This window comes from Photorhabdus laumondii subsp. laumondii, from assembly GCF_003343245.1.
GTDB classification, from domain to species: Bacteria; Pseudomonadota; Gammaproteobacteria; order Enterobacterales; family Enterobacteriaceae; genus Photorhabdus; species Photorhabdus laumondii.
Map to the genome: position 1 here is coordinate 4,786,039 of NZ_CP024901.1, position 57,671 is coordinate 4,843,709.

At 44.2% G+C, this 57,671-nt stretch carries 46 protein-coding genes, 1 tRNA gene and 1 pseudogene (2 of these 48 only partly in view); 21 read left to right on the forward strand and 27 right to left on the reverse strand.

Annotated elements, in window-relative coordinates; genetic code table 11:
* Positions 1-87: the 5' portion of a branched-chain amino acid ABC transporter substrate-binding protein gene (locus tag PluTT01m_RS21050; RefSeq protein WP_011148219.1), read on the reverse strand. The gene continues 1,026 nt to the left of window position 1, outside the view; 87 of the gene's 1,113 nt are visible here — the first part of the coding sequence; it begins with the start codon at positions 85-87; its stop codon lies beyond the left edge, outside the window.
* A 379-nt stretch (positions 88-466) separates the two neighbouring features.
* Here PluTT01m_RS21050 and panM point away from each other — a divergent pair, with 379 nt between their 5' ends.
* Entirely contained in the window at positions 467-865 is a 399-nt protein-coding gene (gene panM / locus PluTT01m_RS21055; protein WP_011148220.1) for an aspartate 1-decarboxylase autocleavage activator PanM, read from the forward strand.
* On the opposite strand, the gene PluTT01m_RS21060 is transcribed toward panM, so the two are convergent.
* From PluTT01m_RS21060 to ftsY, 5 genes are all read right to left on the reverse strand, one after another.
* Complete coding sequence (locus PluTT01m_RS21060; protein WP_011148221.1) at positions 853-1,992, reverse strand: glycerate kinase; 1,140 nt, start codon at positions 1,990-1,992, stop codon at positions 853-855. The genes panM and PluTT01m_RS21060 overlap by 13 nt on opposite strands.
* 96 nt (positions 1,993-2,088) lie before the next feature.
* Entirely contained in the window at positions 2,089-2,946 is an 858-nt protein-coding gene (rpoH, locus tag PluTT01m_RS21065; protein WP_011148222.1) for an RNA polymerase sigma factor RpoH, read from the reverse strand.
* A gap of 436 nt (positions 2,947-3,382) precedes the next feature.
* Complete coding sequence (ftsX, locus tag PluTT01m_RS21070) at positions 3,383-4,357, reverse strand: permease-like cell division protein FtsX (RefSeq protein ID WP_011148223.1); 975 nt, start codon at positions 4,355-4,357, stop codon at positions 3,383-3,385.
* Entirely contained in the window at positions 4,350-5,015 is a 666-nt protein-coding gene (gene ftsE, locus PluTT01m_RS21075; RefSeq protein ID WP_011148224.1) for a cell division ATP-binding protein FtsE, read from the reverse strand. The genes ftsX and ftsE overlap by 8 nt, the downstream gene beginning before the upstream one ends.
* Before the next feature lie 6 nt (positions 5,016-5,021).
* A complete protein-coding gene (gene ftsY / locus PluTT01m_RS21080; RefSeq protein WP_011148225.1) occupies positions 5,022-6,296 on the reverse strand; it encodes a signal recognition particle-docking protein FtsY in 1,275 nt (424 codons plus the stop codon).
* A 159-nt stretch (positions 6,297-6,455) separates the two neighbouring features.
* Here ftsY and rsmD point away from each other — a divergent pair, with 159 nt between their 5' ends.
* The 4 genes from rsmD (at position 6,456) to PluTT01m_RS21100 (ending at position 10,672) form a co-directional block, all read left to right on the forward strand.
* Positions 6,456-7,040 carry a 16S rRNA (guanine(966)-N(2))-methyltransferase gene (gene rsmD, locus PluTT01m_RS21085; RefSeq protein ID WP_011148226.1) on the forward strand — a complete coding sequence of 195 codons (585 nt, stop codon included), beginning with the start codon at positions 6,456-6,458 and terminating at the stop codon, positions 7,038-7,040.
* Positions 7,041-7,063: 23 nt separating this feature from the next.
* Positions 7,064-7,345 carry a DUF1145 family protein gene (locus tag PluTT01m_RS21090; RefSeq protein ID WP_011148227.1) on the forward strand — a complete coding sequence of 94 codons (282 nt, stop codon included), beginning with the start codon at positions 7,064-7,066 and terminating at the stop codon, positions 7,343-7,345.
* Positions 7,346-7,615: 270 nt separating this feature from the next.
* Positions 7,616-8,242: a lysoplasmalogenase gene (locus PluTT01m_RS21095; protein ID WP_011148228.1), complete on the forward strand. Its 627-nt coding sequence runs from the start codon at positions 7,616-7,618 to the stop codon at positions 8,240-8,242.
* A gap of 144 nt (positions 8,243-8,386) precedes the next feature.
* Positions 8,387-10,672, forward strand: coding sequence for a zinc/cadmium/mercury/lead-transporting ATPase (locus PluTT01m_RS21100; protein ID WP_011148229.1), 2,286 nt, complete (start codon positions 8,387-8,389; stop codon positions 10,670-10,672).
* A 149-nt stretch (positions 10,673-10,821) separates the two neighbouring features.
* Here the strand turns inward: PluTT01m_RS21100 and tusA are convergent, their stop codons facing one another.
* Positions 10,822-11,076, reverse strand: coding sequence for a sulfurtransferase TusA (tusA, locus tag PluTT01m_RS21105; protein WP_011148230.1), 255 nt, complete (start codon positions 11,074-11,076; stop codon positions 10,822-10,824).
* Positions 11,077-11,260: 184 nt separating this feature from the next.
* On the opposite strand from tusA, the gene PluTT01m_RS21110 reads away from it, so the two are divergent.
* Positions 11,261-11,935: a 7-cyano-7-deazaguanine/7-aminomethyl-7-deazaguanine transporter gene (locus tag PluTT01m_RS21110; protein ID WP_011148231.1), complete on the forward strand. Its 675-nt coding sequence runs from the start codon at positions 11,261-11,263 to the stop codon at positions 11,933-11,935.
* A 296-nt stretch (positions 11,936-12,231) separates the two neighbouring features.
* Positions 12,232-13,116, forward strand: a complete 885-nt coding sequence (locus tag PluTT01m_RS21120; RefSeq protein ID WP_011144722.1) for an IS982-like element ISPlu11 family transposase — start codon at positions 12,232-12,234, stop codon at positions 13,114-13,116.
* 14 nt (positions 13,117-13,130) lie between these two features.
* Here the strand turns inward: PluTT01m_RS21120 and fucR are convergent.
* From fucR to PluTT01m_RS27740, 3 genes and pseudogenes are all read right to left on the reverse strand, one after another.
* Positions 13,131-13,714: pseudogene (fucR, locus tag PluTT01m_RS21125) on the reverse strand (L-fucose operon activator); the annotation flags it as partial.
* A gap of 207 nt (positions 13,715-13,921) precedes the next feature.
* A complete protein-coding gene (locus PluTT01m_RS28345; protein ID WP_350404754.1) occupies positions 13,922-14,134 on the reverse strand; it encodes a hypothetical protein in 213 nt (70 codons plus the stop codon).
* A gap of 169 nt (positions 14,135-14,303) precedes the next feature.
* The gene (locus PluTT01m_RS27740; RefSeq protein WP_228957273.1) at positions 14,304-14,534 is read right to left on the reverse strand and encodes a hypothetical protein; all 231 of its coding nucleotides are present in this window, start codon (positions 14,532-14,534) and stop codon (positions 14,304-14,306) included.
* Between the two features lie 208 nt (positions 14,535-14,742).
* Between PluTT01m_RS27740 and PluTT01m_RS21135 the strand changes: the two genes are divergently transcribed.
* Positions 14,743-15,843: a glycerol dehydrogenase gene (locus PluTT01m_RS21135; protein ID WP_011148233.1), complete on the forward strand. Its 1,101-nt coding sequence runs from the start codon at positions 14,743-14,745 to the stop codon at positions 15,841-15,843.
* 190 nt (positions 15,844-16,033) lie between these two features.
* Here the strand turns inward: PluTT01m_RS21135 and PluTT01m_RS21140 are convergent, their stop codons facing one another.
* The 3 genes from PluTT01m_RS21140 to PluTT01m_RS21150 form a co-directional block, all read right to left on the reverse strand.
* Positions 16,034-16,534: a tetratricopeptide repeat protein gene (locus PluTT01m_RS21140; RefSeq protein ID WP_228957274.1), complete on the reverse strand. Its 501-nt coding sequence runs from the start codon at positions 16,532-16,534 to the stop codon at positions 16,034-16,036.
* Between the two features lie 77 nt (positions 16,535-16,611).
* The gene (locus PluTT01m_RS21145; RefSeq protein WP_228985293.1) at positions 16,612-17,742 is read right to left on the reverse strand and encodes an SPM autocatalytic domain-containing protein; all 1,131 of its coding nucleotides are present in this window, start codon (positions 17,740-17,742) and stop codon (positions 16,612-16,614) included.
* A 453-nt stretch (positions 17,743-18,195) separates the two neighbouring features.
* Positions 18,196-18,627: a DUF29 domain-containing protein gene (locus tag PluTT01m_RS21150; protein ID WP_011148236.1), complete on the reverse strand. Its 432-nt coding sequence runs from the start codon at positions 18,625-18,627 to the stop codon at positions 18,196-18,198.
* Positions 18,628-19,130: 503 nt separating this feature from the next.
* Here PluTT01m_RS21150 and glpT point away from each other — a divergent pair.
* Positions 19,131-20,483 carry a glycerol-3-phosphate transporter gene (gene glpT / locus PluTT01m_RS21155; RefSeq protein WP_011148237.1) on the forward strand — a complete coding sequence of 451 codons (1,353 nt, stop codon included), beginning with the start codon at positions 19,131-19,133 and terminating at the stop codon, positions 20,481-20,483.
* Between the two features lie 179 nt (positions 20,484-20,662).
* Entirely contained in the window at positions 20,663-21,739 is a 1,077-nt protein-coding gene (gene glpQ / locus PluTT01m_RS21160) for a glycerophosphodiester phosphodiesterase (RefSeq protein WP_011148238.1), read from the forward strand.
* A gap of 49 nt (positions 21,740-21,788) precedes the next feature.
* Here the strand turns inward: glpQ and epmA are convergent, their stop codons facing one another.
* The 3 genes from epmA to PluTT01m_RS21175 all read right to left on the reverse strand — a co-directional run bounded on the left by epmA (position 21,789) and on the right by PluTT01m_RS21175 (position 25,054).
* Positions 21,789-22,766 (reverse strand): elongation factor P--(R)-beta-lysine ligase, encoded by a 978-nt coding sequence (gene epmA / locus PluTT01m_RS21165; RefSeq protein ID WP_011148239.1) that lies wholly within the window; start codon positions 22,764-22,766, stop codon positions 21,789-21,791.
* Positions 22,767-23,297: 531 nt separating this feature from the next.
* Entirely contained in the window at positions 23,298-23,711 is a 414-nt protein-coding gene (locus PluTT01m_RS21170; protein WP_011148240.1) for a fascin domain-containing protein, read from the reverse strand.
* 317 nt (positions 23,712-24,028) lie between these two features.
* Entirely contained in the window at positions 24,029-25,054 is a 1,026-nt protein-coding gene (locus PluTT01m_RS21175; protein WP_011144720.1) for an IS630-like element ISPlu19 family transposase, read from the reverse strand.
* Positions 25,055-25,992: 938 nt separating this feature from the next.
* Here PluTT01m_RS21175 and frdA point away from each other — a divergent pair.
* The 5 genes from frdA (at position 25,993) to PluTT01m_RS21200 (ending at position 30,382) form a co-directional block, all read left to right on the forward strand.
* Positions 25,993-27,789 carry a fumarate reductase (quinol) flavoprotein subunit gene (gene frdA / locus PluTT01m_RS21180; RefSeq protein ID WP_011148241.1) on the forward strand — a complete coding sequence of 599 codons (1,797 nt, stop codon included), beginning with the start codon at positions 25,993-25,995 and terminating at the stop codon, positions 27,787-27,789.
* Entirely contained in the window at positions 27,782-28,516 is a 735-nt protein-coding gene (locus tag PluTT01m_RS21185; protein WP_011148242.1) for a succinate dehydrogenase/fumarate reductase iron-sulfur subunit, read from the forward strand. Before frdA ends, PluTT01m_RS21185 begins: the two co-directional genes overlap by 8 nt.
* A 16-nt stretch (positions 28,517-28,532) precedes the next feature.
* A complete protein-coding gene (gene frdC / locus PluTT01m_RS21190) occupies positions 28,533-28,925 on the forward strand; it encodes a fumarate reductase subunit FrdC (RefSeq protein ID WP_011148243.1) in 393 nt (130 codons plus the stop codon).
* A 16-nt stretch (positions 28,926-28,941) separates the two neighbouring features.
* Positions 28,942-29,295: a fumarate reductase subunit FrdD gene (gene frdD, locus PluTT01m_RS21195; protein ID WP_011148244.1), complete on the forward strand. Its 354-nt coding sequence runs from the start codon at positions 28,942-28,944 to the stop codon at positions 29,293-29,295.
* 202 nt (positions 29,296-29,497) lie between these two features.
* Positions 29,498-30,382: an IS982-like element ISPlu6 family transposase gene (locus tag PluTT01m_RS21200; RefSeq protein ID WP_011144786.1), complete on the forward strand. Its 885-nt coding sequence runs from the start codon at positions 29,498-29,500 to the stop codon at positions 30,380-30,382.
* A gap of 189 nt (positions 30,383-30,571) precedes the next feature.
* On the opposite strand, the gene sugE is transcribed toward PluTT01m_RS21200, so the two are convergent.
* Positions 30,572-30,886, reverse strand: a complete 315-nt coding sequence (gene sugE, locus PluTT01m_RS21205; protein WP_011148245.1) for a quaternary ammonium compound efflux SMR transporter SugE — start codon at positions 30,884-30,886, stop codon at positions 30,572-30,574.
* A 225-nt stretch (positions 30,887-31,111) separates the two neighbouring features.
* Positions 31,112-31,678: an elongation factor P gene (gene efp, locus PluTT01m_RS21210; protein ID WP_011148246.1), complete on the reverse strand. Its 567-nt coding sequence runs from the start codon at positions 31,676-31,678 to the stop codon at positions 31,112-31,114.
* A 37-nt stretch (positions 31,679-31,715) separates the two neighbouring features.
* Between efp and epmB the strand changes: the two genes are divergently transcribed.
* Positions 31,716-32,744: an EF-P beta-lysylation protein EpmB gene (epmB, locus tag PluTT01m_RS21215; RefSeq protein ID WP_011148247.1), complete on the forward strand. Its 1,029-nt coding sequence runs from the start codon at positions 31,716-31,718 to the stop codon at positions 32,742-32,744.
* Between the two features lie 59 nt (positions 32,745-32,803).
* Here epmB and PluTT01m_RS21220 read toward each other — a convergent pair whose 3' ends face one another.
* The 5 genes from PluTT01m_RS21220 to PluTT01m_RS21240 all read right to left on the reverse strand — a co-directional run bounded on the left by PluTT01m_RS21220 (position 32,804) and on the right by PluTT01m_RS21240 (position 38,162).
* Complete coding sequence (locus PluTT01m_RS21220) at positions 32,804-33,148, reverse strand: DUF4156 domain-containing protein (protein ID WP_011148248.1); 345 nt, start codon at positions 33,146-33,148, stop codon at positions 32,804-32,806.
* A gap of 783 nt (positions 33,149-33,931) precedes the next feature.
* Positions 33,932-34,813, reverse strand: a complete 882-nt coding sequence (locus PluTT01m_RS21225) for a LysR family transcriptional regulator (protein WP_198408800.1) — start codon at positions 34,811-34,813, stop codon at positions 33,932-33,934.
* Positions 34,814-35,486: 673 nt separating this feature from the next.
* A complete protein-coding gene (gene groL / locus PluTT01m_RS21230) occupies positions 35,487-37,133 on the reverse strand; it encodes a chaperonin GroEL (protein ID WP_011148250.1) in 1,647 nt (548 codons plus the stop codon).
* A gap of 49 nt (positions 37,134-37,182) precedes the next feature.
* A complete protein-coding gene (locus PluTT01m_RS21235; RefSeq protein ID WP_011148251.1) occupies positions 37,183-37,476 on the reverse strand; it encodes a co-chaperone GroES in 294 nt (97 codons plus the stop codon).
* Between the two features lie 197 nt (positions 37,477-37,673).
* Positions 37,674-38,162: an FxsA family protein gene (locus PluTT01m_RS21240; protein WP_011148252.1), complete on the reverse strand. Its 489-nt coding sequence runs from the start codon at positions 38,160-38,162 to the stop codon at positions 37,674-37,676.
* Between the two features lie 377 nt (positions 38,163-38,539).
* On the opposite strand from PluTT01m_RS21240, the gene aspA reads away from it, so the two are divergent.
* The 5 genes from aspA (at position 38,540) to PluTT01m_RS21265 (ending at position 44,112) form a co-directional block, all read left to right on the forward strand.
* Positions 38,540-39,964 (forward strand): aspartate ammonia-lyase, encoded by a 1,425-nt coding sequence (gene aspA / locus PluTT01m_RS21245; protein WP_011148253.1) that lies wholly within the window; start codon positions 38,540-38,542, stop codon positions 39,962-39,964.
* 140 nt (positions 39,965-40,104) lie between these two features.
* Positions 40,105-41,406: an anaerobic C4-dicarboxylate transporter gene (locus tag PluTT01m_RS21250; RefSeq protein WP_011148254.1), complete on the forward strand. Its 1,302-nt coding sequence runs from the start codon at positions 40,105-40,107 to the stop codon at positions 41,404-41,406.
* A gap of 184 nt (positions 41,407-41,590) precedes the next feature.
* Positions 41,591-43,318, forward strand: coding sequence for a protein-disulfide reductase DsbD (locus tag PluTT01m_RS21255; protein WP_011148255.1), 1,728 nt, complete (start codon positions 41,591-41,593; stop codon positions 43,316-43,318).
* Between the two features lie 17 nt (positions 43,319-43,335).
* On the forward strand, positions 43,336-43,908 hold the full coding sequence (gene dicD / locus PluTT01m_RS21260) for a division control transcriptional repressor DicD (RefSeq protein ID WP_041380362.1): 573 nt from the start codon (positions 43,336-43,338) through the stop codon (positions 43,906-43,908).
* 128 nt (positions 43,909-44,036) lie between these two features.
* A tRNA-Phe gene (locus tag PluTT01m_RS21265) sits at positions 44,037-44,112 on the forward strand.
* A 740-nt stretch (positions 44,113-44,852) separates the two neighbouring features.
* On the opposite strand, the gene mcf is transcribed toward PluTT01m_RS21265, so the two are convergent.
* From mcf to PluTT01m_RS21285, 4 genes are all read right to left on the reverse strand, one after another.
* Positions 44,853-53,846, reverse strand: coding sequence for an insecticidal toxin MCF (gene mcf / locus PluTT01m_RS21270; protein ID WP_011148258.1), 8,994 nt, complete (start codon positions 53,844-53,846; stop codon positions 44,853-44,855).
* An 878-nt stretch (positions 53,847-54,724) separates the two neighbouring features.
* Positions 54,725-55,984 (reverse strand): arginase family protein, encoded by a 1,260-nt coding sequence (locus tag PluTT01m_RS21275; RefSeq protein ID WP_011148259.1) that lies wholly within the window; start codon positions 55,982-55,984, stop codon positions 54,725-54,727.
* Positions 55,981-56,706, reverse strand: a complete 726-nt coding sequence (locus PluTT01m_RS21280; RefSeq protein WP_041380364.1) for a cupin-like domain-containing protein — start codon at positions 56,704-56,706, stop codon at positions 55,981-55,983. Before PluTT01m_RS21280 ends, PluTT01m_RS21275 begins: the two co-directional genes overlap by 4 nt.
* Positions 56,699-57,671: the 3' portion of an ABC transporter ATP-binding protein gene (locus tag PluTT01m_RS21285; RefSeq protein ID WP_011148261.1), read on the reverse strand. 881 nt of this gene lie beyond the right edge of the window; 973 of the gene's 1,854 nt are visible here — the last part of the coding sequence; its start codon lies off the right edge, out of view; its stop codon occupies positions 56,699-56,701. The genes PluTT01m_RS21280 and PluTT01m_RS21285 overlap by 8 nt, the downstream gene beginning before the upstream one ends.

The following is a 57,671-nucleotide window of genomic DNA, read 5'->3' on the forward strand; positions in this document are numbered from 1 at the left end:
CACTTTGATCTCTTGTGCCCACAGTGAGTGACTCATCATCATGGCAATACAGCCTGCTAATAGCGTTTTACCTGCTATGATTTTCATTTTAAGTTTATCCCCTGTTGTGATTGGTCTAATTTATTGTGTTTACCTTTTAGATCTCCGATTATCTAATGGGATAACCGTGATCTTTTGTGATCACTGATTAGATAAAGTAATTTTTATTAATAAAATTTTATTTTTCATGTTATTAAAATAGCATTTCATGCTTAAAATCAAATTAACAAGGTAGCTAAAAGCATTAATTACAGAATAAAATACCGCCAAAGTTGATTGGAATTTAGACAAAACATAGTGTGATGTTCTGGTTAAATATTAGTAAAGCAATCTTTAACTCGAAAGATCGACCATGTTAAAAACATTTTTCCAGTAACGTATAAAAGCGGTTACATAACACTCCATTGAAAATTGATATGGGAAAACCATGAAGCTAACTATTGAACAACTTACTGTTTTGTCAGCACAAGATATTATTGATCTAAAGAAAATCTGGCCTCAACAGGCTCCAGAGCAATGGCAAAGTTGGTTAAAAAATGAAAATAAACTGTTCGCTGCTCGCTTTAATGATAGATTACTGGCCGCAGTAAAAGTGACTTTCAGTGATCAATCCGGCCTGCTTAAAGATTTATGTGTCCGTGAAATAACACGCCGCCGGGGGGTGGGTTTATATTTGATAAATGAAATAAAAGCTCAGCATCCCACTGTTAATCAATGGAAGTTAAGCCTTGAAGGGTTCTCAGATGCTAACGAACCGGCATTAAAAGGTTTTATGAGCGCCTGTAGTTTTTACTACGATACCAAGTCAAATTCTTATTCTAGCTGACCCATTTTCCAGACCGCAGCCACATTGCGGGCAGTTACCCTCAAATTCTCATGCCCGCAAACAAGAGCGTCAGAAAGAGAACAGACGCCGGACATAATTGAGAAAACGGCATCCAATCCATGCTCATGAACAATGCTATAGTCCTGACTTATACTGCCAACCAATGCAATGGTTGAAATAGCATACTTTTTGGCGATACGAGCAACACCAATCGGCGTTTTACCGTAAATAGTCTGGCTGTCTATTCGGCCTTCACCCGTAATAACCAGATCAGCGCCTTGTACTACCTTTGCCAATTCCAGCGTGGAGATAACAATATCAATTCCCGGTTGCAATTTAGCGTCCAGCCAACCAAGTAAAGGAACACCCATTCCCCCAGCGGCTCCTGCACCGGGTACGTCAATAACCTTAATGCCGGTCAGTAATTCAATTTTTTCACCATAATGGCGCAGAGCTGCATCTAATTCTTTCACCATCTCTGGTGTCGCCCCTTTCTGTGGCCCGAAAATGGCAGATGCACCAAACTCACCACATAACGGGTTAATTACATCACAGGCAACGATAATTTCAGTTCGATTCAAACGCGCGTCCAAACCGGAAAGATCAATTTTAGCAAGCCGACTTAGCGCAGCCCCGCCAAGCCCCAACGCTTTACCATCAGAATCAAGCAAACAGGCTCCCAACGCCTGCATCATACCGGCACCGCCATCATTAGTCGCACTACCGCCAATGCCTAAAATTATCTTTCTGACACCTTGATCCAAAGCAGCCAACATCAGCTCACCGGTACCATAAGTCGTAGTTATCAACGGATTACGCTTTTCCATCGGCACCAAATGTAAGCCAGAAGCCGCAGCCATTTCAATAACAGCGGTTTCTCCATCACCTAGCACGCCAAAAAAACTATCCACTGGCTGATTTAACGGACCAGTGACCAACAGACGTACAATCTTTCCTCCAGTAGCTGCTACCATCGATTCAACTGTCCCTTCTCCTCCATCTGCCATCGGCAATTTAATGTATTCAGCTTGTGGATAGATTTCACGAAATCCTTGTTCTATCGCTTCAGCGGCCTGTAAGGCGCTGAGACTTTCTTTAAATGAATCAGGCGCAATAACAATTTTCATAGGATTAGATGACAACAATGAAAAATGAAACAAAAAAGGCGATAAACCATTATCGCCTTTTTTAATTATGAATGCGTTAACGCAAAATCACTCTATTTATGCCTCAATTGCCACACGCAATTTTTTCATGGCATTCTTTTCAAGCTGACGTACACGCTCCGCAGAAACACCATACTTATCCGCCAACTCTTGCAGGGTAGATTTATTATCATCATCTAACCAGCGGCAACGGATAATATCCTGACTGCGCTCGTCTAAGCTTTCTATCGCCACCGATAATTTATCAGCCGCATGGTTTTCCCAATTGTCCTCTTCAATGCCGTCTGCAAAATCAGAAGCTTTATCTTGAAGATACAGCACTGGCGCAACCGGTTGACCTTCCTGGCTATCATCATCGGCAGACATATCAAACGCCATATCTTGCGCTGACATACGAGATTCCATCTCACGCACATCTTTACTGGTCACGCCAAGTTCTTTGGCGACCATTTCTACTTCGTCCTGATTGAACCACCCTAAGCGCTGTTTAGTTTTACGCAAATTAAAGAACAGCTTACGCTGCGCTTTAGTTGTTGCAACTTTAACAATACGCCAGTTACGCAGTACATATTCATGGATTTCAGCTTTAATCCAGTGAACGGCAAAAGAAACCAGACGCACCCCTACTTCCGGGTTAAAACGACGTACTGCTTTCATCAGGCCAATATTCCCTTCCTGAATTAAATCCGCCTGAGGTAGCCCATAACCAGCATAGCTACGAGCGACATGAACAACGAAGCGCAGATGAGACAGAATCAGCTTCTTAGCTGCATCCAGATCTCCCTGGTAATGCAGCCTTTCAGCCAGTTCCTTCTCTTCCTCTGCTGTCAGCATTGGATAGGTATTAGAGGCACGGACATAGCCCTCTAGACTTCCTTGAGGAACTAACGCTAAGGTTTGCATTTCTTTGGCCATTCAAATCCTCTCAAATAAGGCTCAAATCGTTAGTATGGATTAGATTACATCAGTGTATATGAACCAACGTTCAACATACAGCGGTACAGTCTATCACCAGAATGTGCATATTCAAGCTACAGATCCGTGGAAAAGTAATAATTTTAGCACCGACCATCCCTATAATGGGATCGCAGAACAAAAAATAACAGATAGTTTTATATTTATGCAATTAACTTTATTTGTACTATCCCCGATAAATATTAACTCCATCCCACAAAAGTATCCGCTAGGTTCACTGGGAAAGTACAAGCGCCTTTTTAATTAATTCTATATAGCAGAAAATCGTGATTTTGGATTTAAGTCAATGAATAAGAAACTTTTACCTTAGGAAAAAAAGAGATGGTTATCGCGTTGTCAGGCTGATTTCGCTCAGCCTGTTGAGAAAATTACCGTTTTATTCTGGCGTAAAATGACGCAAATGCTGAGTTGTCGCCAACCAAGCAGCGACCCAACCAATCATTGCAGAGAGCAAAACTAATAGCAGGGACTCATCCCATGAAAGCCCATGTAAATTAAATGTCGTACCAAACACGCTGGCAACCTCTGTTACAACATCAGAAAGTTTCCACACCAATAGTGCAGATAAAATTAACGATAAAATTGCCCCCAAAGCCCCTAGCAACACACCACCATTGAGGAACGGGCGCAAAATAAAGCCATCCGTTGCACCAATAAGCTTCATCACGTTAATCGTATCACGATGACTGAAAATACTGAGACGCACACTATTACCGATGACCAAAAACAGCGCAACGATCATCAAAATACCGATTACTGTCACAATCTGACCGATAAGACCAGTCAGCGCCGCCAGACGGGCAAACCAGCTATCATCCATCCGAACTTCTTCAATACCTTTAACCTGAGAAACTCTATCACGCAGCGTGGTCAGCGTCTGTGAACTCTGAAAATCGATTTTCGGTGTGATAATAGCCACCGCGGGCAACGGATTCTCTTCCAACATATCCAACGCGCCACCAAAGCCAGACCAAGCGCGGAATTCTGTCATTGCTTCCTGACGTGAGAGATAGTTGACATTGTCCACACCATCAAGCGCTTTCAACTCACTTATTAATTTCTGCGCACTGCTATCATCCAGTGATTTATCGAGATATACCGTCAGTTGAGGGGTGGGATACCATTTTTCCGCAGCCTGGCTGACATTCTTCCACACAATGTAACAAACACTTGGTAATGTCAGGGAGATAGCAATCACCATCACGGTCAACAAAGTTGCCAACGGCTGACGTGACATATCTGTCAACGTATTCATCCAAGCATAGCGCCACTGCTCACGCCATCCTCCTTGTAAAACTTTACTTCTCGATCGTGTTACTTTCCCCGCTGCCTTACGCACATTTTTAACCATTATACTCTCCCGCCATACGGCCCTGGCTCAGAGTCAGGATACGATATTTCCGTCTTTCAATCAGTGCCATATCATGGGTCGCCATCAGCACTGTCACCCCTACCCGATTAAATTCTTCAAACAGTCGTAAAATACCTTCTGACAACTCACCATCCAGATTACCGGTAGGTTCATCCGCCAATAAAACAGTCGGCTTATTCACAACCGCACGAGCAATACCAACTCGTTGTTGTTCTCCCCCTGAAAGCTGAATTGGGAAATTTTTCGCTTTGTCCAGCAGACCAACCTTATCCAGAGCCGCGGAAGTCCGACGACGGATATCTTCAGAACTTGCACCTGAAATAATCAGCGGCATTGCCACATTATCGTATACGGTCCGATCCAGCAGCAGATGATGATCTTGGAAAATCATACCAATCTGACGACGTAGAAAAGGTACCTCACGGCTTTTTAACCGACTGATATCATGACCGGCAAACCAGATATGTCCGGCGCTAGGCCGCTCAATGCCACAGATGAGTTTCAGCAAGGTACTTTTACCTGCCCCTGAGTGACCCATTAGAAATGCCATTTCCGCAGGGCGCAAATGAAAATCCACCCCTTGCAGGGCTTGCCGTCCCCCCAGATAAGCTTTACTGACCTGTTCAAAGCGAATCATAGGTAATTAATCCTCTCGGGCAAAAAGTGCCTCTATAAAGTCGTCTGCCTTAAATGGCCGTAGATCTTCAATTCCTTCACCAACCCCAATATAACGAATAGGAATTTCAAACTGATCAGCAATGGCGAAAATTACCCCACCTTTGGCAGTACCATCCAATTTTGTCAATGAGATGCCTGTCAACCCAACGGCTTCATGGAACAGTTTAGCCTGACTTATCGCATTCTGACCGGTACTCGCATCCAATATCAGCATAATTTCATGTGGAGCATTTTCGTCCAGTTTTTTCATCACTCGGACAATCTTCTTCAATTCTTCCATCAGATGAGATTTATTTTGCAAACGACCCGCGGTATCTGCAATCAGGACATCGACACTTTTGGCTTTAGCTGACTGAATAGCATCGAAAATCACGGAAGCAGGATCTGCGCCAGTATGTTGCGCCACTACCGGAATATGGTTACGTTCCCCCCACACCTGTAGCTGTTCAACGGCGGCTGCACGGAAAGTATCCCCGGCTGCCAGCATGACAGATTTACCTTGTGCCTGAAATTGACGAGCCAATTTACCAATTGTCGTGGTTTTTCCCACACCATTTACACCAACCATCAGAATGACATACGGCGTTTTTCCTTCAATGTCCAGAGGCTTATTCACTTTAGTCAGAATACCAGACATCTCTTCTTTCAGTTTGGCATATAACGCTTCTGCATCTTTTAGCTCTTTACGACTGGCATGTTCTGTCAAACTGCTAATGATTTTACGGGTAGTATCGACACCAACATCAGCAATCAATAACTGCTCTTCCAATTCATCAAACAGGTCATCATCGATCTTTTTACCACTGAATAGACTAAGAAAACCGGACCCTAAATTCTGACGAGTTTTAACCAAACTGCGTTTCAAGCGGGAGAAAAAGCCCTCTTTAGTCGGACGCTCTTGCTCTTTTGATATAACTGGCTGTTCGGTTTGTACTTGTTCTGCCTGCTCCGCTGCCAATCTTGCGGCTTCCTCTGCAACACGTTGCTGTTCTGCCTGCTCTGCCGCCAACCTTGCGGCTTCCTCTGCAACACGTTGCTGTTCTGCCTGCTCTGCCGCCAACCTTGCAGCTTCCTCAGCAACACGCTGTTGTTCTGCCTGCTCTGCCGCCAATCTTGCAGCTTCCTCAGCAACACGCTGCTGTTCTGCCTGCTCCACTGCTAATTGCTCTTCTTTTTGCTGTTCTTCCTGACGGCCACGCCCGAACCAGGAGAAAAAGCCTCTTTTTTTCTCTTTTGCCATTAGCCACTACACTCCTCAAGGTTAAATCATGGCGTTACAACAGGGAATAATAACGAAATTTAGAAGCATTCTAACATTTTCGTAATAGCTCAACACATATCAATCATAAATTTCATGGTAAATTAGTGCCTGTAAGTCTTAACAACTATTACGCAAATTATGGCAAAGAAACCACAACGGCAATCGATGGGACAAATCCGCATTATTGGCGGAAAATGGCGAGGTCGAAAATTACCTGTACCGGATAGTCCAGGATTACGTCCAACGACAGATCGCGTCAGAGAGACGCTATTTAACTGGCTAGCCCCGATTATCCAAGAAGCACACTGCCTGGATTGCTATGCAGGAAGCGGAGCGCTTGGATTAGAGGCACTTTCCCGTTATGCAGCACAGGTTACCCTGATTGAATATGAACATAATATAGCTAAACAACTTTCCGCTAATTTGGATCTGCTCAATGCCCAAAATGCCGAAGTCATTAACGACAGTGCATTAACCTATTTATCTCAACCAGGAACATCCTACGAGGTCGTTTTCCTTGATCCTCCTTTTCGTAAAGGAATGCTTAGCGAAACCATAAAATTGTTGGAAGAACAAAATTGGCTGGCAGATGAAAGCTGGATTTATGTTGAGGCTGAATCCGAATCAACGGCGATTGATGTCCCTGTTAACTGGCAACTTCATCGTGAAAAAGTCGCCGGACAAGTCGCATACCGGCTCTATATCCGTTACTTACCTGCATAACGATTACTTTGGAGTACACACTAATGCTTATTCAATTGGGCAAACTGTTAATGATCTGCGTTTGGGGATTTCTGATCTTTAACCTGATCCATCCATTTCCAAAACCATTGAAGTATTTTATGGATATCGCCATGATTTTCATGGTGGTCATGCATGCATTTCAAATGCTGCTTCTAAAAGCCAGTCAGCCCAAAGACCAAAAACTCTCTAGCCTGATACAAACCAAGATCTTCTTTTTTGGTGTCTTTGAACTACTGTCAATGCAGAAAAAACAACGGAAAGAGAAAAGTCATCACCCAAAATAGTGGGCATGGGCAGCGCACATAAGCACCCGAAAAATACATACAATTATGTGAGGAATGATTCATTTCATTCCTCGTATTCAAAAGCTGTCACGTTTATCTGAGCATGGCTTCGTACTCCTTTCTTTGTTGAACAGATCAATAACCGGATCAACATTTCTTAATTCACTGCCTATTTCCGCACAGATACTTAAACCAATCTCTATTATTTAAGTCTATATTTTGATAGTAAAAGAGTAGACCCCTTATCCATCACTTATTTAAGGAACAAAGATGAGCTGGCCATTTATTGCAGTATTTCTTTCTGGTTGGTTGTATGTTGATGCAGCTTACCGTGGCCCAAACTGGCAAAGATGGCTATTCAGGCCAGTCACTCTGCTATTGTTGTTATTGTGGGCATGGCAAGCGCCTGAGCTGCATATTTCAGGTTATCTAATCTGTTTTGGGTTATTTACTGCTTTAATATCAGATGCTCTGCGCATGCTCCCCAGTAAGTATTCACTATTCTCTCTAAGCACATTATTCCTCTGTTATCTGCTCTACACGATAAGCTTTATCATGCAGATGAATTTCAGTTTCTTCTTCCCGCTGCCATTAATTTTACTGGTTCTTGGCTCCATTATTCTGCTGGTTATTTGGAATAAACTGGAAGAAAGGCGCTGGCTGGTCGTTGCCTCAGTTGTCATGCTCCTGATAATGGTGTGGATGGCAGGTGAACAATACTTCTCCCTTAATACAGCGTATGGTTTCTCCCTATTAGCTGGCACTGTCTTGTTGTTACTGTCACATAGTGTCTGGTTGATTAACCATTACCGTTTCCAGTTCAAATCTTCTAAGGCGATTGTTGCAACCTGTTATTTTATCGGCCATTTTTTGATTATTCGTTCTATTTATCTTTAATAAAAAGACTAAGTTGAAAATGGATATCAGCACTCAATCGTACAATTTAACAACTTTATTTTTTCTTTTTATTGACTCTGGAGTAGGCTCCAAAGTGTAGAGTTTAATCATTATCTTTGAGTTAACTCTATTCAGGGGGAGTCCATGTACTCAAATTCAAACAAAAATAGTGCTCATCAACATAACCACCAGCATGGAAGCTGCTGCGCGACGACGACTTGTTCAGATCAGGCTAAACAAGTTAGTGAACATTTACATCATCATGAACATGAACATGGTAAGGCTTGCTCACATAAGCATCACCCTTCCCATGATACACAAGAGACACAAGCACCTGAGCTTTTGGCAAACCAACGTTTCAGTTGGGTGGTTAATGGTATGGATTGTCCAAGTTGTGCCCGCAAAATTGAAACCGCGGTCAGCAAAATTGCAGAAGTGAAACAAGCCAAGGTTCTATTCGCAACAGAAAAACTAGTTGTGGATGCAGATACAGATATACGTTCAGCGGTTATTCAAGCCGTTAATCAGGCTGGATTTACTCTACGCAATTCCGATTCAAGTCAGAAAGCAGAAAAAAGCAGCCGCTGGAAAGAATTTGCACCAATCATCACTCTTTCACTGATGATGCTGATAAGTTGGGGAATCTCTCACATCAATCCCTCATTTGGCCGTATTGCCTTTATCATCACCACCGTGATTGGATTGGTACCTATTGTTACCAAAGCCTGGCAGCTCATACGATCAGGCACGCCATTCGCCATTGAAACATTAATGAGTGTTGCTGCCATAGGTGCACTGTTTATTGATGCCACCGCTGAAGCAGCAATGGTACTACTGCTGTTTATGCTTGGTGAAATGCTGGAATCTTATGCTGCCGGCCGTGCTCGTCGAGGGGTGAGTGCATTAATGGCATTGGTGCCGGAAGAGGCACTACTGGTAAAAAACGGTGAGAAAAAAATTGTTCCAGTTTCAGACCTTCGCCCTGGCGATATTATCGAAATTGCTCCAGGCGGACGTTTACCCACTGATGCCGAATTACTCAATTCATTCGCCAGCTTTGATGAAAGTGCGCTGACAGGCGAATCTATTCCGGTTGAACGAATGCAGGGAGAAAAAGTTCCGGCAGGTTGTTTATCCGTGGATCGTGCAATCCAAATGAAAGTGCTGTCCGAACAGGGCAACAATGCCATTGACCGTATTCTGCAACTGATTGAAGAAGCCGAAGAACGCCGTGCGCCGATTGAACGCTTCATTGACCGCTTTAGCCGAATTTACACGCCACTGATTATGCTGTTCTCTGCGTTGGTTATCATCATTCCACCGACTGTATTCAGCCAACCTTGGGAAACATGGATCTACCGTGGTCTTACTTTGCTACTGATCGGTTGCCCTTGTGCTTTGGTGATTTCCACACCCGCCGCCATTACCTCTGCCCTTGCAACAGCAACCCGCCGAGGTGCATTGATTAAAGGTGGTGCGGCGCTGGAACAATTGGGACTCATCACCACTATCGCTTTTGATAAAACCGGTACGCTGACCGCCGGTAAACCACAAGTCACAGATATACAACCAGCAGAAAATATCAGCGAATCTCAGTTATTAGCTTTGGCTTCCGCAGTAGAAAGCGGCTCCCACCACCCACTGGCTAAAGCCATTTTGCAATGCGCAGAAAGTAAAAACGTTAATATTACCGAAGCCGAACACCGTAAAGCGCTGGCAGGGGTTGGTGTTGAAGGTCAGTTAAACGATAAACGTATTCTTGTCAGCGCGCCCGGAAAACTGCCAGCAAACACGTTATCTGATCGTTGGAAACAAAAAATTGTTCAGTTAGAAGATTGCGGTAAAACCGTTGTTGCCGTGATGCATGATGAACAATTTGCCGGCCTTATCGCGATGCAAGATACGTTACGTCAAGATGCCATTGATGCTATCCGTTTACTGAAAGATCAAGGTATTAAATCAGTGATGTTGACGGGGGATAACCCACGTGCAGCAACTGCAATTGCTGGTCAGTTAGGAATAGATTTCCGCGCCGGGTTAATGCCGGAAGATAAAGTCAAAGCGGTCATTGCATTGAATAAAGATCACAGCACAATGATGGTTGGTGACGGCATCAACGACGCACCCGCAATGAAAGCTTCCAGTATCGGTGTCGCAATGGGAAGCGGTACCGATGTCGCTCTGGAAACCGCAGATGCAGCATTGACTCACAACCGTCTGACCGGTTTGTCGGAAATCATCACCCTTTCCCGCGCAACGCACAATAATATCCGCCAAAACATTGCTATTGCATTGGGGCTAAAAGGGATCTTCCTTGTTACCAGCCTATTGGGTATCACAGGCTTGTGGATGGCAGTACTGGCAGATTCTGGCGCAACCGCTCTTGTGACGGCAAACGCGGTAAGGTTATTGAGGATTAAACTGAAATAATGAAAATCGTCTAGCTATTTAAGGATATGAGTCTTATTCGCGGCTCATATCCTGTGCCATAGTAAGATGAATTCAGTGGTGAAAGCCCATTAACGTTCGAAGACATGGTAAAAAGCAAAAACGTTCATTTCTCAACTTAGCTGTTATATTCAGAGTTGACTCTCTTTTTTCCGAACCAGATAGCGATAAGGCATTTGTTCTGTTTCTTGAGCAACCAGTTGATGCTCCATAAAACGGCAGAAACTGGGAATATCACGCGTAGTTGCCGGATCGTCAGCAAGAATTAATAACATCTGCCCTGCTTCCATATGACGCACAGTTTTCCGTACCATCATTACCGGTTCAGGACAGCGAAGCCCTTGTGTATCAAGGGTTTTGTCTGGATGAGTAAACACATCGGGCATAACTTATCTCTACTTCAGTCAGTCTATTAGACCGAATTATATTATAAAAAAGCTAGCAAAAATTAACTTTACATACAGGCATTTTGAATTCGTGCACAACCGACGTATCATGTGAGGCACCGTCAGTTAAAACGGTAGATCTTTTATTGGGTTCCCTCACCCCATTTTCCAAAAAGGTACAAGAATGTTTTTATCAACTACAATTACACAACAGCGCGCTACCGCTTTAATTTGGCTTTCGCTATTTCACATTCTGATTATTATTTCCAGTAATTATCTGGTGCAACTACCCGTCTCTATTTTCGGTTTTCATACCACGTGGGGAGCCTTTACTTTTCCATTTATTTTCCTTGCAACAGATTTAACGGTTCGTATCTACGGCGCACCACTGGCAAGACGGATCATTACTACCGTTATGATCCCCGCATTACTGACTTCTTATATTATTTCTGCCCTATTTTTCCAAGGCGAGTGGCAAGAGTTTACCGCGCTGCTTGAATTCAATCTCTTTGTTGCCCGTATTGCCTGTGCCAGCTTTATGGCTTATTTCCTTGGGCAGATACTGGATGTATACGTCTTCAATCGTCTACGCCGGAGACGCAATTGGTGGGTCGCTCCCGCAGCAGCGATGTTTTTCGGCAACTTACTTGATAGCCTAGCCTTTTTCTCTATCGCTTTCTACCGTAGCACCGATGCTTTCATGGCGGCTAATTGGATCGAGATTGGGTTAGTCGATTACTGCTTTAAGCTATTAATCTGCTTACTCTTTTTCCTACCCGCTTACGGCATTTTATTGAACCTAATTTTAAAGTACTTCTTTGCCTATCAAACTAACAATAGCCACATTCAAGTTCGCTGATTTTTATATGTCCAGCAACTACCGGTCTCTTAATCAGATTGCCTGATTAAGAGATTGGCAAGGCAATTAGCCTTCCACCTGGCTCAAATCATTCGATATTACATCAGTGATATTACTACAATTTTCTATTTTAATTTCGCTTTTTCGGTTAATTTTACTCTTATCAATTAGCAAAATTGATTGTAATGATCGTTTTATAATAATTTACCCGAATTCTGGATAAGAAATTGACATGAAGCCTGTTCCAGGAGCAATGTTTTGGTGCACGCCGAAACAGCTCCGGGGAGGAACAGGCTATGAACAAGTTAGTTGAAATTTTCTGCGATGTCGATGATTTTTGCCGCTTCTTCATTCCTCAATGGGAATTATTTTGTTTCGAAAAAGGGTACCGCCAGCGTCATCGGCAAGGCCATATGCACCCCAGTGAAATCATGACTATTTTGATCCTTTTTCATATGGCGCATTACCGTGATTTTAAACATTTTTATCTGGAACATATTTGGAAATATCACCACAAAGATTTCCCCACCCTGCTCAGTTATACCCGTTTTGTCAGTGTTGCCCCTTCCGTTTTGGTCCCACTATGTAGTTATCTGACTCAATTAAAAGGAAAACCGACCAAGATTGCTTTTATTGATTCCACGAGTTTGTGCGTCTGTCATAACATCCGTATCCCGCGTCATAAGGTTTTTAAGGGAATAGCCCAGCGCGGAAAAACATCAATGGGCTGGTTTTACGGCTTCAAATTACACTTGGTTGTTAACCATCAGGGCGAAATTCTCGCGCTAAAAGTGACTCCCGGTAATGTGAATGATCGAGAGCCTGTACGCGAATTATCAAAATCGTTAACGGGTTATCTTTACGGTGATAAAGGTTATCTCAGTCAGGAACTGGCCGATGATTTAGCCAAAATCGGTGTGACTTTCATCACGAAGAAACGCCGTAATATGAAAGCACAAGCGCTGTCTGAGTGGAATAACTTAATGTTAAAAAAGAGATTTATCATCGAAACGATTAACGGGCAATTAAAGACCATTTCTCAAATTGAGCACTCGCGCCACCGAAGTATAAAAGGCTTTCTGTTGTGTGTTTTAGGTGGATTGATTGCTTACAGCCTTAAATTGAAAAAGCCATCACTGAAAATTTTCTACTCAGAGAAAGATATTTTAATGACGGCTTAAGCAGAATTCGGGTTAATTTCTTTAAATTGTGCATTATCAATATTCGAATCCCATAAATCGCCATTTGCATCAATGCCGTCACAGGAAAAAATAAATAGATCGATCTCTAAATTTTTTAATTGTGTAATAAGCGATGAATTAATATAACAAGCATATTTACGATGTAAAACTCCCCCTGAACTGATTAATTGAATATTTTTCTTCTTTGATAATTGATGGCAAATACGAATGCTATTGGTAAAAATAGTAATATTAATATCAGGAAGTTGCTTTGCCAGATACCAACATGTTGAACTTGCATCAAGTGCGATTATCATTCCTTCTCTTATCCAAGTCACGGCTTGCTGAGCGATAAGCGATTTACTCGAAAAATGGCTCTTAACCCGCATGTTAAAAGAGTCACCATTACCCTGCGTTTCCCTGTTTAAACTTTTCGCTCTTCCATGCAAACGAAGAAGGCGACCATGCTGTTGAAGAAATCACAGATCTCGGCGTATTGTTTCTTTACTCACTTGTAAAACTACGGCAAGTTCAGCAGTTGTTAAGATTCATGGTGGTGAAGAAGATCCATGATTTTTTGATGACGTTCATTTCTCATAAAGGAATCCCTTTTATATTGGGACAGAATAGGATTATTCTAACCAATATCAGAATTAAAAAATCACGCCTTTTTTAGCAATATATTTCTATAGTTAACCGTTTTCTCTGTGACGACGATAGCAAAAACGTTACTATTTCAGCCAGCATGTTTAAAAGAGACAGAGAGGAGAAATGAATGAAGAAATCGTTTTCAGCATAGGATTACCTACTGCTGTATAAAATCTTGAACTAATGAATCATAAGCTTCTTGGTGTTCACCTGGTGTATAAGGTTCATAGTGATAAGAAAACTGTTCACGGGCTTTTTCAGACGACTCATAGCAACCGACGCCAAACCAAGCAAAGAAAGAAGCGCCTAATACCGTCGTCTCTGCTTCATTAAGTACTTTTATGGGTAGGTTTAAAATATCTGCTTTTATTTGGTTCCAAAGATAATTTCGGCTACCTCCTTCCCACTAACACCAATTCTTGAGCATGAAATCCGCTTATTTTTTCTAAAAGGGATAGGTTTTGTTTTAATTGATACCCCAACGCTTCTAATGCAGCACGATAAAAATGACGTCGTTCAGTATTCAACGTTATTCCACATCATCCTGCCTCGGAGGTTAACAAACGACAATTCATTCTTAAGTTATTAGCGCCGGGAGGAACGGATAAAGCTTCATGGATCATTTTAAGATAAGCCTCCGAAGGGGGAATACCTTGCCAGAAAAACTGTCTGATCCACTCAAGCACTCCAGAAGCCAGATTCCCCAAGCCTAATGGAGAAGAAGGGCTTGTTCCAATACAGAGATCCGGGCATAGATCAAAAAAACACACATTTCCCACCATAAAATGGATATAACAACTTTATTTATCCACAGCCAACCATTAATTTTTATAGGTGGTATTAGTCTGCTAAGTAACTTAAGTACTTTTTTCATCCGAAGACAGTTTACTGGGCTGTCACATTTTGCTCCCTGTTTGTTAAGAAAATTTATACAACAAACAGATACAAATATTGAGTTTCCACAAAAGGAATATTTTTATGCTGAAAATTATTCAATCCCCATCCAAATATATTCAAGGACCTGATGCCCTGCTCCATATTGGTCAATATACCAAAACCATCGCCGATCACGTTTTGGTTATCATCGGTAATTCCGCGATGAAATTGGTGGGAGATACGGTTCATAGCAGCCTGGAACAATACGAAATTACTCGTCATTTTGAAGTGTTTGGCGGTGAATGTAGTCGGAATGAGATTAAACGCCTGTCTGACATTCTTAAAAAACATGAATGCCAAGCCGTTATTGGTATCGGTGGCGGCAAAGTACAAGATACGGCAAAAGCGGTCGCTTACGAATCCAGATTACCTGTTCTGATTGCCCCCACTATCGCTTCCACTAATGCCCCAACCAGTGCTCTCTCTGTTATTTACAGCGATGATGGCAAATATGAAGACTATCTGTTTCTCCCAACAAACCCAGATATTGTCCTAATCGATACCAGCATTATCGCTAAAGCCCCAACCCGTTTTCTGATTGCCGGAATTGGCGACGCGCTGGCAACTTACTTCGAAGCCCGCATTTGTGGAGCCGGCTATAAACCTCGAATGACAGAGGGTGGGATATCCCGTACCGCAGTCGCCCTCGCTCATCTCTGTTACGAAACTTTGTTAGAAGAGGGCTATAAAGCAAAACTGGCTGTTGAAACCGACGTCAGTACACCTGCGGTGGAAAATGTCATCGAAGCTATTACTTACTTAAGCGGCCTAGGCTTTGAAAATACGGGTGTAGCCGCCGCTCATTCCGTACACAATGGCTTTACCGTATTAGAAGAATGCCACCACATGTACCACGGCGAAAAAGTCGCCTTCGGGATATTAGTTCAACTAATACTGGAAAATAGCCCAAATGAAGAATTAGATACTTTACTTGATTTCTGTGTACAGATGGGACTACCGGTTACTCTGGATCAACTTGGCGTGAAGGATGGTGAAAAACTGAAAGAAAAAGTGATGGCAGTGGCAACAGCAAGTTGTGCCGAGGACGAAACCATTCACAACATGCCTTTTGAAGTGACACCGGAAAAAGTGTACGCCGCTATTATGGCTGCTGACCGGATGGGACGCGACTGGTTGTATTAAATTTAACAAGAGCGGGCAAATTGCCCGCTCAATTTGTTGACAAAACACTGATTTTTTATTTAATCATTTGTTTTAATGAAGCCTCGTTTATCAAACGGAGCCTGCCGCCATATTTAAGAACCCCACTTCCCCTAATTTTTCTTCCTGAAAAGATCTTGCTTAAGTACTAGCATCCAAAAATATAAATTCACTATTCTGATTTTTTCAATTTAATAACATCACTCCAATTATTAATAAGAAATGTGCATTCATGACACCCAATTTGACTTCCTTTATTAAAATACTCTTTTGCCTTATTAAAATCTTGATTTACACCAATCCCATTTAAATAATTTGTTCCAATAGTGCGATAGCCCTCAAAATATCCACTTTTCCCAGCCAATTCGAAAAGTGCTCTCGCATCTGAGTATTTATTTTCATCCTCTAAAATAAATCCCAAATTAACCATAGATCTTAACTTATATTTATCATTTCTTGATATAGATAACTTATATTTTTCACTGGCTTCTTGACGATAACCTTCTGTTTGTTGTATTACAGCAAGCATCCAGTTTGCATCTACATTACCACTATTTGCTTTCTTTACTAATGCATGATATTCATCTTCATTTTTAGGCATTGGAATAGAGAATTCTGATAAAAAATCATCTGAATGATTGAAGACAATCGATGGGGTATCTTGTATGTTCATGTCTGAACTCTGAACAATAAAAGAAAAAAAGAACATTGAGTAGAGAAAATATTTCTTATTTTTTACAAAAAAATGACTCATAATATAATCTCGCTAAAAGTATTATTTATCCCTATTATGTCAATATTTGAATTTAGTGACTCCATCTGTATGTTTTTATCCACAGCAAAAAACACATCCACTATCTTAGTCGTATCCCCATTATTCCAGAGTACTGAGCTTTCAAACCCATGAATATTACCATTTATATCCTTGAATCCATTTTCTTTATAGGTAAGATTTATAGCAGAGATTCCTGATTCACTTAATTTATACAACTCTCCATCATCAGTGATACCATCTTTATTGGCATCAATCCATAACTCTAATGAATTCCATAGACTATCATTTTGATCAAAAATACCATCAAAATTATCGTCAAGATCTGCTAATGCAGCAAACCCATTTACTGATTTGACTCCATTTTTTAATATAGAATTATTCCCGAACAACTCATTTCCGTTATTTATTTTTCCATCTCCATTTTTATCCCATACCAGAAATGCATTATTGGCTTCTATCCATCCTGAACTTTCAACAATACCATCATTATCATGATCAAAATATATAGAACCATTTTCCGCTATGGTAATAATACCATCGCCAGTTAAATCAATAATAAGTGGTGTCTCTGTACTCTTCTGATCTTCAACAATTTCTTCAAAATTATCTAATACGGCATTTGGACTCATTCCCCGTAACTCCTGAATGAAATCTATACCATTTTTATCATTATCATAATGTGAAACTCGAAGAATTGAGTTTACAAAATCTATACAGTTATTAGTAAGGAGGTTATAATTCGGCTTAAAATCATAGAAATTTCCATTTTTTAAATCAGAAATGTAATTTCTCATATTATTAACCACACTTTCTGAATATATTGGATATGTAACACTGGAAATTTTTGATTTATCGTATGCGATTGAATCTCTAAAAGTTATGTTCTCAACTCCTCCTACTTGCTTATTATCACCCAAGCCCCATCCGATTGATTCACCCTGAAATTCAACCCATACATGTCCAAAAGTAGATTTGCTAACGTCTCCTGCCGCATTAGTATATTTAGTACCTGAAGATGCTATTTTTACTGTTATTGTTTCTACATGCATTCCTTTAAAATTTTCGTTAAAAACTTTATCAACTAACCCATAGTCTTTACTTGGCATAGTTATTTCCTTATTGAAAACTTCCATGATTATCTTTGATAAATAAAATAAAATTTACTGCAAATAGAAATAATTATCAACATCACTACGGAAATTTTATAAATTTATATAAAAAAATCAAATTAATAATTTTCTAATATTTTATCTTTATTATTATATTTTTCGATAATAAATTAAAACTGTTAGCATTTTCCTTCCGTTACTATTTTGGCTCCGACTATTGCCTTGAGTATAGCCACAGCGATCACAATGAATTTTTCTGTAATTATTGATACGGCAAAGGTCATGAAAATGAAAAAGGATAATCTTAGCTAATCCAATGAGTATCCACCGAAAAAAATAATTTCTGTTAATACTGCTTGCTGTGAAGTGAAAATCAATCAACCACGTTGTTAAGCAACCGAGAAAACGCACTGTTCAAAATCAGTGCGTTAGGAAATAAATTTATCGAGTCTATTCAGGCCAAAAATTTTCATCCATTATTTGCTCAAATGTCCAAGGACAAGTTTCAGGAAATACACTACGCCTAATATTAGTTTCCCTCTCTGCTGCAATAATGGCATCACCATAAGCATCAGAGGAAATTTCGCTAAGTTCTGACTTTAAGCTGGGATTTTTTTTAAGACGACGGGCTATTTTTCTTCTCTGCTCTTCAATCGTAAGCTTCCAGCTCCGACCTTGCCGTTCAGATTGGAATTGCCATTTTAGGAGGTGAAGAAACAGTACCTCAAGACGAGATTCCAGCTCGTTTCTTTGGCTATTTCCCATACTTTCTATTTCCTCCGAAAGGTTTTCCCTATCCAACTGGCTCAAATCACCGGAACGAAGCAAACTGGCTTGCTCCTGAGTCCAACCATAAAAATCACTGTTATAACGGGTCGTCATGGTTCCTCCACTGGGTATATCAGCTATACAACTGTATAAATTATGAGTCTGGCAGATTATTAGCACACCGTCAAAACAGTATGTTTATCGTTAAAATCGATTAGCAGCCCATTCGCCATAAATTGAGAAGAGCCTTTCATCTGGACGGATACATATAGAATAACAAATAGAAGATGTATGAAAACTGTGGTTTTTGTTTGATAAAGAACAGAAACGAACCAAAAACGCTCACCAATAATTAAGTAAAGATCGTTATTGTGACAATTGTCACAATTTCATTGGTAAAGCACATTTCAAAAAGTTAACAAATCACTCAGAATTATCGCCAGGGCAAAACAACTTTAACAACTGAGTGTTGTTTCACAGATAGGTTGAGTGATTTCGACTATCATAATTTTCGTTATGGAAAATAACCACTTACAAAACCTTTCATTTTCCCATCCGGTGGCATTAGTCAACCGGCAAGCTGTTTATAACACCAAAAATGCCATCGGAGGCAAAATATGTTAAGTATTTTCAAGCCGGCACCTCATAGGTCCCGGCTGTCAACAGAACAGGTAGATCCAGTCTATCGTCGCTTACGTTGGCAAATTTTTATGGGGATCTTCTTTGGTTATGCAGCTTACTATCTGGTAAGAAAAAACTTTGCACTTGCAATGCCTTATCTGGTTGAGCAAGGTTTTTCCAAAGGTGAGCTCGGTTTCGCACTATCAGGGATCTCTATCGCATACGGCTTCTCCAAATTCATCATGGGCTCCGTATCCGACCGTTCTAACCCACGAGTCTTCTTACCTGCGGGTCTGATCCTCGCGGCTCTTGTTATGCTGTTTATGGGTTTCGTACCCTGGGCAACGTCCAGTATCACTATCATGTTTGTTCTGCTGTTCTTATGTGGTTGGTTCCAGGGGATGGGTTGGCCTCCTTGTGGTCGTACCATGGTGCACTGGTGGTCACAGAAAGAACGCGGCGGTATCGTTTCTATCTGGAACTGCTCACATAATGTGGGTGGTGGTTTACCACCATTGCTATTTCTGTTGGGCATGGCGTGGTTCAATGACTGGAAAGCCGCACTTTACATGCCGGCTTTCGCCGCCATTCTCGTTGCATTGATTGTCTTTGCCCTGATACGTGACACACCGCAATCCTGTGGCTTGCCACCAATCGAAGAGTATAAAAATGACTATCCTTCTGATTATACAGAGAAAGATGAAAATGAGTTAACCGCTAAACAGATTTTCATGCAATACGTGTTACCGAACAAACTGCTGTGGATGGTTGCTATGGCTAACGTATTCATTTATCTGTTACGTTACGGTATTCTTGACTGGTCACCAACCTATCTGCGTGAAGCCAAGCATTTCGCACTAGATAAATCTTCATGGGCTTATTTCCTGTACGAATATGCCGGTATCCCAGGCACGCTACTATGTGGTTGGATGTCAGACAAAATATTTAAAGGTAACCGTGGTGCAACCGGTGTGTTCTTTATGACGCTGGTTACTATCGCAACTATCGTATTCTGGTTGAACCCACCAGGTAACCCTACTGTAGATATGGCTTGTATGTTGATTATTGGCTTCCTTATCTACGGCCCAGTGATGCTGACTGGTTTACATGCCCTTGAGCTAGCTCCAAAGAAAGCCGCGGGTACAGCCGCCGGCTTTACCGGCTTATTTGGTTACTTAGGTGGCTCTGTTGCTGCAAGTGCTATCATCGGCTACACCGTTGACTTTTTCGGTTGGGACAGCGGCTTTATGGTAATGATTGGTGGTAGTATCTTGTCCGTTATTCTATTGCTAATCGTTATGATTACCGAAAAAAAACATAAACAGGAAATAGCCCACCAATATGGCTAACCTCTGTCATTAAACTGTGATATATCACTGATAATATTAATTAAGCCGCAGCATTATATACGTTGCGGCTTTTTTTAATCTCTAAGCTAAGAGATTATGTCAGTAAGTGTTATTAACACAACCAAACTCACAGTTTAATGAGATAGAGTTTATATCATCGCTAAAACGGAGAAACACACATGCAAACTCCAATTAAGACAATGATAATTGGTATCATTTTAACTTCATCGATGTCAGGCATCGCGCAAGCAGCAGATAAGATTGTTATCGCCCATCGGGGCGCAAGTGGATACTTACCTGAACACACTCTGCCGGCTAAAGCGATGGCTTATGCCGAAGGTGCTGATTATCTGGAACAAGATCTGGTCATGACTAAAGATGATGAACTGATAGTCTTACATGACCATTACCTTGATCGTGTAACTGACGTTGCCAATAAATTCCCTAACCGTGCTCGCCAAGATGGACGCTACTATGCCATCGACTTTACTTTGTCCGAAATCAAGTCATTAAAATTCACAGAAGGTTTCGATATTAAAAACGACCGACAAATACAAAATTTCTCCAATCGTTTCCCAATATGGAAATCTGATTTCCGAATCCATACTTTTCAGGAAGAGATTGAATTTGTGCAAGGATTAAATAAATCTACCGGCAAAAACATCGGTATTTATCCTGAAATCAAAGCACCGTGGTTCCACCAGAAGGAAGGAAAAGATATTTCTACTAAGGTACTAGCCGTGCTAAAAGCGTATGGTTACACCAAGAAAAGCGACAAAATTTATCTGCAATGTTTTGATACCAACGAACTTAAACGCATCAAAAACGAGCTGGAACCTAAGTTAGGCATGGATCTGAAACTGGTTCAACTTATTGCCTACACCGACTGGAATGAAACTTATGAAAAACAATCAGACGGCAAATGGACAAATTACAGCTATGACTGGATGTTCAAACCCGGTGCTATGAAAGAAGTGGCACAATACGCTGATGGTATCGGCCCTGATTACCATATGCTTGTGGAGAAGTATTCCACACCAACCAATATTAAGTTAACTAATCTGGTAAAAGAGGCTCACACCAACAATCTGGAAGTCCATCCATACACGATTCGAGTTGATCAACTGCCTAAATACGCCACCAGCGGCGATCAACTTTTCGATATCATATATAACCAAGCGGGCGTAGACGGTGTATTCACCGATTTTCCTGACTTGGGTGTGAAATTCCTGCAAAAACAGCATCAACAGAAATAAGATGCAAACAGGGCGCCTCAATCAGCGCCCTGTTCCTGTTGCTTAATAATTACGCCTTAGTTATCGAAAAGGCCATAACATCACTGAGTTTTTCAGCCCCTAAAGCCAACATCACCAAACGATCGACACCAAGCGCCACACCGGCACATTCAGGCATTCCTTGTTTCAGGGCACCAATCAGGTTTTCATCAATCGGTCGAACAGGTAAACCCAACGCTGCACGTTTACGGTTATCCCGTTCAAAACGCTGGCACTGCTCATGACTATCAGTCAGCTCACGGAAGCCATTTGCCAATTCGACGCCTTTAAAATAGACTTCAAAACGCTCTGCAACTCGATGATCTTCTTTGCTGATTTCCGCCAAAGAAGCCTGAGAAGCCGGAAAATGGTAGATAAAAGTTGGTTTTTCAGTACCAATGTGCGGTTCAACACCAACAGCAAATAAAAGTTGTAATAAAGTATCCCGATCCTCTTCTATATCAGCAATATTACTCAGATCCAACTTGGCGGCGATTTCACGCAGCTTTTCTTTCTCTGCTGATAGCGGATCAATATCCAAATAACGCAAGAAAGCTTGTTGATAAGAGAGTGATTCTGCACTTTCACAGTCGAGGATTTGCTGAAGTAAATCATCAACTTCATTCATCAAACGATACATATCATAGTGAGGCCGATACCATTCCAGCATGGTAAATTCAGGATTATGATAACGACCCGCCTCTTCATTACGGAAACAGCGGCCAAGTTGATAAATAGGGCCACTTCCTGCTGCCAGCAAGCGTTTCATGTGATATTCCGGACTTGTCATCAGATAAAGAGTCATACCATCTGCGGCACCTGGGCCAACAAACTCCGTCTGAAAAGAAAACAATTGGATATCAGTCACTGTAAACTGACCCATCGCAGGTGTTTCAACTTCCAATACCCCACGATCTGCGAAAAAGCGCCGTATTTCTGCTAAAATAGTCGCTCGTTTCAACAAGTTGGCGATAGCTGCACTTGGCTGCCAGTTTGCTGTTTCGCTCATGTAAATGACTCCAAAATAAAACCAAACGTGCAGTCTACCTGCATCACACATATCAGACAAATTATTACCGTCTGATCATCCCGGAACAACTTAGCTTGTCTTATACCCGTTATCTTTCAAGTTGCCTCTTTGTTGGTTGCACTCACTCACCCCAGTCACATCGTTATTTATGCTCCCGGGGATTCACTCCCTTGCTGAATATATACGACTACTGTTAAACAATAAAATATATTCTCTTTTTATTATGGGCGATATAGACAATTATCACTCATAATTATTAAACAACCTGAATCAATTATCATATTTAAATTAAAAGTAAAATATTATAAGTAAACTGAAAAATAATTTCAGATGATAATTATAATATAACCAGTAACACTAAAAATACATTATTAATAAAATTATTATGAAATATAATTAACATTTTATCTGGTGCATTAAGTAACTAATCCTATTTTAATAGTAAAAAAATAGTGGTCAGGTAAAACTGACCACCATAATAAGATGTCATCAAAGATCACAATTGTCCAATTACAATTTTATAACTTTAAACTGGCAATATATATCCAAGTCATATTTATCCGGTTTAATATAGTTAAAAATACCCCCGATATTGATTCGACTCAGATATTTTCCATTATCTGCACACAAAGCTATCACATTATCATCGATATATTCTAAAGTAAAAATAGAATAAACATCAATATCTGATTTTGTCGCTACTATATAATCGCTACCAGCCAGAGATATCCGACTTAAATAGAGGCCATTGCTTGCACGAAGTGCTATCTTATTAGAGCTAAGTTGTGTTGCAGAATATTTTGTGTAAATATCAATAATAGATTTATTAACTTCAATAAAATCAAAACCTCCTCCTCGAACAATTCGACTTAAATAGAACCCATTATCTGCCTGTAATGCAATAGGACTACTTGATAATCCCATAATATTCTCCTATTTAAATATACCCGTTATCCTTCAAGTTGCCTCTTTGTTGGCTGCGCTCACTCACCCCGGTCACATCGTTATCTATGCTCCCGGGGATTCGCTCCCTTGCCATCGCGATGCATCTTGAAATCCATTGGGTATATATATAATTCATTTTGGTCAACTATGTTATTAATAGATCATCAATTTAAACACCACATTTTACTATTCCTGTAAATATAAAGCATTTTCAATGAATATATACAACCGATATAATTATTAAATATCAAAATATATTTTGGCACCTGTTTTGAATAATATATACCCAAGAAACTTCAAGATGCAGTTTTTAGCACCTGAAAATGGTCGTTAATTCTAGACATCAGCGAGTCCGCTATATCCGGTAGCGTTGTGGTGAAAAATTTGAAGACGTTGTCTCGAAATTCATGTTTATCCGCAAAATAACGGTTATTTCGAACCTGTTCATTCATGACCTTCCATAATCGCTCTATTGGGTTTAAATTTGGGCTATAGGGAGGAAGGTAATGTAACTCAATATTGCTAACATAAGCCCACTCCTTAACAAGATGAGCTTTGTTGTAACCCGCCCCATCCACAATAAGATGAATTTTTTGATGATAGTCAGGATAAGACTTTCTTATTTCATTGAAAAAACAGCAAATGTTGTAGTCATTGATGGTTTGATATTCCTGGAACACCGTACGACCAATGGCATTCAGGTTGAGCGCGCCCAATATATTCAGGCGAGTCCGGCTTCCTGTTGTTTTTACTGTTTTTTTCTCGCCTTTTCGCATCCAGCCATAACCGAGTTTGGTGCCTTGAGTCGGGTGAACAGCATCAAGAAAAAGGATGGGTTCGTCTTTCGCTGTGACTTTAAGATTCTCATAATATTCAATAAATTGTCGCTGTTTTTCTGCGTCGAATTTATGAGGGACGCCACAAGGTTTTTTATAAGAAAAACCCTGACGGTGTAGCCATTTATTCATGCCGGGAATGCTAAAGGTAATATTCCAGAGCTGAGCAACATAGGCCACGATTTCATGGGTGTGATGGAAAAGATGTTGAGATAAGTGATTGATTAAAAAATCAGTTTGTTCTTGAGAAAGCAAACTATCAGACCCCCCATTATCAGATTTAAGTTTACCTTGATTAAGGTAATCGCTGATATGACGGTTAACGGTCATTTCATGAAGACGCAGGGCCTGAGCGATCATCACTGAACTCCAGCCTTCAGAGGCCAGCAGGACCGCTTTGATGCGATCACACTCCCTCTTATCACGGCAGGTGTGATGGAGATGTTCAAGTTCGGCTTTTTGTTCATCGGTAATGAATATTTTCATAGCGAGGATAATGATCTCCATTTCGGATAAAATCAAGCATCTTCAATGATTACGGGTATAATTATTTAATGTTTAATTATAATATTCATTAAGCATGAATAACTCCCACATTTAAACTATAAAACCACAAACTATAAATAAAATAAAAAATTATTTAAAATCATTAACTTCAACATTATAAATAGCCTTAAATTCCATTATTACCTAATTATCTTGAAATAAGTAACAGGTTTTTATCTGATATATTAAATAGCTGATATTATTAGTGTGAAAATAAGAAAAAATAATAGTGGCCAGTTTTACTTGTCCACCATAAAAAACTCAAGTAAAAATCATTATTTATGCAATTAATGTGGTCACTTTAAAACGGCAATACGCGTCTAAATTAATTTTATCATGATTATTTTATTTTCAATTATAATATTCATAAAACAAACAGAAGTCATTTCTATATTTAATTTAAAAAACAATCATAGAAAATAAAAAAATAATTTAAAATTATTAACTACAACATTATCAAATTAAAATAAAAATTTTAAATCTCGCTGCATTTAAATAATTTCTAATATCGATAAAAAAATACCATTCAAGCCAAATTCATATTGTATGGCCTTGATAGTCAGCTCTACAAGTGATCCTCTCAATTTCCCCCCTAGGTAATAGCTCTGTCGGTCAATGATAAATTAAAGTCACTAATTCCTGTCTTAGATCAAGTTTTAGTGATCAAATCCGACAAAATACCCTTTCATATCAAATTTACCTCACTTAGAACCCGCTATACTTAATTCAATGTAAACAGTAATAAACAGCTTCCCTTGACCGTTAAATCACCAGATTTTACCTACAGAATTTTGCATATGAAAAATAACAACAACATTTAGGAAAGTTACGACAATTTTGCTTACTAATTAATTTCACTCAAATAATGGAGAAGCACAGTGCAAATCTTTAATGCCGATCTCGCGATTATCGGAGCCGGAGGCGCAGGCCTACGAGCCGCAATTGCCGCCGCTGAGGCTAATCCTCAGATGAAGATTGCTCTGATCTCAAAAGTTTACCCAATGCGTAGCCACACTGTGGCAGCGGAAGGTGGATCAGCAGCAGTCACCCAAGCTCACGACTCCTATGACTTCCATTTCAACGATACCGTATCCGGTGGTGACTGGTTATGCGAGCAAGATGTTGTTGAATATTTCGTCGAACATTGCCCGACAGAAATGATCCAACTAGAACAGTGGGGCTGTCCGTGGAGCCGTAAGGAAGATGGTTCCGTCAACGTGCGTCGTTTTGGTGGTATGAAGATAGAGCGCACTTGGTTCGCTGCGGATAAAACTGGCTTCCACATGTTACACACGCTATTCCAAACCTCCCTTAAGTATCCTCAAATTCAACGCTTTGATGAGCATTTTGTCCTCGATATTCTGGTAGATGAAGGACAAGCGCGCGGCCTAGTTGCGCTGAATATGATGGAAGGCACCAAAATTCAGATCAGGGCTAATGCCGTTATTATGGCAACTGGTGGCGCAGGCCGTGTATACCGTTACAATACCAACGGCGGTATCGTGACCGGTGATGGTATGGGCATGGCATTCCGTCACGGCGTACCACTGCGTGATATGGAGTTTGTTCAGTATCATCCAACCGGACTGCCGGGTTCCGGTATCCTAATGACAGAAGGTTGTCGTGGTGAAGGCGGAATTTTGGTCAACAAAGATGGCTACCGCTATTTACAAGATTATGGCCTCGGCCCCGAGACACCATTAGGCAAACCTGAAAACAAATATATGGAACTGGGTCCCCGTGACAAAGTTTCTCAGGCTTTTTGGCATGAATGGCGTGCCGGTCGTACTATTTCAACTCCACGTGGCAATGTGGTTTATCTCGATCTACGCCATTTGGGGGAGAAGAAATTACTTGAACGCCTACCCTTCATCTGTGAACTGGCAAAGGCATATGTTGGTGTTGATCCCGTTAAAGAGCCCATTCCGGTCCGGCCTACTGCACATTACACTATGGGTGGTATCGAAACTGACCAGAAATGTGAAACTCGCATTAAAGGGCTGTTCGCTGTTGGTGAATGTTCTTCCATTGGCCTGCATGGTGCAAACCGCCTTGGTTCCAATTCTCTGGCTGAATTGGTGGTCTTTGGCCGTCTGGCGGGTGAAGAAGCAGTAAAACATGTTCAACAAACCAAACCCATTAATGACCGCACATTGGATGCTCAGGCATGTGATGTAGTCGCACGTTTGAACAACTTGCTGAAACAAAAAGGGACGGAAAGTTGGTCGAAGATCCGTGATGAAATGGGTATCTCGATGGAAGAAGGCTGCGGTATCTACCGCACCCCTGAACTCATGCTAAAAACGATCGATAAGATTGCTGAACTAAAAGATCGCTTCAAACGGGTGAAAATCACCGATAACAGCAATGTGTTCAACACTGATCTACTGTACACCATTGAGCTTGGCTTTAGCCTGGATGTAGCTGAATGTATGATTCACTCTGCGATAAACCGTAAAGAGTCCCGTGGCGCTCATCAACGTCTGGATGAAGGTTGTACCGAACGTGATGATGAAAAATGCCTAAAACATACGCTCGCTTTCTATGACCCTGAAAGTGTTCCTCACCTAGAATACAGTGATGTGAAAATCACCAAATCCATCCCCGCAAAACGTGTATATGGCGGTGAAGCCGCAGCACAAGAGAAAAAGTATAAGGAGCAGGAGAATGGTTGATATGAACACCCTGAGAATGGAGGTCATGCGCTATAACCCGGAAAGTGACCATAAACCCCATTTTATAACCTATGAGATTCCTTATGATGAGCAGACTTCTCTACTTGATGCCCTAGGTTACATTAAAGACAATCTCGCTCCCGATCTCTCTTACCGCTGGTCTTGCCGTATGGCTATCTGTGGTTCTTGCGGCATGATGGTTAACCGTGTGCCGAAACTGGCCTGTAAAACCTTCCTGCGTGATTATCCTCAAGGAATGAAAGTTGAAGCGCTGGCTAACTTTCCGATTGAACGTGACCTGGTCGTTGATATGACCCACTTCATTGAAAGCCTGGAAGCGATCAAACCATACATCATTGGGAATGACCGTAGACCTTCTGACGGCCCAAATATTCAAACTCCAGCACAGATGGCAAAATATCATCAATTTTCCGGCTGTATCAACTGTGGCTTATGTTATGCCGCTTGCCCTCAGTTTGGTCTGAACCCTGAATTTATCGGCCCGGCGGCGATCACGCTGGCTCACCGTTACAACCTCGACAACCGAGACCACGGTAAGAAGAAGCGTATGCCCCAACTTAATAGCCAGAATGGGGTATGGAGCTGTACATTCGTTGGTTACTGTTCTGAGGTCTGTCCGAAACATGTCGATCCAGCCGCGGCTATCCAACAAGGCAAGATCGAAAGCGCGAAAGACTTCATGATCGCCATGCTAAAACCACAATAAGGGGAGAAAGAAAGTAATGACGACTAAACGCAAACCTTATATCCGCAGCATGGCTCCCAACTGGTGGCAGAAACTGGGCTTTTACCGCTTCTATATCCTGCGTGAAAGTACCGCAGTGACGACTATGTGGTTCAGTATCTTACTGATATACGGTCTATTCGCTCTAAAAGGTGGTACCCAAAGCTGGCATGAATTTGTCACGTTCCTGCAAAATCCCGTCATCCTGCTGGTTAATATCATCACTCTGCTAGGTGCTCTGCTGCATACTAAAACCTGGTTTGAGCTAGCGCCGAAAGCAGCTAACATCGTGATAAAAGGCGAAAAGATGGGTTCTGGGCCAGTAATCAAACTGCTATGGGCCGTCACTATTATCGTCACCATGATTATCTTAGGTATAGCCTTACTTTAACCTCAAGGAGGATCTAATGAATCAAATACCTAAACGTTCCGATGAGCCGATTTTTTGGGGATTATTTGGTGCCGGTGGTATGTGGGGCGCAATTGTGGCTCCAGCCATTATTTTACTCGTCGCCATCCTTTTGCCATTGGAAGTCGCGCCGGAAGCGTTAAGCTACGCACGAATTCTGGCTTTCTGTCAGAGCCTTATTGGTCGTGCGTTCCTATTGCTGATGATTATTCTACCACTATGGTGCGGTTTACACCGTATCCACCACGGTATGCATGACCTGAAAATTCATATCCCTGCGAGTAAATGGATTTTCTACGGCTTGGCAGCGATTCTGAGTGTTGTCGCTATCATCGGCGTTTTTACTCTGTAGTCGAACAACAACGAGCTGAACACTATTTCTGCAATGCAGCGGCATCTGGAGAAGAGGCATGAAACGACTACAAAAAGTCGGTATTTCTTGATAAAGAATATCCTATATTAACCCGAATTCTGGATAAGAAATTGACGAGAAGCCTGTTCCAGGAGCAAAGTTTTGGTGTGCACCAAAAACAGCTCCGAGGGGGGAACAGGCTATGGACAACTTAGTTGAAATTTTCTGTGATGTCGATGATTTTTGCCGTTTTTTCATCCCTCAATGGGAACAATTTTGTCTCGATAGCGGGCATCGTTTACGCCGCCGACAAGGTCATATGTATCCCAGTGAAATCATGACCATTTTGATCCTTTTTCATATGTCGCATTACCGTGATTTTAAACATTTTTATCTAGAACATATTTGGAAATATCACCATAAGGATTTTCCAACCTTGCTTAGCTATCCTCGTTTTGTCAGTGTGGCTCCTTCCGTTTTGGTGCCATTATGCAGCTATCTGACTCAATTAAAAGGGAAACCCACAGGCATTGCTTTTATTGATTCCACCCGTTTGAGTGTCTGCCATAACATTCGCATCCCTCGACATAAGGTCTTTGCGGGGATAGCAAAGCGCGGAAAAAATTCAATGGGCTGGTTTTACGGTTTCAAATTACACCTGGTTGTCAATCATCAGGGTGAAATTCTCGCGCTTAAAGTGACTCCGGGTAATGTGGATGATCGGGAACCTGTTCGTGAATTATCAAAAGAATTAACGGGTTCTCTTTACGGTGACAAAGGTTACCTCAGCCAGGAATTGGCGGACGATTTAGCTAAAACCGATGTCACTTTCATCACGAAAAAACGGCGTAACATGAAAGCGAGTATGCAAGCTGAGTGGGATAAGATAATGTTAAAAAAGCGTTTTATCATTGAAACGATTAATGGGCAATTAAAAACTCTTTCTCAAATAGAGCATTCCCGCCACCGAAGTATAAAAGGCTTTCTGTTGTGCGTTTTAGGTGGATTGATTGCTTACTGCCTTAAATTGAAGAAGCCATCACTGAAAGTTTTCTACTCAGAAGACGATTTTTCAATGACGGATTAAGCAGAATTCGGGTTATATTACCCTATGGATTTCAAGGTGCATCGCGACGGCAAGGGAGCGAATCCCCGGGAGCATAGATAACGATGTGACCGGGGTGAGTGAGTGCAGCCAACAAAGAGGCAACTTGAAAGATGACAGGTATAGAAGCTGCACTGCCAAAATGTGAAACCTTTGGAGTGCAGTTCAATATTAACTGGACAATTTCAGACCGATAATACCGGCGATAATCAGAGCAAAACTTAAAATCCTGGCAAAGCTTGCAGATTCACCAAACACTATAATGCCAAAAATAGCGGTACCCACTGCACCTATTCCAGTCCAGACCGCATAAGCTGTACCTATTGGTAAACCTTTCATTGCATAAGCAAGCAATCCCATACTGAGCGCCACAGCACTGGCTGTAATAAGGCTCGGTATCAACCGGGTGAAACCATGAGTATATTTCAGGCCAACCGCCCAGACGACTTCGAATAAACCAGCAATAACAAGAACAAACCAGGACATATCAACGCCCCATAATAGTGTTGTGGAGTCGTCCCCAGAAAACGGCAGTATATCCAGGTCGTCCCGGATAACCATTAGAAACAGTGATAAATTATAGTCGTGTAAAATGGCAGTATCAATAACACAATATCGTGAGCTCAAAAGACATGACTAGCCATGCCCTCTGTATAAGAAAAACCACAGCCTGCTTCCAGAACTGCGGCTTTTATCAAATATCGTCGGTAATTATTTTACGCGAGAAACGTATTCACCAGAACGGGTATCTACTTTAATCACTTCACCAATTTGAACAAACAGAGGTACTTTAACTACAGCACCAGTGTTCAAGGTTGCTGGTTTACCACCCGTACCTGCGGTATCACCTTTTAGACCTGGATCAGTATCAGTAATTTCTAATTCAACAAAGTTTGGTGGAGTCACAGAAATAGGCTGACCATTCCACAGCGTCAGGATACACTCAGCTTGTTCTACTAACCATTTCGCATTATCGCCAACTGCTTTTTCATCAGCAGCTAACTGCTCGAAGGTTTCGTTATTCATAAAGTGCCAAAACTCACCATCGTTATACAGGTAAGTCAGGTTCATATCCATCACGTCAGCGGATTCTACAGAGTCAGTAGATTTGAACGTCTTTTCCAGCAATTTACCGGAAATCAGCTTACGAATACGGACACGGGCAAACGCCTGACCTTTACCCGGCTTCACGAATTCACTTTCAAGAATAGCGCACGGCTCGCCATCTAACATGATTTTAAGACCTGAACGGAATTCATTGGTACTATAAGTAGCCATGGAGATCCTCTTTTAAACAAAATGGCTTAGCCAAAAAATGGCGCACATTATAACCCCAAAGATCATCATCAGAGAAGACTGGTTGAAACAACTTACAGATGTTATTACCGATCCTGATGAATTATTACAATTATTATCTTTAGATAAACACCCGACCTTGACCAAGGGGAGCGGCGCACGTCGCCTGTTTCCACTACGGGTACCCAGAGCTTTTGTTACGCGTATGCAAGTAAGCGATCCTAATGATCCGCTGCTACTTCAGGTCATAACGACACCAGAAGAATTCACGCTTACGCCGGGTTTTTCTACCGATCCTCTGGATGAACAGCGCAGTGCTGTCCCCGGCCTATTACATAAATACCGTAATCGCGCACTGTTGCTGGTTAAAGGAGGATGCGCGATTAACTGCCGTTATTGCTTCCGACGTCATTTCCCATACGAAGATAACAAAGGTAATAAACGCAATTGGCAACAAGCGTTAGATTATATTCAGCAACATCCTGAACTTGATGAGATTATCTTCTCCGGTGGCGATCCTTTAATGGCAAAAGATCATGAACTTGACTGGCTGATCAGCAATCTGGAAAAGATTTCTCATATTAAACGACTGCGTATTCACACTCGTCTGCCTGTAGTTATTCCTGCCCGGATCACAACAACGCTTTGCGATCGACTGGCACAATCGAGATTACAGGTGATCATGGTGACACATATCAATCATGCTAATGAGATCGACCAATCCTTACGGAACAGTATGATATTGCTGAAACAAGCAGGTATTACGTTACTCAATCAAAGTGTGCTGTTACGCGGTATCAATAATCATTCTGATACTCTGGCTGACCTGAGCAATGCTCTGTTTGATGCAGGTATTCTACCTTACTACATTCACGTGCTGGATAAAGTACAAGGAGCCGCTCATTTTATGGTCAATGATGAAGAAGCCAAGGGGCTTATCCGGGAATTGCTGACAAAAATTTCAGGTTATTTAGTACCACGTCTCGCAAGGGAAATCGGCGGAGAACCGAGTAAGACACCTCTTGATCTGGGATTAAGGCAAAACTAACAAAAAATTCATGCCCGGATACTTTTCAGCCGGGCATACCATTCAAATTCTGAATGTCATTACTGACATTTATAGACTTGACCGATCATCTTACTGTCCAGTGGCGCAAAGCTCGATAACAGACTTTCACTCGGACTGGTGACTCCATAAATCACATTTCCCCCCATGACTGCGGCTTTATTGCGTAAATCATTGGCTGCCCCACGCATTGAGCTGCTTTCATTACTTACACCAGTCATCCAATTGCTTTGAGTACCGGTTACTTCACCTAATAACTGGCACTCGCTGCCTGGCTTAGTATCAACAAATCGAACCTGTGAACCACCAGAAGTTAATTGGTTAGTCGTTGTACACCCTGCCAATAGTAACAATACTGAAGCACTGAGCAAAACTTTAATTCGCATGTTTTTCCTCACCCATTGTTGGAAATTCGACAATTAATCATCAATATACCTTGTTGTACACCAATATCGCAAAAAATAATTTATAAAGTCATCCTTCAATAAAGTGTTTAGGTCAAAAATATTTTATGCCAAGGTGAATGCAGTAAGAAAATAGAGAAAAATAATCGAATAAATAACATGAATAAGTTTGATAAATGCTTTATCTTCAAAAAAACATCACTCATTAATCAATACATAAATTATCTATCAAAAAAGCCTTTTATCCATGATATTGACTAACAGATAGAACACTAAAAATATTATTATACCCGTCATCTTTCAAGTTGCCTCTTTGTTGGCTGCACTCTCTCACCCCGGTCACATAGTTCTCTATGCTCCCGGGGATTCACTCCCTTACCGTCGCGATCCATCTTGAAATCCATAGGGTATATTTCCTGTTGGCATATTTATGTTTATTTTTCCATCTGATAAATTCAATTCCCATGTTGCGAATGATATTAAATTTAAACCATCTCGCTCAAAACACTATTAGAACATCTATCAACAGTTGTGATTCGATAATATCTCACGACAATTTTTTATTGAGCAATTATTTGACGTTATATCCCATAAAAACGCCACATATTAATAGGGTTAAATTTCATGTGGATTTTGTTGTATGTAAATAATGATACTTTTTTAACATGGATTCAAGAAACCGTGCCCCATTTGGATAGAAATACCTCCATTGACACCACGATAATGGGCCATCAAACATTTTCGTGGCATCATATTTTCCGACTATCACCATCCATCACCAATGTGGATACGCTCTGTCAGATAGTCCAGAAATACCCGTACCCGTGATGGGAGCTGCCTACCTTGGCCGACAAAAACTGCATATATTTCTTCCTTATCGCCAGGATTATAGTTCTCAAGTACAGGTAGCAACAAACCGCTCCGAATATCAGCATCCACATGGAAACGAGCTAATCGTGCTAAGCCAAGTCCTGCTATTGCAGCTTTACGCATGGTTTCTCCATCACCAAGTAGCAAGTTCCCTGAAGGCAATTGTTGCCCCCACTCTTCCGAATCGATGAAAGGCCAAGCTTTCATATGACGGGTAAAACCAAAACCAAGTCGATTGTAGCGCCCTAGATCGCTAGGCATAGAGGGTATCCCCATCCTTTCAAGGTATGAAGGAGATCCTACCACAACCATTCGACTTGCCCCCAACTTGCGTACCATGAAACATGAATCGTCCAGAGGACCGGTACGAATCGCCACATCACTACGATCATCAAGTAAATCCACTATCAAGTCACATAATGAGATGTCGAGTGTGATCTCTGGATAACGTTGCAGGAAATCCGGTAGTAAAGGCATCAAGCAATGTTTTCCAAACGCAACATGACAATTCACACGTATCCGTCCACGTAGCGCGGTTCCCTGATTTGCTTCTTGTTCTGCGGCTATGATGTCCTCCAAAATTCTGACACTACGTTCATAGAAAACAGAACCTTCAGCCGTTAACTGAAGTTTACGTGTCGTTCTATTCAGCAGCCGTACACCAAGTCGCATCTCAAGTCGATTAATAAGCTTACTGACTGCTGACGGCGTCATATCGAGCTTACGAGCAGCAGCAGAGAGACCTTCCGACTCAATTACTTGAACGAATACAGCCATTTCGGTGGATCGATTAAATTTGTGCATAGATATTTGAATTATTTTCCAAAGTCCTATGGATAAATGAATTTTAGTCTAATAAGCTCATTTTTTCTAAGTTTAAGGAAATATTTTTTTCTTTAAGAATTTCCCCTATGCCAAATCATCTTTAATTACTTAACACCTTGAATCGCTTTTTAAGCTAATGAAGAGGGCAATCACTTTGTAAAACCGCAGTTTCACATGGTGCAGGTTCAAGTGCAGCATTGCACAAACTTTAATCACGAGTATAGCAGCACTACAGAAGGAAATAGGAGAAGAGAACGTTATAGCAAGAGCAGCCTCTTGTATCGTTCATTGAAACATCAGCAAAAATAAAGTTGACGGGAAAGTACTTCAGCTATCCTAGTGGACTTATTACTTGGTAAACACGATGCCGTTTCATCACAATATTGGGAGCAACATCACTGGGAGCAACACCACTTCAACGTACGTTTTTCATAAATATTACGGAAATACAGGAGGCTTTCACCCCTATCTGAAATCAGACCCGGAGACCGATATCCAAGCTTGAACCTCAGCCCGGATATCGAATTTTTTTAAATGCTATTTTAGCGGGGTGGGAATATTCACCATGATATTAATCGGTGACCACGATGGACGTAACCCGCTCGGCTAGCGACCTATGCGGCTATTACATCATACCGCCCATACCGCCCATGCCACCCATACCGCCTGCTGCACCTAAATCAGCTTTATCATCTTTAGGCAGGTCAGTGATCATACATTCAGTGGTGATCATCAGACCAGCGATAGATGCTGCAAATTGCAGTGCAGAACGGGTCACTTTGGTTGGATCCAAAATACCCATTGCGATCATATCGCCATACTGTTCAGTCGTTGCGTTATAACCGTAGTTGCCTTCACCTGCTTTCACGCTGTTTGCGATAACAGATGGCTCTTCACCTGAGTTGTCAACGATCTGACGTAGAGGAGCTTCCATCGCGCGCATTGCAACACGGATACCTACGTTTTGATCTTCGTTATCGCCTTTCAGACCAACAATAGCCGCTGCAACGCGAACCAGTGCAACACCACCACCAGCTACCACGCCTTCTTCTACTGCTGCGCGAGTTGCATGCAGAGCATCGTCAACGCGAGCGCGTTTTTCTTTCATTTCAACTTCTGTTGCAGCACCAACTTTGATAACAGCAACACCACCAGCCAGTTTAGCTACGCGCTCTTGCAGTTTTTCACGGTCGTAATCAGAAGTGGACTCTTTGATCTGCTGATTGATCTGAGAAACACGGCCTTTAATTGCATCTTCTTCACCAACGCCATCAATGATGGTTGTGGTATCTTTGTTGATAACGATACGTTTTGCCTGACCCAGATCTTCCAACGTTGCTTTTTCCAACTCTAGGCCGATCTCTTCAGAAATAACATTACCGTTAGTCAAGACAGCAATGTCATGCAGCATTGCTTTACGGCGATCACCGAAGCCAGGCGCTTTGACCGCAGCAACTTTGACGATGCCACGCATGGTATTAACAACCAGAGTTGCCAGTGCTTCACCTTCAACATCTTCCGCAACAATCAGCAAAGGCTTGCTTGCCTTAGCTACACCTTCCAGAACTGGCAACAGTTCACGGATGTTGGAGATTTTTTTATCTACCAGAAGAATATATGGGTTTTCTAATTCAACAGAACCGTTTTCTGGTTTGTTGATGAAATAAGGAGAGAGGTAACCACGGTCAAACTGCATACCTTCAACGACATCCAGCTCGTCTTCCAGGCCAGTACCTTCTTCAACGGTGATTACACCTTCTTTACCGACTTTATCCATCGCTTCTGCGATCAATTTACCCACAGTTTCGTCGGAATTCGCGGAGATAGTACCTACCTGAGCAATAGAGATGGAATCTGAGCAAGGTACGGACAGTTTTTTCAGTTCTGCCACTGCTGCAACCACGGCTTTGTCAATACCGCGTTTCAGATCCATTGGATTCATACCAGCGGCTACGGCTTTCAGACCTTCAGTAACAATAGACTGAGCCAATACAGTTGCTGTTGTTGTGCCGTCGCCCGCAGCATCATTCGCTTTAGAGGCAACTTCTTTCACCATCTGAGCACCCATGTTTTCGAACTTGTCTTCCAGTTCAATTTCACGAGCAACGGAAACGCCGTCTTTAGTGATTGCAGGAGCACCGAAAGATTTATCCAGCACAACGTTACGGCCTTTAGGGCCCAAGGTTACTTTTACTGCATCAGCAAGAATATTTACACCACGTAGCATCTTAACGCGAGCATCGCTACCAAATTTTACGTCTTTAGCTGCCATTGTTTCTTTCCTTTAAATTCGTTCAGTTAAGAAGATCTAAGCGCAACAATTACGCTTCAACAATTGCCAGAATGTCGCTTTCAGACATGATCAACACTTCTTCGTTGTCGATCTTCTCTGATTTAACACCGTAACCATCGTTAAAAATAACGATATCTCCAACTTTCACACACAGTGCTTTTACATCACCGCTTTCAAGGATGCGGCCATTGCCCACAGCCAAAACTTCGCCACGAGTGGATTTACCCGCAGCAGTGCCAGTCAGCACAATACCGCCAGCAGATTTTGATTCAACTTCTTTACGCTTGACGATTACACGATCATGCAATGGACGAATATTCATTGATAGCTCTCCTATAAGAAAGTCCATATCAGGTAAGAGGATTGATACCAGTACGCTTTCATTAAACCAGTATCATAATAAATTAAATGGGGGCCTATTTATGATACTTCAAGGGCAGGCAAAAAAATATTTTACTTTTTTCTTGCCCACAGAAAAAAACCGATGATTAAACCAAACATTCAGAAAATGGCCGCTTATCAATGAGGCTTATGCTCGTCGTCATCGGGTTTATGGTCTTTCAACGTTCGGGAAGGGTCATCCTGCTTACGCTCGTATTCCCCCTCAAAAGTATTACTATCCCGTCTAAACCCACCGCTATTATGAGGACGATAGAAATTGATATGTGGCATCAGTTTCATCACTAATGTTTTTTGAACCGGTGGCAATAACAACAGCAATCCAAGAAAATCCGTAAAAAAACCGGGGAGGAGTAACAGGAAACCCGCCAGTAAAAGAGAGACGCTCTTTATCATTTCCGCAGCCGGACTCTCCCCATTAATCAGCTTCTGCTGGATCTGGATAAAATTCTTTATGCCCTGACTGCGTACCAGAGAGATACCGATACAAGAAGTAAACAACACCAGTAACAGAGTTAACAGTACACCTAGTTCAGAGGCAACACGCACAAATAAGGCTGACTCGATATAGACAAGCAAAAATATCAGGATAAATGGCAACCAACGCACTTGGTGCTCCTTCAATTGATTTGGATGAACAGGTTGTATCCTGAATAAATCATATCAACAAAATCCAAGGGACAACCAAATTAATATTTTTTCAGTTTATTAAAGATATAATTGGGGTCACAGTTATCGTTTTCAATCCACTGAAAATCTTTCTAATTAGACACAAAATTGTGATAAATATCACATATATCAAATCAGACTAAACAAATACCACTATAAAGTGATCCAGATTCAAGGCATTTATTGCTAACCAGCATATGATCACGCCGGCAATCCGGTGATAAAAAGTTCATATCACAACTATTGCAGTTGGCAACATAATGATTTAATGAACGCATAATTAGACAGTAAAAACGTCATCTAATAAGAAGGTTCTCATGTCAAACAACATTCGTATCGAAGAAGACCTGTTAGGTAAACGAGAAGTCCCTGCTGAAGCCTATTATGGTATTCACACCTTACGTGCGATTGAAAACTTCCATATCAGTAACAACACCATTAATGATGTACCCGAATTCATCCGTGGCATGGTGATGGTAAAAAAAGCCGCAGCCTTAGCTAACAAAGAGCTACAAACTATTCCTAAAAAAATTGCTGACATCATCATCAAAGCATGTGACGAAGTGCTCTATACCGGCAGATGCATGGATCAGTTTCCGGTCGATGTGTTTCAAGGCGGTGCCGGTACTTCACTCAACATGAATACCAATGAGGTTCTGGCAAACATTGGTCTGGAACTGTTAGGCCATAAAAAAGGCGAATATGAGTACCTGAATCCCAATGACCATCTGAATAAAAGCCAGTCAACTAACGACGCCTACCCAACTGGCTTCCGCATCGCGGTTTATAACTCCATCCTGAAACTGATCGAGTCTATTGAGCTGTTAATTGTGGGTTTCGATAAAAAATCCAGAGAATTTAATGACATTCTAAAAATGGGTCGTACCCAATTACAGGATGCTGTTCCCATGACACTGGGGCAGGAATTCAACGCATTCTCTATCCTGTTGAAAGAAGAAGTTAAAAACCTCAACCGAACCTCTGAATTACTGCTGGAAATTAACCTTGGCGCTACTGCTATCGGTACCCGCTTGAATACAGCACCAGGTTATCAGAAATTGGCGGTTGAAAAACTGGCGGAAGTTTCAGGTTTACCTTGCGTACCAGCCGAAGACCTGATTGAAGCCACTTCTGACTGTGGGGCTTACGTTATGGTCCACGGTGCTCTGAAGCGCCTGGCTGTCAAACTGTCTAAAATTTGTAATGACCTGCGTTTGCTTTCTTCTGGCCCTCGTGCTGGCCTGAATGAAATCAACCTACCAGAATTACAGGCAGGCTCTTCTATTATGCCGGCAAAAGTGAACCCGGTTATTCCAGAAGTTGTGAATCAGGTTTGCTTCAAAGTTATTGGTAACGATATTTGTGTTACTATGGCGTCCGAAGCAGGCCAGTTACAGCTCAATGTAATGGAACCTGCTATCGGTCAGGCCATGTTTGAATCTATCTCCCTGCTAAGCAACGCTTGCCGCAACCTGGTAGAAAAATGCGTTAATGGCATCACGGCTAACAAAGAAGTTTGCGAAAATTTCGTATTCAACTCGATCGGTATCGTGACATATCTGAACCCATTCATCGGTCACCATAATGGTGACATTGTTGGTAAAATTTGTGCTGAAACCGGTAAAAGTGTTCGTGAAGTCGTTCTGGAACGAGGCTTACTGACCGAAACTCAATTGGATGACATCTTCTCTGTAGAGAACCTAAAATGCCCATCTTACAAGGCAAAACGTTTTGACGATTAAGTTGTTGAATATAATAAAAAATAGCTCTTAGCAACAAGGCACGCAACTCCAACTGGATAGCGTGCCTTTTTACTTCCCTACATGCACAAAGTATTAACCTAAAATTTTCAAATTTTTAATTATTTCAAGGAGTCACTATTATGTTAGCCGTAGAATTGATTATCGTTCTGCTGGCCATCTTCCTGGGTGCAAGATTAGGGGGAATTGGCATTGGATTTGCCGGTGGTCTTGGCGTTCTGGTGCTGGCTGTAATTGGCGTTAAACCAGGGCATATCCCATTTGATGTTATTTCCATCATTATGGCAGTTATCGCCGCTATCTCTGCAATGCAGGTTGCCGGTGGTCTGGATTATCTGGTTCAGCAAACTGAAAAACTGCTGCGTAAAAACCCAAAATACATCACGATACTCGCACCTATCGTTACCTATTTCCTGACACTGTTTGCAGGTACAGGTAACATCTCCCTGTCAGCACTGCCTGTTATTACCGAAGTTGCGAAAGAGCAAGGCATTAAGCCATGCCGTCCACTTTCCACTGCGGTTGTAGCGGCCCAAATTGGCATCACCGCCTCACCAATTTCCGCGGCGGTCGTTTATATGTCTTCTCTGATGGAAGGCCACGGCGTTAGCTATATCCATCTGTTAATGGTGCTATTACCATCCACTTTCGCCGCTATCGTTCTGATGTCTTTCATCATCTCCTGGGCGTTTAATTCCAAGTTGTCTGATGACCCCATTTACTTAAAGCGCTTGGAAGACAACTTGGTAACTCTGCGTGGCAGCAAACAAATTGAGATTAAACCAAGGGCTAAAGCTTCCGTTCTGTTATTCCTGTCCGGTGTTATCAGTGTTGTTATTTACGCTATCGTCAATAGCCCAAGCATCGGTCTGGTTGAAGAACCTCTGATGAACACCACTCACGCCATTCTGATCATTATGTTGAGTGTCGCAACTATCACAACGATGTTCTGTTCAGTTGATACTGACGCCATTCTGAACTCCAGTACCTTTAAAGCGGGTATGAGCGCATGTATCTGTATTCTAGGTGTTGCATGGCTAGGAGATACTTTTGTTCAGGCAAACATGGATTGGATTAAAGGCACCGCTGGAGACTTAATCCACTCTCAACCTTGGTTGCTAGCGATCATTTTCTTCTTCTGTTCCGCCCTGCTCTATTCTCAGGCAGCCACCGCAAAAGCGTTGATGCCGATGGCTTTGGCTCTTAACGTCACACCATTGACCGCCATTGCCTCTTTCTCAGCGGTTTCTGGGTTGTTTATTCTGCCTACCTATCCAACCTTGGTTGCCGCAGTTCAGATGGATGACACCGGCACGACCCGTATCGGCCGTTTTGTATTTAATCATCCATTCTTTATCCCTGGCACCATTGGGGTTGCTCTAGCTGTTGCCTTCGGTTTCCTATTCGGCAGTATGATCCTCTAATTCTGGCTGCCAATAACCACTTAATCCAGGGGCGTATACCGCCCCTGACTCCCCTCTCCCAAACGATATATTTTCTCTGAAAACCTTCGATAACTGTTTTAATCTTAACCAGAACACTTTCTGGTCTGGCCGCCTTCGGTTATAGTGCTGAGTCTGTTTCATTCGATTAGCGATCATTATCTTTATGATTAAACGTACTCTGATGCTATTTTTGCTGCTTTGCAGCCCCCTTCTTACCCCGGCGGCAGCAAACGCACTGTTTGAACAGCCGGGGCAAAACCCATATTTGCCAGTAGATCAGGCATTCATGTTTGATTTTCAGCAAAAAGGCGACAAATTGACGTTAGACTGGCAGATCAAACCGGGTTATTACCTTTATCACAAACAACTTCATATTGAGCCGCAACAGGCCACACTGGGTAAAATCACGTTGCCACAAGGTACAGCTCATCGAGATGAGTTCTTTGGTGAAACTGAAGTTTATTTCCAACAACTCATCGTCAATGTTCCTGTTACAAAGGCGAACAACAATTCTAATATCGTTGTCACTTATCAAGGCTGTGCCGCCGCAGGATATTGCTATCCACCTGAAACCCGCCTTGTCCCATTGAGTGCAGTTATTCCATCAAAAACAACTGACGCCATATCTGCTGAACCTGTTCACAAAACGCCAGAAAGTGCATCGAATGATCAACAACATTTGCCTTTCTCACCACTCTGGGCAATTTTGATTGGCATCGGTATCGCCTTTACACCTTGTGTACTACCGATGTATCCATTGATTTCCAGCATTATTCTTGGCAGCCAACGCCCTAAAAGCCTAAAACAGATATTTTGGTTAGCGCTAAGCTATGTTCAAGGCATGGCAGTCACCTATACACTACTTGGATTGATTGTAGCAGCGGCGGGTCTACAATTTCAGGCCGCACTGCAACATCCGTATGTACTGATCGGCTTATCAGTATTGTTTATACTGCTGGCACTGTCGATGTTCGGCCTCTATTCTCTGCAACTGCCTTCCGCTGTTCAGACGCGCTTAGTCAACTGGAGTAACCAGCAAAAAAACGGTTCACTTTTCGGCGTATTCGCTATGGGGGCGTTAGCGGGATTAATTTGCTCACCTTGTACTACCGCCCCTTTAAGTGCGATTCTGCTTTACATTGCTCAAAGTGGTAATACCGTGGCAGGTGGCCTAACCCTCTATCTTTACGCTTTAGGAATGGGATTACCGCTCATTGCTGTCACCCTATTTGGCCACAAACTCCTGCCACGCAGTGGGCCTTGGATGCAGTATGTTAAAGAAGCTTTTGGCTTCATTATTCTTGCACTACCCGTTTTCCTGCTGGAAAGGGTTATCGGTGATGCATGGGGAATACGATTATGGAGCCTGCTGGCAGTCAGTTTTCTAGGATGGGGATTTGTTCTGACGATTAGAAGCCAAAACGGTTGGGTACGAGTCATACAACTGATATTGTTAATTCTGATGCTGATAGCTACTCGCCCATTGCAGGATTGGTTTTGGGGTACAACGGTCACACAACAGTCGCAACACAGCCTAAATTTCCGCCAGATAAATAACTGGCAGGAATTAGAACAGATAATGACACAAAACAGCCATAAAACCGTTATGCTTGATTTCTATGCTGACTGGTGTACCGCTTGCAAAGAATTTGAAAAATATACTTTCAGCGATCCACAAGTTCAGTCACAACTGGGTGATACCTTACTGTTACAGGCCAATGTCACGAACAACAGCCCGCAGCAGAAGCAGCTTTTAGAAAAACTTAGCGTTCGGGGATTGCCGACTATTTTGTTTTTTGATTCTCAGGGGAAAGAGATCCCCGATTCACGGGTAAATGGCTTTATGGATGCCACCCGCTTTAATGAACATTTGCAACATCTGCCAAAATGACTCAGAAGGAGAACACCATGCAACGAGAACAAGTTCTTAGTCATGCCTTAAACTTACTGGAGCAACATGGCTTATCCATCACAACTGAGGTACTTTTTGGCTCGCTTAACATGGATATCGAATATCTCAAGCAATTCTGGCCCGATCGGGAAGCTCTACTTTATGACTGTCTACGTTATCACGGCCAACAGATTGAAGTCTGGCAGCGACAGATATTACTGGATGAAAATCTGACACCAGAACAGAAGCTACTAGCTCGTTACACAGCCCTTGATGAAAAAGTAAAAGAGAAACGCTACCCAGGCTGCCTATTTATCGCAGCCTGTAGCGCATTCCCTGAACCTGACCACCCTATCCATCAATTAGCTGAATTACAAAAACAGAGTTCTTCTCGTTACACTACTGAGCTATTACATCAACTGGATATTGAAGATTGCGAACTCGTTGCTAAACAGATGGAGCTGATTCTGGAAGGCTGCCTGAGTAAGCTACTACTCAAACGGGATATTGGTGATATCACTACGGCAAAACTGCTAGCAGAAGATGTTTTAGCTATTGCCTTATGTCGCAAAAATGGTGCGTTAAGTTAACAAAAATCAGCCTAAGATGAACAACCACACAAATTCCGAGCAAAAAGAAGGCAGTCAATCCGCTTTTATCATTTTTTATCAGAAAGGCATTGACGACTTAGGCTGAATACGGTTTAATGCGCCCCGTTGCCCGGATAGCTCAGTCGGTAGAGCAGAGGATTGAAAATCCTCGTGTCGGTGGTTCGATTCCGCCTCCGGGCACCATTCAAAGTGCGTTGGTTGAGAGATAAAAACGCTCAACGGACGTTCGATAATGAAACCTAAAAATGCATCGCGTGGCATTATTCAATCATGCAATATTTTGATGTTAATTAAAGGGGTTCTAGATTCAGGATATCTGAGAAATCAGATGTTCTATTTTCGTTAGAACGAAATATTTACAAGTTCTATTGCAACTGTCAACCCATCCAAACTAAAATCAATCAATCAATCAATCAATCAATCAATCAATTAACACAATATTGTTTATTGGTTGCTCGGCTTTCTTATTATTAATCAGAATAGGGTTAGTTATAAGAGATTGCCTCAGTTCAAAAAAATTCCTCATCTTGTAACAAGGAATTTATGTAGAAAAGACAGGTTCAGCCAGCAGCGAGAATATTCTGTTTTATCCTATTAACATTCTTCTCTCTGTAGCTCAACATCAATTCACACTCCAGCAAATACGCAATCTTACTATTCCAAGTAACACGTTTGTAACACCTTTCAGCCCGACCTGATGCAACACATATCCACGCAATGCCAATACCTGCCGGAGGATCACTTAAGCAGGCCGATTGTTCACACCCGAAAACATCAGGAATGTATTCACCACCTTGCAATAACTTGACCGTAAGCCTTTGGTGGATTTGATCATGATCTGCTTCTACTACAAGAGGAATGATTCGACCAGAGTCCGGAGACAGGAAGGGCTTTGCGCCCCTCCTGTAGTTTCTCCGGCTAACTCAAGACAGCGGTGGCACCAGCGCCGCCGGCGCGGACTGACGGTTTTGCGGCAGGTGCTCGCGGGCACCGCCGATATCAGGGAACGAAGCCATAGCCCCGCTCAGCTTCGCTAGGCTCGGCCCTCCCGTGTCCGGGACTGCGGCAACGGAATGAATCACATGAGGCTCGATGACGGGCTGTCTACTGGCCCAAGACAGTTCTACCAGCTCCCCATTAATGTAACTCTTCTGGATAAAGTTCTTGACCAGATGGTCCACTCCCATCACCGACGAAGAACCTTCCAGTTCGATTTGCAAATGCTGGTGCGTCACCGCCTGGCTACCGAACACCTTGCGCACCACCAAGGTCGTGCCATTGGCCGAGTCAGTCAGCATCAAGTTATCCTCATGGCGACTAACGAGGATTTTTTCCGCATCAACCATCGGCATGATCAAGCGGTCCAGAGCCTGGCCCGGGTCATCGTTGTCAATGATAACCGTGCGGTAATGCGACCACATCTCTTGGCTGAGGCGGTAGGTATCGTTATCAGCACCGCCATGCAACACCACACTGTCGACACCGGTGATCAGCGGTGGGGTCAAGTCGTCCCGGCGACCACCCGTACCCCCGCCCCGAATCAACAGCGACGAACCAATACGCTCGACACTAGTGTAATGATTCAGCTTCTGCACACTATCATCCTTGACCCGGTACAGTGCCTGGTCCGTTGGGCTGTACACATACGCGCCCTTCTTCCCGGCAGCAATTCCGATGAAACGCAGATTGTCTTTAGCCTGGATGCTACCGTAGGAGAACACTTGACCACTGCCGACATCGAACCAACCTTGTGTGTCATCGCCTTGCAAGGTCAGCACGCCTTTGGTTCGCCACTTATCAGCAACCTCAGCAAGTGCCTGTGGCAGACGAGCGAAGTTGTCCTGCTGCCAGCCTTTATCGACGGCGACTAGCTGCAATTTGCCGTCATTGGTTTGCAATAGGATCTCACCTTTGACGGTGGTCAGTCGTAGCCCGACATCGACTTGCTCCACCGCCTTGAGGTGCAGTCCAGACGCCAGCTCACCGGCGGCGGGAAGCTGTGACGAGACTTCAAGCACCTCGTCGGTACCAAACGCGGCAGCCAGCGCATCGGCAGTCATAGGCGGCTGACGATACAACTTGCCGCTGGCGGGTTCGAACAGCCGCGCACCGGAGCCATCCACTTCAAAACCCAAGAACTGCAAACGTTTGTCTTGCAGAGGAGCCGAGGCCACTATTACCTGACCCTTGTGGTACCACACTGGCAGCAGGCTCTTGCCGTCGGTACCCTTGATTCCGAACACCGCCAAAGTAGCTCTGCCGTCGGCGACGCTAGCCAGGTCCTGCCACCAGTGGGTACGTCCCTTGAGCCAATGCTCATTAACCGCTTCGTAGTTAAGCTGCCCCAGTGCATCGAGCCGAGCCACACGCCCATCCTCGGTGATGGCAAGCAGGCTACCGTTCAGGTTGACCAAGTTGGCTAACGCTGGAGTACTGATGCGCAATGCAGTGGGATGGCTAGCGTCGAGAACAGCCTGCCCGGGACCTTCCTGTCGGAACAGAACCTTTTGCTCTTTACTGTAGAAGAAAAACACCTCTTTACCGCCGGGCTGCGGCATGCTCCCCGCTAACACCAAGTCGGCCGGGATCGGCCAGGCACTGCGGGTTTGTTCGTTCTCTTTAAAGTGCGGGGTCTGATCTGCCGGTGGTGCCAGATTCGGCTTGATTAGAGTCCCATCGCCGGTACGTATCCAGTAACGGTGCGCCACGCCAGCCGCATCCACGCCGAACACCGTGACCAGCGCCGCACTGGTCGGCTGGAGCAGCCGTGTGCCCAACGTATACATCGGCGTCTCACGCTGTATACTTTTGCTCTCGTAGCCCTGGAGTATAGCCTTAAGCACATCACTATGCTGGCTGGTACGTGCTAAAAGCTGGATCAGCGCATCATCACCCACCGCACTGACCAACTCCATTCGATCACTGAGGATCCGATAGCACAGTTCAGCTTCCTTCTCTAATTCAGCCTCCTTCTCTTTTAGTCGATAACGGCGTGCCAGGTAGACCGCATCTCCCTCCTGCCATAGCCGACTGATCTGGCCCGCATTTTGATTAAACCAAGGCTCAAATTGCGCGTCGACCTGTCCGGTGGCGATGTCTACCCGCCACGCTGCCGCATTGTCGGCGTCGTAGAAATAGGCATGGTCACCCATCACCGCACCCAGTTGGGCATGTCTGGTCTGCTCGTGGGTGGTGTTGGTGAACAACATCCGCTCCTTGCCTACATCATAGAACGCTCGACCAACATCTCGTCCGTTGTGGCTGTAGTTCTCCACCACTACGTACTGCCCGTGCAACTGATGCGCTTTGGCCAGATCACTCAGGTGCTGCTCGATTTGCTGGCCGGGCACCTGCCACTTGCCCGCATCTTCGCTTACCACCTGAGTTGTCAGGCCGGCAAAGTCAACTTCTCGTACCTCGCCCTTGCCGTTGACCACCAATACCTGCCCGTTCTGGGTCGGGTCAAGTTCGACTACCACCCCGCCAACCACCAGTTGGTTCTTCGACACGCTGATGCTGTCACTGGCGAGTTGACTGCTATCAATGATCCAGCGCGACAATGCACTGGCGCTATCGCTCGTGAGCTTAACTTGGGTGCCTTCGTTAAGGCCAATCAGGTACTCGCCACCCGCTCCCTTGATCTCGTAGCGTAAAAAGCTGTGCAGCTCTTTGGGTAGCTCGGGCACCACCAGCTGCCGGTTGCGCTGATCGAGCACCACCTCGATTGGGGTGTCGACGTACTCATGATGAATCCTGCGGATTGTCTCCTCACCCGGAAAGATATAGAAGTCGTAGTCGAATCGTTTGTCTTCCTCAAGCCTGCGGATCACGTCGAAGCCAGCATCATGGCGTGTGGTAGCACCGGGAAGTAACATGTATTCGTAGCTGATGTAGGACTTAGGTGTACCCGGCAGGATCACGACATTGCTGTCACTGTGTTCAAGAGGCCGGGAGATATCCTTGTAACCAATACCGCTACGCACTTCAATCGCCTGACCACGGTCATGGACCATTCGCGGAAAGTCACCGACCCAGAAGAAGTAATTGATTTCCCCCGAACCGGTAGAACCCGAATGGGTGCGGTAGATGTACTGGCTGTCGAAGCTGATCTGGTGCTTGCGCAAGTCAAGGCTCTTGATCACCGCCCCGGCAAGAGGCACCAGCACCTTGTTCTTGTTGTCATAACGATAGCCGTTGCCTTTGTACGCCTTGTCGACCGTATCAAAGTAACGGCCTACCGCCTTGGCATCCTCAGCGACCGCACCAAAGGCTTGAGCCAGTGCCGTAAAGCCCACCGCGAGCCCACCAAGGATTACGCTGGCCCCACCGAGTACCGCCCCGGCCGTTGAAGCACCGACCAACCCAGCCCCCACCCCGGCTGCGCCAGTGACGAAGCTCGCCGAGTCGAACGCTAACTGGGTACCGAACACCGCCTTCTGCACATCGTTCTCAGCGTGGGCCAGTTCATAAGCATCCAAACCGACCATAGCTCCTCCAAACAACACACCGGCACCTTCATTGACAGTGTGGCCCAGATTCGAAGCAAAGTCCTTTAACGAGGTTTCAGCGGCCACCACTTCACCGCGCAGCGCCGTACGCACCAACGCGGTAACCTTAGCTATATCCTGTACGCCACCGTGAGCCATCTGGACCAAGTTGAGGTAGCTATGGACCTTGAGCGCGGTGGCCAGATCAGGCGAAATCACTCCGCTTGCCGCATCGTGGCGGTTCTTGTCGGCAAACCACTGGATCAGCGTCTGAACCGCAAACCCAGCGTTCAACCCATCCACCGGAGCAGCCTCGCCAACTCCACCGCGGAGCCGCATCCGGCCATGCTCTAGGGTAAAGTGCTCGTTCAGTACAGCCATGTGCTCATCAATGAAGCGCCGGAATTCGACAAAGGTGCTATCGCTGGTGATCAACCAACGGGTCTGCTCGGGTTGGTCACGGTTAATGAACTGGACCCGGTAGCGACCTTCCCCCTGGTCTTCCGTCGTAGCGATAATCGGTAGCCAGCGGCTGTCCAGTTGGTGCTCTTGCGCCAGCCGGGCACTGGCGACTTCGAACCGTGCACCCCATTGCTCGGCATCAAAGGTCTTCAGTGCAGGGCTCAGTCGCAAGTCTTCCATGACCCACTCTTGTACACTCACCACCTGTTCGACCTGCCGCCGTTGCCCGATAACACTAGCCAATTCCTCGAACCGGGTCAGGTCGGCCACGTTCAGGCCATTGCCTACAGGTACCTCTGCCATCTTGCGGGTATCGATCTCAATCAAGTTGAAGGCCGGCACTGACTTGCTGCCGAACGAGCCATAGTGCGCGGCCAGCCCGCGCACTACCAAGTGCTGCTCCATAGCTCTGGACAGACTCTTGGTGTTGTCGAAAGCAAAGATCCCAACATTCGGGTCATAGAAGTAGTAGCGACGGCCTTCGGCCGTGACAGTGCTCCCTACCATCATCGAGTGATTCTGGGTATTGAGTGCAAACATCGAAGTGCCGGTTGTTGCGGCCAGTCGCGACACCACCTCGGACAAATTGAACTGGCCCAGCTCCGTGGAAGCCTGAACGGCTTCGACATTGTAGTGCAGACTGATCAGGCTGTTCTTGAGCAGCGTGGAGCTGCCCGCCTGCGGGTCGGCGGAAGCGAAGAACAGCTTTTGTACTAAGCTGTTGATGCCGGCCTCCCCACCACCCGCCAATGCCACAGCCATGGTCCTGACCAAAGGGTAGCAACGGCCACCGGTTCGGTCACCGACCAGCGACAGATAAAAGTCCTGTGGTACTAAGCGGTTGAAGACACTGCCGGCATCATGGAAGTCCTCACTGAACATTGCGGTCTGTCGCAGTACCTTGTCAATGTACTCGGCTTGGCTGATTTCGGCGATGCGAGCGCTCAAGGCTTCCCGTTGCTCGTGGGTGAGTTTTCCCTCAAGAAACCGTCGCTTCATCTCCAAGACCGACATTTTGTCATCCACCCCGGGGATCTTGATCTCACGGAAGTTACGCAAACCATCATTGAACCCGGTACCCTGTGCCCCGCGCTGATAGACCTCGGAGGCCGCGTAACGTTCTCCCACGCTGCTGGTACGCTCCTCGCCTTGAATGGCCGTATCATCAATCTGTACCACCGCAACGCTGCCATCTTTGGCCTTGATCTGCTGCCAGAGCCAGGTCTTTTCGACAGAACTGGCTTCACGCAATATTGGATCATACTGCGCCCTGTAGTAGTCCTGTGTAAGATTGAGTTGCTTGATCTGCTGGTCGATCAAGGCCGTATCACTTGAGGTACGTCGTGCTTGCTGGAGCTGGTAGAGTTTATCTGCCACCGGGTCCATGTTGGCTTTGACCTTGGCCTGAACCGCTTCACGCAACCGGGTCCATGCGGCAATCGCCGGATGCTCAGGAGAAAACTCCCCCTCGGTGTAGACGCCGTCGGTAACTCCTTCGACCGACACCCCAAACTGCGTCGCCACCGTCTTCAGTTGTTGGTGAACCTGCTCGCGGTAAGTGGCGAATTCGGCTTGGTTACGCTCCACCACCTGACTGCCGGCGATTTGGATTGAGAGCGGCTCCACATCACCGCGCAGTTTCGGCCAAACCATCTGTCCATCTCGTTGATATTCCTGTCGCTGGAACACCAGTTGCCACTCACCATTGACGTACTGCATGTACGCTGCGGCAAAACCCCCAGCGGTATCGGATATCTGGTAATCTTTGTAGTCGACCGCCATCACCACGTTGTCATACAGCAGCGAGCTGTTGAACCGGCCATCGTGGTAGACCCGGTAGGTATTGTCATCGAGGCTGGTCACCACTAGCGAGCCGCCCGATAGTGTCCCGGTGAACAGAAAGCTCCCTGCGGCCACATGCTTAGGAATGTCCACATAAGCGGGTACCGCATTGGCCTGGTTCAGGCCATTGTAGCCGAGGAAGTACGCCGACACGCTACTTGAAGATATGCTATTAGCATTTTGTTTAGTGTACTCGATCTCGTATAAGCCTGACCTGACCTTCACCAACTGGGCACTCCCCTTTGCCGGGAGGTGCCCCGACCTGACCAGCACCTCAGCACTGATGGTGTGGGTTTTGGCGAACAGTGCAGGATCAGTGGCAAACTGATGGATGTCAGCACTGCCTTGTCGGGGCTCAAATCCATCACCTACAGACACCAGCCCAGCCTTGAGTTCGAGATCCTTCACCGCCTGCCCCAGCAGCGCCGGTTTTGGACCCATGTAGGTAAAACGCGGTGGATGGAATTCGTCAGCCGCTGGCAAGCCCTGATTAATGATCGGTAAGACCCGCGCCATCACTCCGTCATACAGTTCACCCCATAACTCTCTCTTGCTGCCTTCGGCGCGGTACTTGTCGAACATCTGCAACATGTCCTTGCCGATACTGTCCGCACCTTCTGGTTCGTAACGCGCAGCGACATAGAGGGTTTCGAAGAACGAGTGATAGCCGTTACGGATCATGAAGGCCGCATTGGCCATCTGGAATTGCCAATATTGCTTGACGCTCAACGCGCCACCGAATAATTCCGGTAAGGCATTACTGACGGTCTGGGTGGTCCCGGAAATTCCCCCCACGAACGGGGTGTCCAGGTCATTCATGTAGCGTGTAGCGTCATTCTTCGGGTCCGGACGGAACTGGTTGTAGCTGCGGTATTTATCGTCCTTGATCAGGTACGAATCCTCGTGATACGTCTGCTCCTCAGAGCTGGTATTGAGGATCAGATACGGATCGGGCTGATTCAGCCGGTTATTAATCATGACCTTGCCGTCACCCAGCGCAGCGTGAGGATTGACCGGGACCGCGGCCTTGGAAAAGCTATCGGCTACTGGACGCAAAGCATGGAACAAGACCTGTTTGCGTAAGCTCCTGCCCTCATTGCTCAACAGCACCGCCTCAACCGCCGGACGCAGTTGCGCATCGGCGCTCTCAAGTCCCTGGGAACCAGTCAGTAACAGAGTGAGCAGTTTGTCGTCCAGCGATCGATCAACCGCAGCCTGATCGAAAACCTGTACTTTCGGATTGCTTGGATGCTGTGCCGCATTGGCGCTGGCAACCCGCTGGATTTCCACTTCGATGGCCCGAATGCGCCATTGTTCGTACAACGGTGCCAATAGCCCCCTAGCCTGGACAATGTCACTTTGCACATAGCCATTTTGCAAGACCTTAACCACAGCCGGGTTCTTCACCAGTCTCGTCGCCAGCCCGAACAGCAGCGGGTCATTATCGCTGCTTCGCCAGACCGAAGCGGCGAACGCCTGTTCCCACAGTGCTTTGTTTAGGTTATTACCCTTGATATCGCGCATGTTGTTACGGAAGTACTCCGGTGCCAACACCCCTGCGGGGGTGATGTGGTTACGTTCGAGCAAACGCACCAGCTGCTGCTCGAACGCCTTGCGATCTTCGCTGCCTTTGAACAGACGACTGGCCTTCGTACCACCGTCACGCAGTTGTTCCAGCTTCTCGAAAAATGCGGCGTTGTATTGATACAGTGTGTCGGTCTGCGCCTTGCTCAAGTGGCTGCTGCTGACCTTGTTGTCGTCAACGTTCATCACCCCAAAGGGCGTCGCGGATAGGTAACCGTTGCCCTGGGGCATTTCCAACAAGTACTGACGACTGGCAAAACCGACTGAACGTTCCAGCTCATGGATATTAACGAAAAGCCCGTCACGGTCCGGATGGTAACCGTTCTGTCGAAACCCCTCCAGGCCGATAGTCTGGAAGCTAGCGATATCAGCATTCTGGTTGATCAGGTCACTCAAGGCGCTTGCCAATGGTACCTCACGGGTGATGGTGGTATTCGAAACCTGGCCGGATATCTGAATCCCGACCTGGTTCGGCACCTTACGGTCAACGCTGGTCAGCAGCATTTTGCGACCGTTACCCAGCAACTGCGCCTTGAAGCCTTCACGCAAGGTGCTTTCCGAAACTAGGTAGTTGGCGAAGTACTTCTCGACGAATTCGGTTTTGACCAGCACCGAGCGAATTGGCGCATAGGTCGGCGAGCGAAAGGATGGTGGCTCACTCTTGAGCCGGTATTGTTGTTGCCAGGCTAGGGAGCGGGCTGCGGTACCGAAGGAGAAGTTGAATACCTTGTCCGCCGACACAACTAATCTGCCGTTCTCTAGGAAGAAATCTTTGAAGCGGCCATCGGTGCTGGCATTAACTAGTGCGACGTTCATGCGGATGTAGCCAGGACGCTCCTCCATCATCAGCAACGAAATATTTACCGGCAGATCATCGGAGGCCGGAGGCACCGTGGTCAGCCCGCCGAGAGCTGCGGCCTCTTCCGTAGAGGATGCTTTTAGTAAGGCGTTGTAGCGAGCATTGACCTCCTTGTAGGCCTGTAATTCGGAAAACAGCATCACGTATTTTGGGCCGAACAACGTGGAGGCAGCCACCTGCATAGTCAGTTGCTGTTCCAGACGTTTGATCTTGATATCCAGCTTAACCTGCTTGCCTGCCGCGTTCTCTCTCAGAGTCGTCGTATTCAAGGTCTTAGAGCCGCCGGGATTGAGCATGGTCAAAGCTTTACGCCAAGTGCCGTCAAAATGCGTTATGGTCATCTGCTGTCGGCTGTATAACAGGATGTCGCGGTCCAGTTGCTGCTTGTAAGCGTTGATCGCAGGTGTGCCGGGCACATCGTTCATCTGCTGCCGTCTTTGCTGCAATGTCTGCAACTGGTCGCCGACAGAAACGGGGCTGTCCTGCATCTGAAAATGCTGAGCAGCCAGCACACTCAGCGTACTCTGCTGCATTTCCTGTAACCGCTCGTCTACCTGCCTGATGTAGTCGGCACGCTCATCAGGCCTCATATTAAACCATTCGGTCTGACGACTTGCTGCCTCAATCTGTCCATCGATCAGGGTATTGAGCAGGTTCGTGAAGTCTTTGGATATAGAAACCATTGCAATGCTCCTTTGCCTGTTTTTAAGCGAAACCCTTCGCGCTGCGAAAAGCTGTTTGTCGTTTGTCGTTTGTCGATACAGATTTGACATTCTTCCCGACCTAAAGACCATAACTTTAGGTACGAACGTATTCAGTTACCGCAGGGATTCCCGCACATACGGTCGAGTCGAAGGCAGATGTCATTTTGCATTACTTTATTTAAGTGATAGTTACATATCATTGTTATTTATATTCGTGAATATTAGATAGTCAACATTTATTTGCTCTGTAGTTGTAGTCATAATTATCCCCTTTATTTTTCGTTTATATTGTGGATCACATGAGTGATGACATTGAAATATAATTAATTTTTTGTATATTTAAATTAAAATTATCAACAATATGAATTAGTTACATATGAAAATATTTTTTAATTATATTGTTGCGTTTTTTATAAGACGTTGAATAAATAATAATGAATTTTAGGAAGGTTATTTATTAGTGAATTGTTGTATCTGATTTTTGCGTTAGAGCGCGATATTTAAAAGTTCTACTGCAACTGTCAAGCAACCCAAATTAATATAATGTTTTACGATTGATCGATTAGATACCTGTGTTTAAGTAACATACCTCCTTATTTATCAAAAACCGTCAGAGGTACCATTTGCATAACCTCAAAAAAATTCCCTATCTGCAATTAAGGAATTTATATAGAAAGAGCAAATTCAGGCAACAAGGACAATCAATATTGTCTGATTAATATTCTCCTCTTTCCAGCTCAACATCGATATACAGAATCAACTCACGCTTCAATATTAAGACCCAAAAACTAAGGAGATACACATGCTAAAAATCCTGCGCCTATGTTTCTTCGTGACAAAAACAAAAGCGCCAACGATCACCTTTGATGAAAAGGTGAATAGATACAATGGCCGGCCACCATCGCCTTACTCAAATGGAAGAGATAGCGACTAAGCAACCGAGCAGCCACTGCGGCTGCCCCGTGGGCACCTTGCGAAGCATCACCAATCTCGACAAACTCCATACCAACAATACGGAACTCGCTTAACAGCCGCTCAAAACAAGCCAACAGAGGATAGTAATTCAGGCCACCCAGTACAGGGGTTGCTGTCTGCGGTACTTCCGTACCAAACAGCACATCGACGTCAAAACTAATGAACCAAGGTAAAGAACGATCCATATTCCTGAATAGGCGCTCGTAGCCCACGGTCTCTGCTTCAAAAGCCGAGAGCATATGGAACTTAGGATCCACTTCTAACTGGAGGTTTTCAGTAGGTTGACAAAAATAATCCCGAATACCAATCTGCCAAATTGATGCAACATGGGGCATACGACGAACCCAGTGCATGACATTAGCATGGCTAAGCTGCAAATCGCAGGGAGTCCCCATAGCATACAAATCAGGATGAGCATCAAACTGCAACACCCCCAGACGTGGATAACGCTCGCTTAAAGCACTTATGCTGTAGAAAGCTTGGGCATGATCTCCCCCTAGGATTATTGGACATGCATCCCACTCCACAATATTACGGCACACATAGGTAAGCCGTTCACCAACATCGGTAGCACTATCCATACTAGGGCGGTATACGATATCACCGAGATCGAACAGACACAGACGTTCTGGCTCCAACCGAGTACCGAAATCAAGGTCCAGTAAAACACCCTTTCCCGCTGTACCCAGAGGATGTCTCAAGCACTGTACCAACTGGGAACGCACGTGTTGACCACCACCTGCAACCGATATCTCTCCTCCAGTTGTCGTCAAGATAGGAGCATGTAATAACACGGCATCATCGGCCTGGAGTTCATCAAAATCAAAGACGCTAATTGACTGTCCCGCCGGTTCCGAAACAGGTATACAAAGTCCGCCTTCCAAGGCGGTACTCGCATCTTCCGGAAACAGAAAATGGTACTTCACCATAGCCTCAAACACAGAAATCCCCAGACGCTGGACTATAATTGTTCCGACCAGAACAGCCTCTGACTTTATTTGTTCCAATAATGATCTTATTTTACTAGACACACGCAGTCGCTTAGTGCCTAGGGGAATACTGATCTCTATACGCCCAGGTTCAACAGGATCGTAGCGCAGGCCAGGGTGAACACGGTATCTAAGGTTTACGCGATCCTTCATGAGGTCATCCCTCCTTCCAACCAAGGACGTAATTGATGAAACTCTAAGGCTCGTGCACAACTGGTTACTGTGCGAGCAATCTCTGGCGATACAAAGTTCCTAGTCAAGCTAATCGTCGGCCCTTCATTCACCACCTCATGCCACCAAGTTGCAGGAATGTATAACAAATCACCTTTGTTGACCTCCAGGTAGCACCACTCTCCTTGGTTGCAACGGGTTTCGAGCACTTGTAAGGCTTGAGCTCTCTGTTGCTCATACTCATGGTCCCAGCAAACTGGCGCATGTAAGGCTAACCGTTTCTTGCCCTCAATCACGGCCAGCCAAGCATGAGTTTCCAATACATCGTAATGGAGAGCTGTGCCCGAACAATCAGCACCGATGAATATCCATAGAAGAGGCTTGAACAACTTCTCCGGAATGCCTTGTAACAGATCACCAATAGCAGGTATAGGCTCATTAAAGTCCTGCAACATATCTGGGTTATGCTCAAAGAATCGCCACCCGGAAGCATACAAGTTAGCCAATCGCCCTTCACCGCTTTTCAAAGCCTGAATATATTCACACACAGGAACTTCAACCTCGAACTCGCCATTTGCATTACTCAGTGCTAGCTTCTGTTCCTGCATCCCTGCAAAGAATTCCCAACTCCAGCGCCGGTGAGCAGACCAGTCCAAAGTGACTCCTTTTAGCAAAATAGGTGACATCAATATCATTTCACTCATTCTTAGGATCCATTGATATTAGTTCCGGCACAGATTGGTCTTCACGATGCAGTAAACGCTGAAAAAGGCCATTGCGTGCCTCCAATTCACTCGGTGTTCCTATATCAACAATCTGCCCTTGTTCCATGACCACAATCAGATCAAAGCGACTCAATGTCGCAACACGGTGGGTTACAACTATCACCGTACGTTCTGGCATTTTATCGAGCAAATAATTGAGGATACGAGTTTCGGAAATTGTATCTACCGAGGATGTTGCTTCATCAAAAATAAGTAATGGAGATTTCTTAAGCAAAGCGCGCGCAACACTCAGACGCTGCCGTTCACCGGTGGAAATTGATGCTCCACGCTCTCCGACCAAAGTATCCAGCCCCTGAGGCAACCCTTCCACCAACATCATAGCTTGCGCCATTGTCAGCGCATGAGAGACTTCTTCAGCGCTACTGACAGCAGAACCATAGGTTACGTTTTCCCGTACAGAACGGTTGAACATCAAAGCAGATTGCAAAGCTTCACTCGACACTCGATGCAAACTGCTCATCGAAAACTTGGCTAAAGGCAATCCATGCAGTTCCACTGTACCGGAATCCGGTACCATATCACCACGCAGCACAGCTAACAGAGTAGACTTCCCTGATCCCGAAGGTCCCACAATGCCTACTTTGGTACCCGGTTCGATACGCAGGCTAACATCACGAAGTACAGATGTTGCACCATAACTGCTACACACGTTGGATAACACAATTTGTCCGGGTACCGGTAATATTGGTGAAGACTCGTTTGATTCAATGTCCACCGGAATTGAGGATAATTCTCGTAAACTGGACCGCAGCACCCCCAAAGAGTCAAAAATATCAACAAAATAAAATGCAACGGACTCAAAGTGCCAGGATAGCGAAATGATAAGGGAACAGGTCGTGATTAGCTGGGGCAGTGTCAGTTGACCTTGCCCATATTGCAGACCA

What these genes read in the sequence shown, in the direction of transcription:
- panM (WP_011148220.1), top strand. Translation starts at nt 467, where the DNA reads ATGAAGCTAACTATTGAACAACTTACTGTTTTGTCAGCACAAGATATT.
- PluTT01m_RS21060 (WP_011148221.1), bottom strand. Translation starts at nt 1,992, where the DNA reads ATGAAAATTGTTATTGCGCCTGATTCATTTAAAGAAAGTCTCAGCGCC.
- rpoH (WP_011148222.1), bottom strand. Translation starts at nt 2,946, where the DNA reads ATGGCCAAAGAAATGCAAACCTTAGCGTTAGTTCCTCAAGGAAGTCTA.
- ftsX (WP_011148223.1), bottom strand. Translation starts at nt 4,357, where the DNA reads ATGGTTAAAAATGTGCGTAAGGCAGCGGGGAAAGTAACACGATCGAGA.
- ftsE (WP_011148224.1), bottom strand. Translation starts at nt 5,015, where the DNA reads ATGATTCGCTTTGAACAGGTCAGTAAAGCTTATCTGGGGGGACGGCAA.
- ftsY (WP_011148225.1), bottom strand. Translation starts at nt 6,296, where the DNA reads ATGGCAAAAGAGAAAAAAAGAGGCTTTTTCTCCTGGTTCGGGCGTGGC.
- rsmD (WP_011148226.1), top strand. Translation starts at nt 6,456, where the DNA reads ATGGCAAAGAAACCACAACGGCAATCGATGGGACAAATCCGCATTATT.
- PluTT01m_RS21090 (WP_011148227.1), top strand. Translation starts at nt 7,064, where the DNA reads ATGCTTATTCAATTGGGCAAACTGTTAATGATCTGCGTTTGGGGATTT.
- PluTT01m_RS21095 (WP_011148228.1), top strand. Translation starts at nt 7,616, where the DNA reads ATGAGCTGGCCATTTATTGCAGTATTTCTTTCTGGTTGGTTGTATGTT.
- PluTT01m_RS21100 (WP_011148229.1), top strand. Translation starts at nt 8,387, where the DNA reads ATGTACTCAAATTCAAACAAAAATAGTGCTCATCAACATAACCACCAG.
- tusA (WP_011148230.1), bottom strand. Translation starts at nt 11,076, where the DNA reads ATGCCCGATGTGTTTACTCATCCAGACAAAACCCTTGATACACAAGGG.
- PluTT01m_RS21110 (WP_011148231.1), top strand. Translation starts at nt 11,261, where the DNA reads ATGTTTTTATCAACTACAATTACACAACAGCGCGCTACCGCTTTAATT.
- PluTT01m_RS21120 (WP_011144722.1), top strand. Translation starts at nt 12,232, where the DNA reads ATGAACAAGTTAGTTGAAATTTTCTGCGATGTCGATGATTTTTGCCGC.
- PluTT01m_RS21135 (WP_011148233.1), top strand. Translation starts at nt 14,743, where the DNA reads ATGCTGAAAATTATTCAATCCCCATCCAAATATATTCAAGGACCTGAT.
- PluTT01m_RS21140 (WP_228957274.1), bottom strand. Translation starts at nt 16,534, where the DNA reads ATGAACATACAAGATACCCCATCGATTGTCTTCAATCATTCAGATGAT.
- PluTT01m_RS21145 (WP_228985293.1), bottom strand. Translation starts at nt 17,742, where the DNA reads ATGCCAAGTAAAGACTATGGGTTAGTTGATAAAGTTTTTAACGAAAAT.
- PluTT01m_RS21150 (WP_011148236.1), bottom strand. Translation starts at nt 18,627, where the DNA reads ATGACGACCCGTTATAACAGTGATTTTTATGGTTGGACTCAGGAGCAA.
- glpT (WP_011148237.1), top strand. Translation starts at nt 19,131, where the DNA reads ATGTTAAGTATTTTCAAGCCGGCACCTCATAGGTCCCGGCTGTCAACA.
- glpQ (WP_011148238.1), top strand. Translation starts at nt 20,663, where the DNA reads ATGCAAACTCCAATTAAGACAATGATAATTGGTATCATTTTAACTTCA.
- epmA (WP_011148239.1), bottom strand. Translation starts at nt 22,766, where the DNA reads ATGAGCGAAACAGCAAACTGGCAGCCAAGTGCAGCTATCGCCAACTTG.
- PluTT01m_RS21170 (WP_011148240.1), bottom strand. Translation starts at nt 23,711, where the DNA reads ATGGGATTATCAAGTAGTCCTATTGCATTACAGGCAGATAATGGGTTC.
- PluTT01m_RS21175 (WP_011144720.1), bottom strand. Translation starts at nt 25,054, where the DNA reads ATGAAAATATTCATTACCGATGAACAAAAAGCCGAACTTGAACATCTC.
- PluTT01m_RS21185 (WP_011148242.1), top strand. Translation starts at nt 27,782, where the DNA reads ATGGTTGATATGAACACCCTGAGAATGGAGGTCATGCGCTATAACCCG.
- frdC (WP_011148243.1), top strand. Translation starts at nt 28,533, where the DNA reads ATGACGACTAAACGCAAACCTTATATCCGCAGCATGGCTCCCAACTGG.
- frdD (WP_011148244.1), top strand. Translation starts at nt 28,942, where the DNA reads ATGAATCAAATACCTAAACGTTCCGATGAGCCGATTTTTTGGGGATTA.
- PluTT01m_RS21200 (WP_011144786.1), top strand. Translation starts at nt 29,498, where the DNA reads ATGGACAACTTAGTTGAAATTTTCTGTGATGTCGATGATTTTTGCCGT.
- sugE (WP_011148245.1), bottom strand. Translation starts at nt 30,886, where the DNA reads ATGTCCTGGTTTGTTCTTGTTATTGCTGGTTTATTCGAAGTCGTCTGG.
- efp (WP_011148246.1), bottom strand. Translation starts at nt 31,678, where the DNA reads ATGGCTACTTATAGTACCAATGAATTCCGTTCAGGTCTTAAAATCATG.
- epmB (WP_011148247.1), top strand. Translation starts at nt 31,716, where the DNA reads ATGGCGCACATTATAACCCCAAAGATCATCATCAGAGAAGACTGGTTG.
- PluTT01m_RS21220 (WP_011148248.1), bottom strand. Translation starts at nt 33,148, where the DNA reads ATGCGAATTAAAGTTTTGCTCAGTGCTTCAGTATTGTTACTATTGGCA.
- PluTT01m_RS21225 (WP_198408800.1), bottom strand. Translation starts at nt 34,813, where the DNA reads ATGGCTGTATTCGTTCAAGTAATTGAGTCGGAAGGTCTCTCTGCTGCT.
- groL (WP_011148250.1), bottom strand. Translation starts at nt 37,133, where the DNA reads ATGGCAGCTAAAGACGTAAAATTTGGTAGCGATGCTCGCGTTAAGATG.
- PluTT01m_RS21235 (WP_011148251.1), bottom strand. Translation starts at nt 37,476, where the DNA reads ATGAATATTCGTCCATTGCATGATCGTGTAATCGTCAAGCGTAAAGAA.
- aspA (WP_011148253.1), top strand. Translation starts at nt 38,540, where the DNA reads ATGTCAAACAACATTCGTATCGAAGAAGACCTGTTAGGTAAACGAGAA.
- PluTT01m_RS21250 (WP_011148254.1), top strand. Translation starts at nt 40,105, where the DNA reads ATGTTAGCCGTAGAATTGATTATCGTTCTGCTGGCCATCTTCCTGGGT.
- PluTT01m_RS21255 (WP_011148255.1), top strand. Translation starts at nt 41,591, where the DNA reads ATGATTAAACGTACTCTGATGCTATTTTTGCTGCTTTGCAGCCCCCTT.
- dicD (WP_041380362.1), top strand. Translation starts at nt 43,336, where the DNA reads ATGCAACGAGAACAAGTTCTTAGTCATGCCTTAAACTTACTGGAGCAA.
- mcf (WP_011148258.1), bottom strand. Translation starts at nt 53,846, where the DNA reads ATGGTTTCTATATCCAAAGACTTCACGAACCTGCTCAATACCCTGATC.
- PluTT01m_RS21275 (WP_011148259.1), bottom strand. Translation starts at nt 55,984, where the DNA reads ATGAAGGATCGCGTAAACCTTAGATACCGTGTTCACCCTGGCCTGCGC.
- PluTT01m_RS21280 (WP_041380364.1), bottom strand. Translation starts at nt 56,706, where the DNA reads ATGAGTGAAATGATATTGATGTCACCTATTTTGCTAAAAGGAGTCACT.